The sequence below is a fragment of the Chitinimonas violaceus genome, assembly GCF_052601015.1.
Genome location: NZ_JBQXDJ010000029.1, coordinates 1 through 49,432, shown reverse-complemented (window position 1 = coordinate 49,432; position 49,432 = coordinate 1). Strand labels below are relative to the sequence as shown.

The 49,432-nt window shown below is 54.0% G+C and carries 40 protein-coding genes; 8 read left to right on the top strand and 32 right to left on the bottom strand.

All coding sequences use genetic code 11. The features are described 5' to 3' along the window. Positions 1-95: 95 nt before the first annotated feature. On the top strand, positions 96-848 hold the full coding sequence (locus tag ACUHMQ_RS11595; RefSeq protein WP_445295624.1) for a DUF3387 domain-containing protein: 753 nt from the start codon (positions 96-98) through the stop codon (positions 846-848). 22 nt (positions 849-870) lie between these two features. Here ACUHMQ_RS11595 and ACUHMQ_RS11590 read toward each other — a convergent pair whose 3' ends face one another. The 17 genes from ACUHMQ_RS11590 to pcnB form a co-directional block, all read right to left on the bottom strand. Continuing rightward, positions 871-1,176, bottom strand: a complete 306-nt coding sequence (locus tag ACUHMQ_RS11590; protein WP_445295622.1) for a hypothetical protein — start codon at positions 1,174-1,176, stop codon at positions 871-873. 108 nt (positions 1,177-1,284) lie between these two features. Next, positions 1,285-1,527, bottom strand: coding sequence for a hypothetical protein (locus ACUHMQ_RS11585; RefSeq protein ID WP_445295621.1), 243 nt, complete (start codon positions 1,525-1,527; stop codon positions 1,285-1,287). 55 nt (positions 1,528-1,582) lie between these two features. Then, entirely contained in the window at positions 1,583-1,780 is a 198-nt protein-coding gene (locus ACUHMQ_RS11580; RefSeq protein WP_445295620.1) for a hypothetical protein, read from the bottom strand. A 208-nt stretch (positions 1,781-1,988) separates the two neighbouring features. After that, on the bottom strand, positions 1,989-2,498 hold the full coding sequence (locus ACUHMQ_RS11575) for a hemerythrin domain-containing protein (protein ID WP_445295619.1): 510 nt from the start codon (positions 2,496-2,498) through the stop codon (positions 1,989-1,991). A gap of 386 nt (positions 2,499-2,884) precedes the next feature. Next, a complete protein-coding gene (locus ACUHMQ_RS11570) occupies positions 2,885-4,297 on the bottom strand; it encodes a glutamate synthase small subunit GltD family protein (protein WP_445295623.1) in 1,413 nt (470 codons plus the stop codon). 49 nt (positions 4,298-4,346) lie between these two features. Next, positions 4,347-8,801 (bottom strand): glutamate synthase large subunit, encoded by a 4,455-nt coding sequence (gene gltB / locus ACUHMQ_RS11565; RefSeq protein WP_445295618.1) that lies wholly within the window; start codon positions 8,799-8,801, stop codon positions 4,347-4,349. A gap of 583 nt (positions 8,802-9,384) precedes the next feature. Further along, complete coding sequence (locus ACUHMQ_RS11560; RefSeq protein WP_445295617.1) at positions 9,385-10,083, bottom strand: transporter substrate-binding domain-containing protein; 699 nt, start codon at positions 10,081-10,083, stop codon at positions 9,385-9,387. A 555-nt stretch (positions 10,084-10,638) separates the two neighbouring features. After that, positions 10,639-11,535, bottom strand: a complete 897-nt coding sequence (hemF, locus tag ACUHMQ_RS11555) for an oxygen-dependent coproporphyrinogen oxidase (protein WP_445295616.1) — start codon at positions 11,533-11,535, stop codon at positions 10,639-10,641. Positions 11,536-11,569: 34 nt separating this feature from the next. After that, positions 11,570-12,364, bottom strand: coding sequence for a glycosyltransferase (locus ACUHMQ_RS11550; RefSeq protein WP_445295615.1), 795 nt, complete (start codon positions 12,362-12,364; stop codon positions 11,570-11,572). Positions 12,365-12,397: 33 nt separating this feature from the next. Beyond that, positions 12,398-12,778: an aspartate 1-decarboxylase gene (gene panD / locus ACUHMQ_RS11545; RefSeq protein WP_445295614.1), complete on the bottom strand. Its 381-nt coding sequence runs from the start codon at positions 12,776-12,778 to the stop codon at positions 12,398-12,400. A gap of 410 nt (positions 12,779-13,188) precedes the next feature. Next, complete coding sequence (panC, locus tag ACUHMQ_RS11540) at positions 13,189-14,031, bottom strand: pantoate--beta-alanine ligase (protein ID WP_445295613.1); 843 nt, start codon at positions 14,029-14,031, stop codon at positions 13,189-13,191. 19 nt (positions 14,032-14,050) lie between these two features. Continuing rightward, on the bottom strand, positions 14,051-14,566 hold the full coding sequence (locus ACUHMQ_RS11535; RefSeq protein ID WP_445295612.1) for a GNAT family N-acetyltransferase: 516 nt from the start codon (positions 14,564-14,566) through the stop codon (positions 14,051-14,053). 15 nt (positions 14,567-14,581) lie between these two features. Next, positions 14,582-15,373 carry a 3-methyl-2-oxobutanoate hydroxymethyltransferase gene (gene panB, locus ACUHMQ_RS11530; protein ID WP_445295611.1) on the bottom strand — a complete coding sequence of 264 codons (792 nt, stop codon included), beginning with the start codon at positions 15,371-15,373 and terminating at the stop codon, positions 14,582-14,584. A 494-nt stretch (positions 15,374-15,867) separates the two neighbouring features. Continuing rightward, entirely contained in the window at positions 15,868-16,278 is a 411-nt protein-coding gene (locus ACUHMQ_RS11525; protein ID WP_445295610.1) for a hypothetical protein, read from the bottom strand. A 567-nt stretch (positions 16,279-16,845) separates the two neighbouring features. Further along, positions 16,846-17,484 (bottom strand): deoxynucleoside kinase, encoded by a 639-nt coding sequence (locus ACUHMQ_RS11520; protein ID WP_445295609.1) that lies wholly within the window; start codon positions 17,482-17,484, stop codon positions 16,846-16,848. A 57-nt stretch (positions 17,485-17,541) separates the two neighbouring features. Further along, positions 17,542-18,021: a 2-amino-4-hydroxy-6-hydroxymethyldihydropteridine diphosphokinase gene (gene folK / locus ACUHMQ_RS11515; RefSeq protein ID WP_445295608.1), complete on the bottom strand. Its 480-nt coding sequence runs from the start codon at positions 18,019-18,021 to the stop codon at positions 17,542-17,544. Then, a complete protein-coding gene (gene pcnB / locus ACUHMQ_RS11510; RefSeq protein ID WP_445295607.1) occupies positions 18,018-19,358 on the bottom strand; it encodes a polynucleotide adenylyltransferase PcnB in 1,341 nt (446 codons plus the stop codon). Before pcnB ends, folK begins: the two co-directional genes overlap by 4 nt. A gap of 121 nt (positions 19,359-19,479) precedes the next feature. On the opposite strand from pcnB, the gene ACUHMQ_RS11505 reads away from it, so the two are divergent. Then, positions 19,480-20,319 carry a PhzF family protein gene (locus ACUHMQ_RS11505; protein ID WP_445295606.1) on the top strand — a complete coding sequence of 280 codons (840 nt, stop codon included), beginning with the start codon at positions 19,480-19,482 and terminating at the stop codon, positions 20,317-20,319. A 442-nt stretch (positions 20,320-20,761) separates the two neighbouring features. Here ACUHMQ_RS11505 and ACUHMQ_RS11500 read toward each other — a convergent pair whose 3' ends face one another. The 9 genes from ACUHMQ_RS11500 to ACUHMQ_RS11460 all read right to left on the bottom strand — a co-directional run bounded on the left by ACUHMQ_RS11500 (position 20,762) and on the right by ACUHMQ_RS11460 (position 31,003). Next, positions 20,762-22,297 (bottom strand): hypothetical protein, encoded by a 1,536-nt coding sequence (locus ACUHMQ_RS11500; RefSeq protein ID WP_445295605.1) that lies wholly within the window; start codon positions 22,295-22,297, stop codon positions 20,762-20,764. Positions 22,298-23,212: 915 nt separating this feature from the next. After that, positions 23,213-23,989 carry a peroxide stress protein YaaA gene (gene yaaA / locus ACUHMQ_RS11495; protein WP_445295604.1) on the bottom strand — a complete coding sequence of 259 codons (777 nt, stop codon included), beginning with the start codon at positions 23,987-23,989 and terminating at the stop codon, positions 23,213-23,215. Between the two features lie 183 nt (positions 23,990-24,172). Continuing rightward, positions 24,173-25,285, bottom strand: a complete 1,113-nt coding sequence (locus ACUHMQ_RS11490) for an ABC transporter ATP-binding protein (RefSeq protein WP_445295603.1) — start codon at positions 25,283-25,285, stop codon at positions 24,173-24,175. Between the two features lie 74 nt (positions 25,286-25,359). Further along, positions 25,360-25,998, bottom strand: a complete 639-nt coding sequence (locus tag ACUHMQ_RS11485) for a carbohydrate ABC transporter permease (RefSeq protein WP_445295602.1) — start codon at positions 25,996-25,998, stop codon at positions 25,360-25,362. 52 nt (positions 25,999-26,050) lie between these two features. Continuing rightward, a complete protein-coding gene (locus tag ACUHMQ_RS11480) occupies positions 26,051-26,239 on the bottom strand; it encodes a hypothetical protein (RefSeq protein ID WP_445295601.1) in 189 nt (62 codons plus the stop codon). After that, positions 26,232-27,143 (bottom strand): carbohydrate ABC transporter permease, encoded by a 912-nt coding sequence (locus tag ACUHMQ_RS11475; protein WP_445295600.1) that lies wholly within the window; start codon positions 27,141-27,143, stop codon positions 26,232-26,234. Before ACUHMQ_RS11475 ends, ACUHMQ_RS11480 begins: the two co-directional genes overlap by 8 nt. A 114-nt stretch (positions 27,144-27,257) precedes the next feature. Beyond that, on the bottom strand, positions 27,258-28,499 hold the full coding sequence (locus tag ACUHMQ_RS11470) for an ABC transporter substrate-binding protein (protein ID WP_445295599.1): 1,242 nt from the start codon (positions 28,497-28,499) through the stop codon (positions 27,258-27,260). A 428-nt stretch (positions 28,500-28,927) separates the two neighbouring features. Further along, positions 28,928-30,331, bottom strand: coding sequence for a sensor histidine kinase (locus ACUHMQ_RS11465; RefSeq protein ID WP_445295598.1), 1,404 nt, complete (start codon positions 30,329-30,331; stop codon positions 28,928-28,930). Next, a complete protein-coding gene (locus ACUHMQ_RS11460; RefSeq protein WP_445295597.1) occupies positions 30,332-31,003 on the bottom strand; it encodes a response regulator transcription factor in 672 nt (223 codons plus the stop codon). It abuts the gene before it with no gap. A 244-nt stretch (positions 31,004-31,247) separates the two neighbouring features. Here ACUHMQ_RS11460 and ACUHMQ_RS11455 point away from each other — a divergent pair, with 244 nt between their 5' ends. Then, positions 31,248-33,950, top strand: a complete 2,703-nt coding sequence (locus tag ACUHMQ_RS11455) for a DUF2339 domain-containing protein (protein WP_445295596.1) — start codon at positions 31,248-31,250, stop codon at positions 33,948-33,950. Between the two features lie 236 nt (positions 33,951-34,186). Continuing rightward, the gene (locus tag ACUHMQ_RS11450; RefSeq protein WP_445295595.1) at positions 34,187-35,911 is read left to right on the top strand and encodes a vWA domain-containing protein; all 1,725 of its coding nucleotides are present in this window, start codon (positions 34,187-34,189) and stop codon (positions 35,909-35,911) included. 88 nt (positions 35,912-35,999) lie between these two features. Here the strand turns inward: ACUHMQ_RS11450 and ACUHMQ_RS11445 are convergent, their stop codons facing one another. Next, on the bottom strand, positions 36,000-37,085 hold the full coding sequence (locus ACUHMQ_RS11445; protein ID WP_445295594.1) for a TFIIB-type zinc ribbon-containing protein: 1,086 nt from the start codon (positions 37,083-37,085) through the stop codon (positions 36,000-36,002). A 467-nt stretch (positions 37,086-37,552) separates the two neighbouring features. Between ACUHMQ_RS11445 and ACUHMQ_RS11440 the strand changes: the two genes are divergently transcribed. After that, the gene (locus ACUHMQ_RS11440; protein WP_445295593.1) at positions 37,553-37,711 is read left to right on the top strand and encodes a hypothetical protein; all 159 of its coding nucleotides are present in this window, start codon (positions 37,553-37,555) and stop codon (positions 37,709-37,711) included. Positions 37,712-37,856: 145 nt separating this feature from the next. Here the strand turns inward: ACUHMQ_RS11440 and ACUHMQ_RS11435 are convergent, their stop codons facing one another. From ACUHMQ_RS11435 to ACUHMQ_RS11415, 5 genes are all read right to left on the bottom strand, one after another. After that, positions 37,857-38,969 (bottom strand): SPFH domain-containing protein, encoded by a 1,113-nt coding sequence (locus ACUHMQ_RS11435; RefSeq protein ID WP_445295592.1) that lies wholly within the window; start codon positions 38,967-38,969, stop codon positions 37,857-37,859. Between the two features lie 412 nt (positions 38,970-39,381). Next, positions 39,382-40,452 carry a tRNA 2-thiouridine(34) synthase MnmA gene (gene mnmA / locus ACUHMQ_RS11430; RefSeq protein WP_445295591.1) on the bottom strand — a complete coding sequence of 357 codons (1,071 nt, stop codon included), beginning with the start codon at positions 40,450-40,452 and terminating at the stop codon, positions 39,382-39,384. Continuing rightward, complete coding sequence (locus ACUHMQ_RS11425; RefSeq protein ID WP_445295590.1) at positions 40,445-40,963, bottom strand: NUDIX hydrolase; 519 nt, start codon at positions 40,961-40,963, stop codon at positions 40,445-40,447. The genes mnmA and ACUHMQ_RS11425 overlap by 8 nt, the downstream gene beginning before the upstream one ends. Before the next feature lie 123 nt (positions 40,964-41,086). After that, a complete protein-coding gene (gene cphA, locus ACUHMQ_RS11420) occupies positions 41,087-43,657 on the bottom strand; it encodes a cyanophycin synthetase (protein ID WP_445295589.1) in 2,571 nt (856 codons plus the stop codon). A gap of 68 nt (positions 43,658-43,725) precedes the next feature. Beyond that, positions 43,726-45,888: a cyanophycin synthetase gene (locus ACUHMQ_RS11415; RefSeq protein WP_445295588.1), complete on the bottom strand. Its 2,163-nt coding sequence runs from the start codon at positions 45,886-45,888 to the stop codon at positions 43,726-43,728. A 279-nt stretch (positions 45,889-46,167) separates the two neighbouring features. Between ACUHMQ_RS11415 and ACUHMQ_RS11410 the strand changes: the two genes are divergently transcribed. The 3 genes from ACUHMQ_RS11410 to ACUHMQ_RS11400 all read left to right on the top strand — a co-directional run bounded on the left by ACUHMQ_RS11410 (position 46,168) and on the right by ACUHMQ_RS11400 (position 49,313). Then, complete coding sequence (locus ACUHMQ_RS11410) at positions 46,168-48,432, top strand: cyanophycin metabolism-associated ABC transporter (protein ID WP_445295587.1); 2,265 nt, start codon at positions 46,168-46,170, stop codon at positions 48,430-48,432. 12 nt (positions 48,433-48,444) lie between these two features. Then, positions 48,445-48,915, top strand: coding sequence for a cyanophycin metabolism-associated DUF1854 family protein (locus ACUHMQ_RS11405; RefSeq protein WP_445295586.1), 471 nt, complete (start codon positions 48,445-48,447; stop codon positions 48,913-48,915). Between the two features lie 152 nt (positions 48,916-49,067). After that, the gene (locus ACUHMQ_RS11400; RefSeq protein WP_445295585.1) at positions 49,068-49,313 is read left to right on the top strand and encodes a hypothetical protein; all 246 of its coding nucleotides are present in this window, start codon (positions 49,068-49,070) and stop codon (positions 49,311-49,313) included. Positions 49,314-49,432: the final 119 nt, after the last annotated feature.

Genomic DNA, 49,432 nt, shown 5'->3' with positions numbered 1-49,432 from the left:
TACTAAGCTCAATCGGCTACGTGCCACCAGCAGAAGCGGAGACAGCTTATTACCGACAGCTAAACGAGCAGGCACAGTTCGCCTGTCTCTAACAACTGAGCCTCCACGAAAACCGGGGGGATTCAGTAGCCTTCTTCCAGGCCATCAAAATCATCCTGACTAAACGCGAACTCAGCGCCAAGAAAAAAACGGACGAAGAACGCGAACTAGCCATTCGGCAGATCATCAGCACTGCGGTGGTGTCAGAACAAGTAGTAGACATCTTCGATGCCGTCGGCCTGGAAAAGCCCAATATTGGCCTGCTCAGTGACGAATTCCTTGCCGAAGTACGCAACCTGCCAGAGCGCAATCTGGCGGTAGAGCTACTGGAACGGTTACTCGAAGGCGAGATCAAATCCAAGTTTGCAAACAATGTCGTACAGAACAGAAAATTTTCCGAGCTTCTATCTCAAGTCATTCAGCGCTACCAGAACCGCTCGATTGAAACGGCGCAGGTCATTGAAGAACTGATCGAGATGGCTAAGAAATTCCATCAGGCAGCCAGCCGAGGTTACACCATGGGGCTGACAGAGGATGAGCTACGTTTTTACGATGCGCTGGCCAACAACGAATCTGCGCTTCGCGAATTGAATGATGAGACACTCAAGAAGATCGCCCATGAGCTAACTGAAAACCTGCGCAAGAACGTGACAGTAGACTGGTCACAGCGGGAAAGCGTACGGGCCAAGCTGCGTCTGATGGTGAAGCGAATACTACGGAAATATAAATACCCACCAGATCAGCAGGAAGAAGCTGTACAGACGGTACTGGAGCAAGCAGAAGCAATCGGCGAAGGATGGATTATTTGAATGGGTAGTATCAGTCAAATGGCTAGGCTGTAAACTCCGCATCAGAGTCACAACCCCTCCCCGCTGCTATCTGCCTGCGCCACCACCAACGCCGCCAGGAAACCGGCAGCAGCCGGCCATATTGTTCCGGCCGTAACAGCAAGTCGCAGGCGTAACGTGACACATCAGACTGCCAGACCAGTGCCGGGCATCCCCCGCTGTGGATACGAAAAAGACGTCGGGCCACCGGGCAGGGCTCGGCCGCGCAACACACACCACAGCCATTGCAGGGCTGTCCCCAGGCAGGCTTGGGTGGGGCAAGAGAATGAAGATAGATGGTTTGCAGCATCAAGCACGCTTGTGGGCTGAACTTCCGACTCCAATGTAGCCGATGGCCAGTGGACTCGCCGACTTTCGCCCTTTAACTGCTGATTACCAATCCAATCTCCAGAGAAACCTATACGGCGTTTTTTCTTGCCGCAGCCTGCCGACGATAAACTGTTTCTGGCTTCCTCTGCCGGGCCGGCTGCTCGTCAGCAGCATTTGTCGCTTCTTCAAGTTGGCGCTGCAAGGGGTCGAAATCGTCCCACCCCTGGTTGACCCACCCTTCTTCCTGCACGGTCGTAAGGCGACGGGCAGCCTGCGCATGGGATACAACAGGACGCATCAGCAAAACGGGTATTTCATGATGGTTCGTCATTTTTTCCTCGCTTTGTAGGGTTTGGTAATGGCTACCCACTTCCGTGTCTTCTTCCCTATCGGGTGAAGAACTCGGCATTTGCCGCATACACATCGTGGACAGCTGGAGCAAGCATCGCGCCGAACTCATCCACTTCACACTCTCTGATACGTTCGGTCTGGCTCTTTTTCTTGTCGCCAAACACAAGGAAGAAGGGTTTTCTCCGTCTGGGCAACTTCATCTGCGTGGTAATCGGGTGTATTTCTGGAGTCATGATGTTCTCCTCTAAGAACCTGCCCACAGTCTTACTGCGCAACCGTGATCAGGGCTCATGTGCTGCTCGAAAGCCTCATGTACCAAAGTACACTCCGGCCTCTTTGCTGTGCTTCACCCTGCTAGCAGCTGCTCGTGACAGACGCGAACAAGTTCCGGCAGTAAGTCGCATGGATGCTTGGTATGCATGCAAACAAGGCTTGTAATACTTACGAAGGCTTCCTTTCGCTGTGAGCAATCAGCTCTTCCTTCTTCCTGCTCATTTCCTCACCCAGTTCAGCCAAATCCAGCCTCTTCTTGGCTAATGGGAAAATTTCTTCTTCCTCTTCCCTGACATGATGATTGATGTACTCACCAAGTACCGTGACAGTGGCGTCGTAAAGCGGGTCGGTTGGCTTCATACTGGATATCTGCGCGATCAACGTCTTTGCACTCGCGTGTTCTACGGTCGCTTCGTCGATCAATCGTTCTGTGCTCTCATCCAACAACATGGCTGGGTAGAAAACGGCTTCCTCTGCCGCGGTATGAACCATTAGTTCGAAGCAAATCTGCTGCGCAAGTTCACTTTTTCCCTTGGCCTTACCTTTGCCGATCAGCTTCTTGTAGTCGCTGAACAGCTTCTTAACCTTTTTGTGATCTTCGAGCAGCATATGAACGGCATCGGGCTCAGTACGTTTTCGCGGCGCCGTATCTTTTCTGTTTTGGATGGTAGGCATCATTTCTCTCCAGTAGGGCCGCGTTCGGGTAACGCTGCTATTGGTAGAGCGGGCAAGTGCCGTTCCCAAAGATGGGATAGACCGTAAACAGGCAGGAAATACATAGGGCGACCTGACGCTACTCAGTGAAACTCAAACTCCCCTGCGTACTTATCCAGACCATTGCAGAGCGGATTGGTTGCGTAAGAACGGGTTCCCACAAGCTTGCTGCGCAGCTGTGATCAGGGCTTATGCGCTGCTCTGCGCTCTGCTGAAAACTGCTCTCAACCTATCTTGAACAGGTTCCAAAAGGCCGTAGCAAAACCTACAACCTTTGCAAAAATTGCCTGATGGGGTGATGCGCTGCCCCACCAATCGGTGAAGGCAGCGTCGACCATCAACTACCTGGCTTACCAAACGCCGAGATAAGCCAATATTCCTTCTGCGGCCTGGCGCCCTTCAAACACGGCGCGCACAACAAGGTCGGCTCCCCGAACCTGGTCACCACCGGCAAAGACTTTGGGGTTACTGGTCTGATATTTGAAGGCTTGCCGCTCCTTCGCCAAGGTGCGACCGCGCTCATCCGTCTTGATACTGTTGGCAGCAAACCAATCTTCCGGCTTAACCTGGAAGCCAAAGGCGATGATGACGTGATCGCAAGCGATGATCTCTTCCGACCCAGGCACGACGACAGGAGCACGACGCCCCTTTGCGTCAGGTTCACCCAATTGCGTGGTGACCAGCTTCACACCCAGCTGCCCATTTTGCTGAAGAATCTCGACCGGTTGGCGGTTCCACAGAAACTCGACGCCCTCTTCCTTGGCATTGGCTACTTCACGCTTGGAACCCGGCATATTGGCTTCGTCGCGGCGATAGGCACAGGTCACCCGGGCCGCACCCTGACGAATGCTGGTACGGTTACAATCCATGGCGGTATCGCCACCGCCCAGCACCACGACACGCTTACCCTCCATGCTCACATGGGTCTCCCCCTCTGGCAGGGTGCCCATACGGTGCCGGATGTTATTGACCAGAAAAGGCAGGGCTTCAAGCACACCCGGCAGGTCTTCGCCAGGAAAACCACCCTTCAGGTACTGATAAGCCCCCATCCCCATGAAGACCGCGTCGTAATCCTGCAGTAGCGCCTCAAACGCGATATCGCTTCCAATCTCGGTATTGAGACGGAATTCAACGCCCATCTCTTCCAGGATCGAACGGCGGCGAAGGACGATTTCCTTCTCCAGCTTGAACTCCGGTATGCCAAAGGTCAGCAGGCCGCCAATCTCTTCGTACCGGTCGAATACCACCGGCTTTACGCCATTGCGCACCAGCATGTCAGCTGCAGCAAGACCCGCCGGCCCCGCCCCGATAACGGCCACCTGCTTGTCCGTCTTCACCACCTGACTCATATCCGGCCGCCAGCCCTGCTTGTAGGCTTCGTCCGTGATGTACTTCTCCACCGAGCCGATCGCCACCGCGCCAAAACCACCCTGATTGAGCGTACATGCACCTTCACATAGGCGGTCCTGCGGGCAGACCCGGCCGCAGATTTCCGGCAGAGAGTTGGTCTTGTGGCTCAACTCGGCGGCTTCGAACAACTTACCTTCCTGTACCAGCTTGAGCCAGTTCGGAATGTAGTTGTGCACCGGGCATTCCCACTCGCAGTAAGGGTTGCCACAGCTTAGGCACCGGCTGGACTGGTCTGCCGCCTCACTCTTCTGGAGCGGCGCATAGATTTCAATGAACTTGCTGCGGCGAAAGCTGGCGTCAAACTTTGCACCTGGGTCGCGCGGCAGGTTCAGGAACTGGAATACATCACCCATCATCGTGTCCTCGACGTCCTTCCCTCGTTGAACGAGGGAGGCGTTCTGATTAATCTTTTAGCAGGCTGTCAAGCTTGGTGGCCTTGGGTTTCACCAACCAGAAGTAATCGACATAGTCGTCGAAGTCCTCCAGGATCTGCGCACCGATCACCGATCGGGTCAACGCCACATGCTGCTCGATCTTTTCCTTCAGGAAAGCACGGTGCTGGCCCATGGCTTCACCATTGATCAGGTGAATGTCGATCAGCTCATTGTTGTAGCGGTAGGCGAATTTCTCATCGCGGTCGTAAACAAAGGCAAAACCGCCAGTCATCCCCGCACCAAAGTTCAGGCCGGTCTGACCCAACGCAATCACGCAGCCGCCCGTCATGTATTCGCAACCATGGTCACCCAAGCCTTCCACCACGGCCAATGCGCCTGAATTGCGCACTGCGAACCGCTCGCCAGCAAGACCCGATGCAAACAACTCGCCACCCGTAGCGCCGTAAAGGCAGGTATTGCCGATGATCGTGCCTTCATGCGGTTGGTACATCACCTCCCGAGGGGGATAGATCACCAGACGCCCGCCATTCATCCCTTTGCCCACGTAATCGTTGGCGTCGCCCTCCAGCGTCAGGTTCAGACCCTTGGCATTCCAAACGCCAAACGACTGCCCGGCCGACCCCTTCAAACGCACCGTTAAGCTATTGGCAGGCAACCCCTCTGCCCCATGCTGCCGCGCAATCTCGCCCGACAGCCGCGCACCGATGGAGCGGTTGATATTGCGAACGTTGTATTCCATCTCCAGCGGCGTCCTGGCTGCGATGGCTGGCAAAGCATCCTTGATCATTTTTTCTGCCAGCTCGCCCTTGTCGAAGCTCGGGTTGCTGTCAGCCGTGCAAAAGCGTGGCTCGTCTTCAGGAATACCACCCTGGTTCAACAATACGGCCAGATTCAACTTACCCTGGCGCTCGCTCTCACCCTCCAGCACTTCCAACAAGTCGGCCCGTCCGATCAATTCCTCCATCGAACGTACACCCAGCTTGGCCATCCACTCCCGGGTCTCACGGGCAACAAAGGTAAAGTAGTTGACTACCATTTCCGGCAAACCGATGAAGTACTTGGAACGCAGTTTGATCTCCTGCGTAGCGACACCGGTTGCGCAATTGTTCAGGTGGCAGATGCGCAGGAACTTGCAACCCAGCGCCACCATCGGACCAGTACCGAACCCGAAGCTTTCCGCCCCCATGATGGCAGCCTTGACGACATCAAGACCGGTTTTCAGACCACCGTCAGTTTGCACCCGCACACGGCCACGCAGGCCGTTGGCGCGCAGCACCTGCTGAGCTTCGGTCAGACCGAGCTCCCATGGCGAACCCGCGTATTTCACAGAAGACAGCGGTGAAGCACCCGTACCACCGTCGTAACCCGAAATCGTAATCAGATCGGCATAGGCTTTGGCCACACCGGCAGCTACCGTACCCACACCCGGCTCCGCCACCAGTTTGACCGACACCAGCGCTGAAGGATTAACCTGCTTAAGGTCGAAAATCAGCTGGGCCAAGTCTTCAATCGAATAGATATCGTGATGCGGCGGTGGGGAAATCAGGCTGATGCCTTCCTTAGCATGCCGCAGGCGGGCAATCAGGCCGCTCACCTTGTCACCAGGGAGTTGCCCGCCTTCGCCGGGCTTTGCGCCCTGTGCAACCTTGATCTGCAACACCTCAGCGTTCACCAGATAATGTGGCGTGACCCCGAAACGGCCCGATGCGACCTGCTTGATCTTGGACATCTTGATCGTGCCATAGCGCGCCGGGTCTTCACCACCCTCGCCACTATTGGAACGGCCGCCGAGACGGTTCATACCCTCGGCCAACGCTTCATGCGCCTCGGGCGACAATGCACCCAACGACATACCTGCCGAATCAAAACGCTTGAGGATGGCTTCCAGCGGTTCCACCTCGTCAATTGCAATCGACTTCGCCTGGTCCACCTTTACCCGCATCAGATCACGCAACATGGCGACAGGCCGGGTATTGACCAGCTCGGCATAGCGCAGGTACTCGGTGTAATCACCGTTCTGCACAGCTTTTTGCAGCTGCATCACCACTTCGGGGTTGTACGCATGGTATTCCTCACCATGCACATACTTGAGTAAGCCACCCTGTGTGACTGGCCGCATGGGGTTGAACGCAAGCTTGGCCAGACTCTTCATATCGACTTCGAAGTCGGCGAAGCTCGCGCCGCCAATTCGGCTTACCGTGAATGGCATGCAGGTTTCGACAATCTCATCTGCAATGCCCACGGCTTCAAACAGCTGCGCACCCCGGTAGGAGGCCACGGTGGAGATGCCCATTTTTGAGAGCACCTTCAACAGCCCCTTATTAATGCCCTTACGGAACTTGCTCATGGCTTCGGACTGCTTTTCATTCACCGAGCCAGTCTGGATCAGGTCCGCAATCACCTCATAAACAAGATAAGGGTGAACAGCCGTCGCCCCGTAACCGATCAGGCAGGCGAAATGGTGTGGGTCACGCGCCGTGGCCGTGTCGACGAGCAAATTGGTTTTGCAACGCAGGCCAGCATTCACCAGGGCGGTGTGCACCGCTCCCGTCGCAAACAAAGCATGAATAGGCAAGCGGCCGGGCGCGATATGCCGATCTGTCAGCACCGCAATTGCCAAACCCGCGCGAGACGCTCGCACCACCTGCTCAGTCAACGCAGTAATGGCTCCCTTTAGGTCGGTTGCAGCCGGGTCATAGCAAAGGTCGAAGGTCTGGGAACGGAATTGATCATCCGCCTGGTTGGTCAGCAGCTTGAACTTCTCATAGCTGAGTATGGGGCTGCTCACCTCGATACGTTTCGCGTGATCAGCAGTTTCCTCAAAGATATTCTTCTCGGCCCCGAATACGGTATTGAGCGACATCACTACCGCTTCACGAATCGGGTCGATCGGCGGGTTGGTCACCTGGGCAAACTGCTGGCGCAGATAGTCGTATGGCGAACGCACACGCTGCGACAGCACCGCCATGGGAGTATCGTCACCCATCGACCCGACCGCCTCCTGAGCCTCTTCGGCCAGCACACGGATCACAGCGTCGCGTTCTTCAAAGCTGATCTGAAAGTGCTTTTGGAAGATATTGAGCTGGTCTTTACTCAATTCCGGCCGGCCACGGTCCTCATCCATCGAGAGTTCCAGCCGGTTGGCGTACTGCTTGATCCAGCGCCGGTAAGGGTGAGCTGCCTTGAGCTTGGCATCAATCTCATGCGGCAGCAGCAACTGGCCGGACTGCATATCAACCGCGATAATCTGCCCGGGCCGTACACGCCCCTTCTTCACAACATCTTCAGCCTTGTAAGGCCAAACGCCGATTTCCGACGAGATGGTGAGGTGACGGTCGCGGGTCAGCACATAACGCGCAGGACGCAGGCCATTTCGGTCCAACATACAGCCAGCGTAACGGCCATTGGTGAGCACAATGCCGGCCGGGCCATCCCACGGTTCCATATGCATGGAGTTGTATTCGTAGAAGGCGCGCAGTTCTTTATCTGTGCTGTCCACGTTCTGCCAGGCAGGCGGCACCAGGAGGCGCAACGCGCGGAAGAAATCGATGCCGCCCATCAGCAGGCCTTCGAGCATGTTGTCCAGGCTCATCGAGTCTGAACCATCAGTCTGCACAATGGGGCGAATGTCATCCATGTTCGAAATCAGCGGTGACGCCATGATGGCTTCACGCGCCCGCGCCCACGACCGGTTGCCCGAAATCGTATTGATTTCACCGTTGTGCGCCACATAACGGAAAGGCTGCGCCAGTTTCCATTCCGGCCAGGTGTTCGTGCTGAAGCGCTGGTGAAACACAGCCAGCGATGAGGTGAAACGCTCATCCTGCAAATCGGGAAAGAACACCGGCAGGTTTTCCGGCGTCACCAAGCCCTTGTACGACATGGTGTGGGCCGACAAAGTCGGCATATAAAAACTGGTATCCGCAAGATTGGCCTTTTCGGCCAGACGACGGCCGATATATAGACGGCGCTCAAAGCTGGCGGCATCCATATTGGCAGGGCAATTGACAAAAATCTGGGCAATGGCCGGCAGCGTCTTCAGTGCATACTCGCCGCAAGCGCGGGTATCGGTCGGCACAGTACGGAATCCGGCAACCTCCAGGCCCTGCTCTTCCAACTGGGCCTTCAAGGTCGCCAGCGAAGCCTTGCCGACTTCCAGATCGACACTGTGAAACACAAGCCCAGCGGCGTAGTGATGTCCCAGCTCCAAACCTTTTTCATGCGCCACGCTGCGCAGGAAGCTATCGGGCTTACGGAACAAAAGCCCGCAACCATCACCCGACTTGCCATCAGCCGCCACCGCACCGCGGTGAGTCAGATTGGCGAGCGATGAGATAGCAGTGGAAACAAGCCAGTGAGAGGGCTTGTCGTCCATATTCGCGATCAGGCCGAAGCCACAGGAGTCCTGCTCGAAACTGCGGCGGTAGAGCGTACCGTCGAGACGGCGCTGTCTGTCATCCATATGCGTGATACCCGTGTACGTGCGGAGCGGCATTCAGTGGCAGGTAGGCTTTTGGCGTATACCACCACGCTGCGGCCCCTTTATGGGGAAAGCGACGCTCGGTTCCGGCCGGTGTGGAAACACACATGGCGTTGCGTTGAGCCAACCTGTCGAGGTTCTCTCTTAGAACCTATTCACGATCTTGCTGCGCAGCTGTGATCAGGGCTTATGTCCTGCTCTGTACCCTGCTGCCAGCTGCCCACGACAAATCGTAAACAGGCTCTTACGGCGGCTGCACTGCGCGGGTCTCGCAATGCGGTCGTTCAACGCTAAAGGGGTCGGTAACAGCCGTCCGAGCGCAACGAAAACAAAGCCTGCCGACCCACACCAGGGCTTCGACAGGCTTGAATGATTCTAGCGGACCGAGGACGGCAGTTGCAATAATTTTGTGCAGCGCATGAATCTATTAGAATCAAACACTTACATAAAAAATAGTATCTATTATTTGCATAATCGTGACAAAAACTTATGAATATGCGACTTAAATGAAACACAAACCACAAATTAATCGGCCGAGTCGGTAAAGCATGCTGGAAACAGAAAGTTAGGGCTTGGCTGTTGCCGACCATTCATTACGCACACGCTGGTAATAGTCGTCCAGCCCATATTTGATCCAGATATCCTGCGTGGACTCCACGAACAATCCATCGCGCGCAACCTGCCGCAATGCATTCAGCGTTCCCTGCTCAGTACTAGGGTTACAGGCAAGCCAGCGTTCTATCCGGGTCATCAGAAAGTGGCGCTCGATTGGGTATTTAGCCTTACTTGCAGTAAGCGCGGGTCCTATATCGCTGATCAACACATCAAAGCGTCTGGCCATCAACATCGGTAAGCCACGGCTGTTGATTTGCAGAGCCTCATAGGCCACACCTTCCGATTCCAGCAACTGACGTATCTCTGCGATATCGATACTGCCAACTCTGAAGCCCTTCAGATCAGACAAGCGATTGATCTCGCCAGTCAGACCTTGGCGGCTATATACCCAGATTTCCATAGGCGCGATCCGCCCCAGGAATGACAGGCCTTCTACAGTAGTCGGCGTGTAATTCAAGGCCAATACACAGTAACCTGGATTCTGTACCGCCGTAGAAATCGCCCTACGGATGGGCATAGTCACCACCTGTGCTTTAATCCCCTGCGCAGCAGCAAGCTGTACGAACGCTTCCACATAAGGGCCGCTTGGTGTACCCGCATTTTCGATAACAAACGGCGGATAGGTTTCGACAAGTACAGTCACAGGCATATGCACGGCTGGCACAGCCGAGCTTATCCCTACTGCAGCACACCACAGCAGCCAGCTGGTCCATAACGCTTTGTACGTTGCCTTGGCCACAACTTACCTACCAGATACCTCTGTACACACGATTAAGAGACTGACAATTTGGTCTGCCAGCACCCATTCAATTGAGTGCCTAACCGTATACAGTCGCCATACCCGGCTATTAGCAGTGCTATCCCACTGGGCATACCCCGGATCTTGGGAAAACCTCAACGCAGTAATCCAATAGCCGACACCTACTGAAAACAGTCACTGTCTGCAGTTTAGATAAGCGCTCAGGAATACCAAGCTTGGGAACCTGTTCAAGATCTGTTGCGAGTAGCTGTCAGCAGGACACATAGCAGCACATAACTCCTGATCACAGCTGCGTAGTAAGATCGTGAACAGGTTCCAAGAACCCGTTCACGACCAATCACGAACAGCTGAGGTACAAAAATAACTTAGCCCCCATAACGGGGGCTTCAATACAACATATGATGGCAAATCACTGCTGCACAACGGTGTCACAGCAAGCTATGGCTATAACCAGTTACGGCTCGTCAGAAACTCACTGACCAAGGTCGCTTCCGGCGTTCCAGCCTGAGGCTTGTAGTCGTAGCGCCAGTTGGCCACGGGTGGCATCGACATCAGAATTGACTCAGTACGGCCGCCAGACTGCAAACCGAACAGTGTTCCCCGATCCCAGACCAGGTTGAACTCAACATAACGGCCGCGGCGGTAAGCTTGCCAATCACGCTGACGTTGGCCGTAAGTCATGTCGCGACGCCGTGTCACGATCGGCAGATAAGCCGGCAGGAAAGCATCACCCACTGCGCGCACCATGGCAAAGCTGTCGATCAGGCCAAGCTCGTTGAAGTCGTCGAAAAATATGCCGCCAATACCCCGTGGTTCCTGGCGATGCTTCAGAAAGAAGTACTCGTCACACCAGCGTTTGAATCGTGGGTATTTGTCATCGCCATATGGCGCAAGAGCATCGGCACAGGTCTGGTGAAAATGAACCGCGTCTTCCTCAAAACCATAGTAAGGCGTCAAGTCCATGCCACCGCCAAACCAGAAGACATCGTCTTGTCCGTCGGCAAAAGCGCGGAACATTCGTACATTCAAGTGAACAGTCGGCACATACGGATTACGTGGATGGAAAACCAGGGACACCCCCATGGCTTCCCAGGCACGACCTGCCAGCTCGGGGCGGTGGGCACTGGCTGAAGGGGGCAGCTTATCTCCTGTGACATGGCTGAAACCCACACCCGCTCGCTCCAACAACTGGCTCTCTTCCAAAAGGCAGCTGAGACCACCTCCGCCAGCCGGCCGTTTCCATTCATCACGCAAGAACTTGCCACCGTCAGCGGCTTCCAGACTAACAACGATGCGCTGCTGCAAATCAAGGAAATACTGTTTTATCTGCTGGGTATCCATGGTCATGACTCTGTTTAGAAAGGTGTTATCCAAATCAATCAGGCTGGGCAGTTGCAACCAACTTGAGCGCCAAGGCAGGGCCGGGATCAAAACCAATGAGATTAATGTGGCGTGCACGCTGGGTTTCGCTTTGCTTCTGCCACCAATGTGCCGCTTCGATCAAACCGGGACCTATATCCTTGGCGTCAGGCGGGGCGGCTTCACCCAACATTTGATAATGGTGTTTCCAGTGACTGGTATAAGCCACACTGATCTGGGGAAGATGCGCACAGCGAATACCGCGAGCCTGAAGCGCTTGCCAGAAGATACGATCTCCGATCAGATGAAAAGGTTCGGGCATCAATGCCCAAATGGGCGTCAAATCCAGTGCCTTTCCGGTAAGGAACAGGCAATTGGTATCTGCAAATGCCACAGGAGCCAGATCATCCTGCACCGGCATAAGCCGGCCATCAGGATAGGTAAAGAAACGTCGGGTACTCAATACCTCAAAACGTCGCTCGCTTGCCTCCCATGCCGATACCAGACCGGCGACATGCATAGGCAGAAAGTAATTATCTGCGTCCAGATAGCAGATCGCCTCAAACCCCTCACGCAATGCTAGCAATGAACCCACTGCACGCGGCGTATCACCGTAATCAACATGCTCTGCGCCTAACTGCACATGACGAACAGCCTCTGCCCCCACCCACGGTTGCGGATGACCATCCGACACCAGGAAATGCGTACACGGATAGCGCTGACTACGCACGCTTTCAATACAACGAGCCAGCTGGGTAGATGTTTCGCGGTGATACGCCGTAATCACAGCCACACGCGGTGAGCTAGCCATCAGTAATACACATGAGCCTCAAATCACCCCAGCTTACACCGGCTGCACCGGGGTCAGGCTCGACAGCTCTGCAATACCGTTCTTTGCATCGACAAACACGAGTCTGGGTTCATGCGATGCAATCTCGGCATCTTCGTATACGCCAAAACTGGCGATGATCAAGATATCGCCTACCTGCACCCGGCGCGCCGCCGAGCCATTTACAGAAATCACGCCCGAACCACGTTCCGCACGGATAGCGTAGGTTTGAAAACGCTCACCGTTGGTCACGTTCCAGATATCTATCTGTTCATACTCACGGATATCTGCCGCTTCGAGCAGGTTCTCATCGATAGCGCATGAACCAATGTAGTTGAGCTCAGCATGGGTGGTGGTGACGCGATGCAGTTTGGACTTGAGCAGATGGCGTTGCATGGTATTTCCAATACAGAGACCGAGCTTTTAAACACGGCCGTGATGTTGAAGCGAATGTCGGGACGATACGCCTACTTGTTCAAATTCTCTTTGAGTTAGGACAAAGCAAGGAGAAAAGGATCCGAAAAACGATACTCACAATGGGTAAATCCATATCACTCGAGTGTTTTCGCCTGGTTTTGCCCTAGCTCGCGAGAACTTGAATAGATTCTTAGAACCTGTTTACGATCTGTCGCGAGCAGCTGTCAGCGGGATGCAGAGCAGCGCAAAAACCGGAGTGTACTTGGGTACATGAGGCTGCGAACTTCTTGGTGCGAAGCACCGTAGCAGTTCGGCGTCCCCCTTACGGGGGCTTTTGAGCAGCACATAAGCCCTGATCACAGCTGCACAGTAAGATCGTAAATAGGTTCTTAAGCAGCTGGTAAATTCACTTCGAGATTGTCGATCAGACGTGGTTTACCCAGACGGGCGGCCGCCAGGATCACCATTTCGCGGTCACCCGGCCGGGCATGTTCCAGCCGTTGCTGGTCGCGTATCTCAACGTAATCAACTCGCCAACCATGGTTTTCCAAGTCAGCACGGGCGGTTTCTGTCAGCTTGACGAAGTCGGTCTCACCCGCTTCCAGTGCAGTCTTGATGGTGGAGAGGTTACGGTACAAACGGGGCGCCTCCTGCCGCTCGGTCTCTGTCAAATAACTATTTCGCGAAGACAGCGCCAAGCCATCGGCAGCACGGCCCGTATCAACCGGCACGATCTCCACCGGCATGTCCAGATCAGCCACCATGCCTTCGATCACTTTGAGCTGCTGGAAGTCTTTCTTGCCGAACATTGCAGCATCGGGCTGGACAATATTGAACAACTTGGTCACCACGGTGGCGACACCACGAAAATGGCCGGGGCGAAACTGACCATCCAGCTCATGTTGAATGGCAGGCGGTTCAACCTTGTATTGCTGTTCGATGCGTGGATAAAGCTGCTCTACCCCCGGATGGAAAACGGCATCAACCCCGACTGCCTTGAGTTTGGCGCAGTCTTCCTCGAAGGTGCGCGGGTAGGTATTGAAGTCCTCACCCTGACCAAACTGCAATGGATTGACGAAGATAGACACAACCACCTTACCGCCACGAGCCTTCGCTGCTGTGCAGAGCGAAATATGGCCTTCATGCAGATTGCCCATGGTGGGAACGAACGCAACAAAGCCTGCGTTTTTGCGCCAGGCGCGAAAATCGGCGATGGTGGTGAAGATTTGCATAGGAGGGAAACTTTCCTTATCAGGCCAACGTCTTGGATAGACGCACAGCCGGCCAAGACTGGCCATTGAATTCACGCACGGGCCCAGTATCGGCCTCGACGCTAAAGCCCAGACGTTGGGCCAATGCCAACGCAGACTGGTTCGCCGCCAATGTATCAGCAACCAACCGTTGACAACCTAACTGTTCAGCAGCGAAATGTAGCAGGCGGTCTACCGCTTCCACCGCAAGCCCCTGCCCCCAGTAACGTTCACCCAGCTCGCAACCAAGTGACATTTCACCCGGTTCAAGCGTACGGACACCGCACGATCCAATCAGTGCGCCACTTGCCCGCAGAGTAATCGCCAACTGCCAGCGAGTACGTACCGGTTCGTGCTGCCAATCGATGAACATAGCCAACAGGCGTCGGCTGGCTTCAGGGCTGACTTCATCCGCAGCATATAGCCGGCCAAATTGCACGCCAGTACGCAGTGCGATGTAGTCCGGTTCATCGGCTGGTTGGAAGTCGCGCAATATCAAGCGGTTGGAAGAGAGCATCAGCACCGATGCTGCTCAAAAACTGTGTTCAGCCGCCGGAAAAGTCTTGGCCTTCACTTCACGCACATACGCTTCGAGCGCACCGCCAATACTGGTCGCCCCCTGCATGAAGTTCTTCACGAAACGCGCCTTCTTGCCGGGGTAGACACCCAGCATGTCGTACACCACCAGGACCTGGCCATCGACATCGACCCCCGCGCCGATACCAATGGTAGGCACCTGCAAACTGGTTGTGATTTCCTTGGCCAATGTGGCCGGCACCATTTCCATCAGCACTACCGCAGCACCTGCAGCCTCCAAAGCCTTGGCATCCCGCTTGAGCTGATCGGCATCGTTTTCAGTACGGCCTTGCACCTTATAACCGCCAAAAGCATGCACTGATTGCGGTGTCAAACCAATGTGGGCGCAGACCGGGATACCGCGTTGCACCAGGAAACGCACCGTCTCCGCCATGTATTCACCCCCCTCCAGCTTTACCATCTCCGCGCCGGCCGCCATCAGGCGCGTGGCTGCGTCGAATGCTTGCTGTGGGCTTTGCTGGTAGGCACCAAATGGCAAGTCCGCCACTACCATGGCTTGCTTGGCATGCTTTACCACGCAACGTGTGTGGTAGACCATCTGATCAAGCGTAACGGGCAGGGTCGATGTCTCGCCTTGAATCACCATGCCTAGCGAATCACCCACCAATAGCATCTCGACACCGGCATCAGCCATCAGGCTGGCGAAGCTGGCGTCGTAACAGGTCAACATGACGATTTTCTGGGCTTCCTGCTTGAACTTTTGCAGGGTGGAAACGGTGATCTTCATGGGGAAATCCAGTCAGTTTATCAAGCGCTTGCTCTATATTTCAGCAAGGCTATGCATAAGCCAAACCAACATGGTGTCGGTGCATAAAGCCTGTTTATGATATTGCAGAGCGGTTATACGGGCAGCGCATCTATGCGTCGGAGACTTCCGCAGGAAAGTCTGAAACTGACGAGGCGCTACACACCAAACCAGACTGCAATCCCATGTATTGCCACACAAACGGGTTGTAGCGCTGCACCACTTTATATGGCTGCGCGCGACTGAGCATAAACAGGCTCTCAGCATTTGGCTGCATCTTTTGAATGCGGTGCAACAATAGCCGAAAGTCACCAGTAGGCTCAACCCATTTCCGACGTTCACCCGGTAACCCACATCTAGGCTTACAGGCTAGACAGGAATATGGCTCATGTACCTTGGAAGCTATTTACGATCTGTCGCGAGCGACCATCAGCAGAATGAATCGCAGCATAGAAACCGGAAAGGGCCAAATAAGCTTATATCTGCGCCATCAATTTATTTGCAGCAGCCTGGTACGTTTTCATTAATCCCCATGCCATCAAAGCACTTGCGGGCCCAACGACTAAGAGATTGATAGGTGGCGCCACCAAATAAATAATTGCGGTGGTAGATGCCTTAGAAGCAGAAAATACCGTGTAATAAATGCTCAGATCGAAGATCAACCCACCAACAGCTGCACCAAAACCCAGGATAGGCATAGTGGACTTATGAGCCACTGCTGCTGCGATTACATAGGGTGCACAAGAACAAATAAAGAAACCGATAAGGCAGGGATTAAAATCAAGCGCGACTTCATTTAACGCAATATATGCATGTAAGACCAACCCAAAAAACGCAGCCAAGAGCGCAGTATTACGGACAGGTCGGATAAATAAATGTTGAATCATAAAAAATATATGTCCTAAATATCTATGCGCAGCCTCACTACGTACGCTCACACATTCAAGGCTGGTGCAAAGTCATACAACTACAGAACCACTTCACAATCTTGCTTAGCCCTAGGACAGTGGCCTACGTGCTGCCCACTGTCCCTCAAGACCATCCGGCGACAAGCTTTGAATCATCCTGATAGATCGCGCCCAGACTGACATACACCGTGGGTTGCGTTACGGGTGCCATTCTGCCGTTCAGCATAGCCGCGATAAATATCTGGAATTCCAACTAATAGTTCTATTTATTAGAACAATGAAATGGGGAGCATGGGCTACCACCCATACAGGCTTGGCAGCAAGGAAGACTAAGGCTTGGCCAGTGCAGGCAACCCACATAGCCCCTATCTCTACAGGGAATTAACAGGCGACTAATGTCCTGCTCAGAACTACAGCGCATCACGAGCAGAAGGAGGAGTACAGCAGAGCCAACGAAAGACAGCGTGGATGAAGTTAATTACAAAGCATCGTCGAAAACGTCATGAACAGCACCAACTGCGGTGCTCATGGAACTACAGCAAGGACTCAGGCCTTATTGAAGTATTCACGCGCACTACGCATACCGTCTATGCAGCGCAGCAGCAAATGAAAGTCATCGACATCATCCGCCAGATTCAAGTGCTCGGTATTCACAATTAATAGCGGCGCATCTGTGTAGTCGTAAAAGAATCGGCTATAGCGCTCTGCCAATTGGCGCAGATAGCTATCTTCCATCTGCGCTTCATAGTCATATGACCGGCTTCGTACCCGGTCCAGCAAGGTTTCTATATCCGCCTGCAGATAGATGACAAGGTCAGGCGTGGGGGCGCGAACGCGCAAATGGCGATAAATGGTGGAATAAAGGCTGAACTCCTCGTCACTGAGGATCAACTGGGCAAATAACGGATCCTTATCAAAGATGAAGTCGGCAATCGTCTGGCCGCCAAACAAATCCATCTGGGTAAGGCTCTCTACCTGCTCGACCCGTTGAAACAGAAAAGACAGCTGGGTAGGCAGCGCATAACGCTGCATATCCTCGTAGAACCTGGGCAGGAAAGGGATCGCATCCGGTTTTTCCAGCAGCAGATTGGCACCCAGGTGCTCGGCCAAGCGTTTAGCCAAGGTTGTCTTACCCGCTCCGATAGGACCTTCAACAACGATATAGCGATAGCGCATCAGGCTCATTGTCGACTCCCTGTAACGGTTTGGCGGGCATAGTTCTTACCTTTGTATTTTCTCCGCCTACAACCTGTGTAGACCTGTTCGGTCGCAGCTTGCAACCAACTCCGCCAACACGCTGCCGTCCGGCAAATGCAAATCTGCCGCAATTTCGTGCAAAGGTACCAGCACAAAGCTGCGGTCCCGCATACGTGGATGTGGGACCGTCAGACGCTTGTCATGCATCACTGCATCGCCGTACAGCAGCAGGTCCATATCCAATGTACGTGGCGCATTACGAAAACTGCGCTGCCGGCCGAACAGTTCTTCCAATGCCAGCAATCCATCCAACAAAGTGTACGGCGTCAGATCAGTATTGATAACGGCAACAGCATTGATGAAATCGGGTTGCTCCAGATAACCCACCGGCGCACTGCGATATAGGGACGATGTCGCAATCAACCGGGTTGTTGGCAATGTAGCCAACCCTTGCATGGCCGCCTGCACCGTGCCGGCTGCGTCCCCAAGGTTGGCACCAAGGCCGATATAAGCCCGTATGCTCATTGTGCGTTATCCACAGCTGCACCGGCTCCGCTACGCGGGCTGCGACGACGGCGCCGCTTTTTAGCAGCCGGGTCGCCCGACTGAGGGCGTATCAACATGGCCTCGCGCTTCTGGCTATCAGCGGCCTGGAATTCCGTCCACCAATCGGCGAGCTCCTGCGGTACCTCTCCCGACCCGGCTCTCAAACAGAGGAAGTCATACCCGGCCCGAAAACGAGGATGCTCAAGCAAGCGGAAAGGTTTGATGCCGGAACGATGCTCGAAACGCGGCTGCAAAGCCCAGATTTCCTTCGTCGTGCTGCCATAACGACGCGGAATCGCCAGTTTCTCTTCCTGTACAGCCTCGACCTCATCGATAGCAGCGAAGAGAGCCAACATCGGTTTTTCACCTGCCGATTTGCGCTTTTCCCAGTTATCCAGCACTTCAAGCCAAAGCAACGAAGCAAAGACATACCCGGCCGACACAGGCTTATCTTCACGAATGCGGCGATCGGTATTTTCCAACGCAGCACGCAGGAAGGCCTCGCCATTCGGCATCGCCATCATCTTGTCCAGCAACGGGAAAAAACCGTGGTGCAAACCTTCATCACGCAACTGCATCAGGCATGCCCAGCTTTGACCGCTGAACAACAATTTCAGCATCTCATCGAACAGGCGCGAGGATGGGACATTCTCAAGCAGGCCGGCCAATTCACGTATCGGTTTGCGCGTGAGCGGGTCGATGCTCAACCCCAACTTGGCTGCCAGACGCACCGCCCGCAGCATACGCACAGGGTCTTCGCGATAGCGCACAGCAGGCGTACCTATCATGGCGATACGCTTCTTTTCGATATCCACCACCCCACCGTGGAAATCGATGATCTCTTCCCGGTTTGGGTCGTAGAACAAGGCATTGACCGTAAAGTCCCGCCGCTTGGCGTCGTCCTCCTGGCTGCCCCAGGTGTTGTCCCGGATGATACGACCCGCATCATCGGTCATGGCATCGCCACTACCGCGGAAAGTGGACACTTCCACCACTTCATCGCCATACAGTACATGTACCAGTTTGAAGCGCCGGCCAATGATACGGGAACGGCGAAAAACCTTGTGCACCTCTTCGGGCGTGGCATTGGTCGCCACATCAAAATCTTTTGGATCTTTTCCAAGCAATAGATCACGTACCGCACCACCCACGATGTAGGCCTCATAACCTGCGGCTTGTAATTGGTCCGTGGTTTTCAATGCAAAGGATGGCAATTGGTCACGGTTGATTCCGTGACGTTTGAGCGGAATGACCACCCGGCCGCCGCCATGGCGCTTGGTTAGCCTGAAGACGCGGCCGATCAATTTTCGAATCATTTGTTTTTTGAATGTAAATGTCCCAGAGGAAGTCTTGATTATAACGGCATGCACTGCCGCAAGCGGGATAGCGTTTCTATAACCTTATTTCCGTTATTTCCATTCATAGGAGTGACTTGTCTTGCCAGCTATCCGATATCAGATCCTGAACGTGTTTGCCGAGACCACTTTCGGCGGCAACCCGTTGGCTGTCATTGAAGACGCATCAGCGCTTAGCGACCAGGAGATGCAGATGGTCGCCCGGCAGTTCAACCTGTCTGAAACCACCTTTCTGCTCCCTTCCGACTGTGCCACTGCAAAAGTGCGGATCTTTACCCCTGGCTATGAGATGCCTTTCGCCGGACATCCCACATTGGGTACTGCACATGTGGTGCGCCAGTTGAGAGAGTGTGGGGACGAAATCACACTGGAAATGCAAGCCGGGATCATTCCAGTACATGCCAATGGTGATCGTTGGACGCTGACCGCCAACAGCCCAGAACACCGCCCTATGTCTGCCAGTACAATAGAACTGGCTGCCATGCTGGGCTTACCGGAAAAAGCAATTGGCGGTCCAGCACTATGGGTGAGCTGCGGTAACGAACAGGCGATGATTCCGCTGGCATCACCGGAATACGTGCACGCCTGCAAACCCGATGATGAGCTGATGCGTCGTTACAGCGTCAACAATACGGGCAAGCCCAAAGCGTATGTATTTGCACGTACCGACAAAGGTTTCGAATCGCGCTTTTTCTGGACGCCGGACACCGGCATTGCAGAAGACCCAGGCACGGGGTCTGCAGCTGCCAATCTGGGGGGCTATTGGCTGGCAACCGAGGGGCAGACACCGCTCGACGCCACCATCCTGCAAGGTACTACCATGGGCCGGCCCAATGTGTTAACCCTGAAAGTCGAGGCAGGAAGAATCCATGTCGGCGGCCGGGTTCAGGTGTTGGGGGGTGGGGAACTGCATTGGGACTGAGAATCTGCTCATTATCTTACTACGCAGCTGTGATCAGGGCTTATGTGCTGCTCGAAAGCCACCGCAAGGGAAAGTCGAACTGCTAGGGTGCTATCGCACCAAGAAATTTGCAGCCTCATATAACAACAGTACATTCCGGTTTCTGCACTGCTCTGCACCCTGCTGACAGCTACTCGCAACAGATCTTGAACCGGGTCGGAGATATCAGTAGTGCAGTTTGAGGGATTAGAGACAAGCCGGACGCTGGAAACAAAAGCGCCTCCACTCACCGGCGGCGAGTAGAGGCGTAATAGGCTAAGGGGTAACCCGCTTTGGATTGCCCATCAAACTGATTGGATGGCCATGCGCGGCTGGCAAGGCGAGAGGCGAACCTTGCAATGCCTGGGCTGCTGGACAGATTCTTATCGCACAGCTTCCAAATCAGCCTTACTCAGCACAAAACTTACTGACCTGCAGACAACTTGAACAACTGTTCCACCACCGAAGTCAGAGGCTGGCTGTAGCGTGATGCATTGACTGCAGGGCCCGTCCAGTGTGCTGGCAGCGGGTTACGTGTATCCCACAGCTCGTTCGGGTTGTAGTACGACACAGCACGTTGGTTTGCAGCTGGCGTCCACAGGAAGTCCGGATGACGGTTGGTGTACCACTCACCGCCAATGATGTTGCCCTTGGCATCCAGTTCCAGGTCGTACATGTAAGAGACGTTGTTGATGGCGTCATTACGTGGGCCATCGGTCTCGGAATGTGTAGGTGAAGTTTCCACGATGTAGCTCAGGTTCATCTTCACACCGACAATGTTCACTGCCGTGTTGCTGCGGTAGGTCGCAAACTTGTCGCTCGTGTAGTTAGCACGGGCGATCATGGCTTCCTTGGCGGTGTTGTAAGCGCGACCGGTCTGTGGGTTGAAGTAGGTGTAGCTATATGCAAGAACCGGCTGGTTCCACACTTCGTAATCGTAAGTTGCATCGATCACGAAGCTGCGCTTGGCAACACCAATCTGGTTAACCACAGTCTGGTGCCAGCTGCCTGGGTTGGTGTCGAAACAAGCCTGATCGGTTACGCGACCGTTCTGATCCTTCGCAGGATCTTTGGTGTTACAACGACCACCGATAAAGCGGGTGGACGGTGCAGCTTCTGCCCACAGCAAGGTACCCAATGCCTTCACGTCGGATGGATAGAACTTGATAGCCTTACCAGCTGGCGAAGTCACCGTGATTGCCCGCTTAGGACGTGGCAGCATGTATGCAGCCGGTGCCCAACCGTGGCACAGACCCATCCAGGCTTCAACGCTACCGTTACTGTTGAAATAGCCTTCGCCCATCTTCCAACCAGCACTGGTCAGGCTGAAGCTGCCGTCATTAACCAGCAGGTCATATTTTTCGGCTGGGGACAACAAATCTGTCTTCAACGAAGTGAGGTAGCCGGCAACAGGACGCAGGTTATTGGAATAGGTCCAGTAGTCTTTCCAGTTGCTTGGATTGTTGCTGTACACATCTGGGTCGCCATAACGGTAGCTAACCGAACCGTTGTAGAGCGGCCAGTAGGTATCAGACCATGGCTGTTCGTTCAGCCTGGCGCTGCTCAGACCGCGGTTGTCCATATCCAGGACATTGCTCAACAAGCTAGCGCCGTTATCCACCAGGTTTGCGGGATTATCATTACCACGAATGGCGGCCATTGCACGAACACGGCCCTTTTGCGCACCATTCAACAAACGGGTACGTGCTGCATCTTTATCTTCAACAAACTGGCCGGATTGAATGGCTTGTTGAGAAAACTTAGGCACTGATTTAAGTGCATAAGGAACCGCCGCAGTTTTAGCAGGCAATTCATCCATTGTTTTCTGCGGATCACGCTGAAAACGCTGTAAATAATCGTTAATGGCTTGTTGCTCTGTTTGGCTAACTTGAGCAAAAGTGGGGACAGAAAGTGCAAACGCAATTGCGGTAAGGCAAAACTTGGCCTTATTTTGGAACATGATTACGCCTTTTGTTAAATACAATTAAGTTACAGGCGCTTTTCCACAGCATTACTTTTATATATTGCCTATATAAAAAGCAATGCAAATATATAAACAGCCAATACCGTGGAGAGCACCTGCCTGCCTTATCAGAGCTTTTGGCTCTTATTTAGCAAGCACCCTGTCCGCCGGCCTTCCAGCTTACAGGTGGATGATCAGATTGTAATTTCGGAGAGAGAAATACCGATCTCATCAATTGCGCAGTCTACCAGCAGATTTTAAAAATGAACATTTAGTCATTTATTATTAAAAATAAAACATTTAATACAATTCTAATTTATATGTTAAATCATATACAATATATAGAGCAATTGCTTGTTAATTAGTTATTCATTGAATTAGAATTCTTTTTAAATCTTTATTTTATTGTCATTAATAGATTAAGCAGCGCAACTTTTAATAAAGAACAAAAGAGCAGATTCTTGAGAATAACAATAGCCCGGTATTAGTTACTATTATTAATATCAACGCCCAATTCCCTAATCCAATCAATGCAAAAAACAGAGCAGCGGGCTTTATTCGATTAGTTGACAGTAAAGAAAATAATCCCCTACTGCTCTCCTGGCTTCTAAACGAATCGGAGTTCACCAGTGACGCGTAGGGGGGAGATTGTCTTTAGAGTCCATCCACAGCCAGCAGCAATCAGTCAGCCGGGCATGGTTCGAGACGTGGGAAGTACAACCAGGTGAAGCGTTGTAAAACGCACACACAACGCTCAGCTTCAGCGCTATGCCATACAGCGCGCCTCGAGAAACCTGCTCACGAACTTACTTGTAAATGCAGCCATGACTCAGGGGAGCTGATGCGCTGCTCGAACAACCCCCTACAAGAGGGGAGCCCCGGTGCTTCGCACCTAAGCATCTGCAGCGCTGCCTAGGCCGCAAGATCGCGGCGGAACACCAACTTATCCTGTGCGCTCTGGGTAGGTTCAAAGCGATAACCTTCCAAATCAAACGCTTTCAAATCCTCTACCGTCTCGGCGTGATTCAGCATGGCGTATCGCACCATCAAACCGCGTGCACGCTTGGCATGAAAGCTGATGACTTTGTATTGGCCATTCTTGCCATCTTCGAACACACAATCGACCAATCGGCCTTGCAGCTGTTTACGCTTCACCGACTTGAAGTATTCCTCACTGGCCAGATTCACCAGCACGGGCTCGGCCAATCGCGCCAGCTCGGCATTCAAGGCATCGGTAATCGTATTACCCCAGAACTCATAAAGGTTCTTGCCACGCAGGTTTGCCAACCGTGTACCCATCTCCAGCCGATAAGGCTGCATCAAATCCAATGGGCGCAGAACACCATACAAACCGGAAAGAATCCTTAACCGCTTCTGGACAACGGTGAGTTGGGCATTGTCGAAACTGGCAGCATTCAAACCCTCGTACACATCCCCCATAAAAGCCAATACGGCTGGCTTACTGTTCTGAGGGGTAAACCTTGGTGACCAGCTCTGGTAACGGGCTGCATTCAACGTCGCCAGGTTGTCCGAAATCGTCATCAACTTTGCGAGGTCCGCTGGGCTTTGCTGGCGCAGGGTTTCAATCAGCTGCGTCGACTGCTGGATAAAGGCTGGCAGCGTGCTGTGCTCGTACGGAGCAGGGGTATCAAAGTCGAGGGTTTTGGCAGGTGAAATAACGAAGAGCATGATGGGTTGGGGAAACACGAAGAACAAAGCAGTGTACCGACAGGCCAGTCAAACACCTACACGGACTTCCCCATGGATCCCATGCATCTGTCTCTGGTCACGCGTAGCTTCCCAAAACAAAAGGGCGCGAAGATATTCGCGCCCCAGCTATTTCAGCAACGGATAAACCTAACGGGTCGGTGATCACGCCAACCGCTTCTCCGTCGCGGGGTCGAACAACAAAGCTTTGGTGGGGTCCAACACCAACTCGACGGAATCACCCGGGTTACCGGCAGCACGGGGATGGCAACGCGCCACGGTTTTGACCCCGTTTAGGTTCACCGTCACGAGCGTATCCGGCCCCGTGGGTTCGGTTATCGCCACCGTGGCTTGCAATGTCTGCAATTCGGAACGATCCCGATGGGCGCTATCCGGATCAGTCAGCTGCTCAGGACGAATGCCTAGAATCACCTGCTGGCCAATAAAAGCACGCTGTGCATCGGTGATCGGCCCCAATCTGATGCGTGATGCGATATAACCGTTATCGAGTGTCACCATCGCCTGGCCATATTCCTCTGCCAGTTGCACCGGAATGAAGTTCATTGAAGGTGATCCGATAAAACCCGCCACATACAGGTCGGCAGGTTCATCGTAGATTTGCTGAGGCGATCCGAATTGGCGCACTTCGCCATCCTTCATTACGGCAATCCTGTCCCCCAGCGTCATGGCCTCGATCTGGTCATGCGTCACATACACAATCGTGGTGCCCAAACGCTGATGCAGCAGTTTGATTTCGGTACGCATCTCCACACGCAGCTTGGCATCGAGATTGGACAGCGGCTCATCAAACAGGAACAAGGTCGGGTTCCGCGCCAAGGCGCGCCCCATAGCCACACGCTGACGCTGCCCACCTGACAACTGGCTGGGTTTACGGTCGAGCAGATGTTCAATCTGCAGGGTCTTGGCAACCCGGGCGATAATCTGGTCCTGCTCGTCGCGCGAAACCTTGCGGATCTCAAGACCAAACGCAATGTTCTTGCGCACGCTCATATTGGGGTAGAGCGCATAGCTCTGAAACACCATGGCAATGTCTCGATCCTTGGGCGACAACTTGTTCACCACACGGTCGGCAATCGCGATTTCACCAGAGGTAATATCGTCCAGTCCGGCAATCATGTTCAGCAGCGTCGATTTACCGCAGCCCGATGGTCCAACAAGAATCAGGAACTGTCCCTTCTCGATTTCGAGATCGATACCCTTGAGGATATGCGTGTCGCCGTAACTCTTCTTGACGTTGCGAATACTGAGTGCGCCCATTTCAATTCTCCGAGTGAAGCCTGATTTAAGGTGTTGGGTGAAGCCAGCCCACCCGACTCCTCAATCCCGCCCATTTAGCCTTTGACTGCGCCGGCGGTCAGGCCACGCACAAAATATTTTCCGCCGATGGCATAGACAATCAGCGTCGGCAACGCCGCGATGATGGCTGCGGCCATATCCACGTTGTACTGCTTCACCCCAGTAGAGGTATTGACCAGATTGTTCAGCGCAACAGTGATCGGCTGGCCATCTCCCGAACTGAAGATCACACCGAACAGGAAGTCATTCCATATCTGCGTGGTCTGCCAGATCAAACAAACCATGATGGTAGGCACCGAAATCGGTAGCAATATCTTGAAGAAGATGCGGAAGAAACCCGCGCCATCGATCCGCGCCGCCTTTACCAACTCCGACGGTACGGTGACGTAGTAATTCCGGAAGAACAATGTGGTGAACTGCAGACCATAGATAACGTGCACCAGCACCAGCCGTGCGGTACTGTTCTCAATCTCAAGCATGCTCAGTACTTGGGCCATCGGTAGAATAATTACCTGGAACGGCAGGAAAGTACCGATGAGCAGCAGCAGGAAAAAGGTATCCGATCCTTTGAAGCGCCACATCGACAGGATGTAACCATTAAAGGCGCCAACCAGCGTCGAGATCAGTACAGCAGGCACCATCATCTTCAAGCTGTTGATGAAATAGGGCGACATACCTGCGCATTCCATGCCTGTACAGGCACTGCTCCAGGCAGCCTTCCAGGCGTCAAAGCTGATCGCCCCCCGGCATAGACAACAAATTGCCGGTACGAACTTCATCAAGCGACTTGAGACTCGTGCTGAGCATGACAAACAACGGCGCCAGGTAAAAGAGAGCCATCAACCCCAATGCGGCATAGATGGCGCAACGCGCGACTTTCGCGCCCGGCGTTTGGTGATAGGCGAGATTAGCCACGACGCTCTCTCCGCAATTCGGAATACAGGAATGGCATCACCACGGCGGCAACGGTAAACAACATCATCATGGCGCTGGCGGCACCCAAGCCAAGCTGGCCACGGCTAAATCCGTGCTGATACATAAAGATGGAAGGCAGGTCGGTGGCGAAACCCGGGCCACCCGCCGTCAAGGCCATCACAAGGTCGAAGCTCTTCACGGCAATATGCGCCAGAATCATGAAGGCGCTGAGGAATACAGGGCGCAGGCTTGGAATAATGATGCGGCGATAGATAGTGGGCAATGAAGCACCATCCATCTGCGCTGCTTTGATAATGCTATCGTCCACACTGCGCAAACCGGCCAGGAACAACGCCATCACAAATCCCGACGATTGCCAGATACCGGCAATGACTACTGTATATATGGCGAAATCCGGGTTGATGATCCAATCGAATACGACATTGTTGAATCCCCAGTCGTGCAAAAGCTTTTCAATACCCAGCCCCGGATTGAGTATCCATTTCCAGGCAGTACCGGTAACGATAAAACTTAGTGCCATTGGGTATAGGTAGATCGTCCGAATCGCTCCTTCTCCGCGGATCTTCTGATCCAGCAACACAGCCATGATCAAGCCGATCGCCAATCCAAAGAAAACGAACAAACCACCGAAAACGGCCAGGTTCTGCATGGCAGTCCACCAGCGGTCGTTACCGAACAGTTCGACATATTGGACCATCCCTGCCCATTCATATTTGGGCAAGAGACGTGATTCGGTAAACGAGAGCCAGGCAGTCCATCCAATAAAGCCGTAGAACCCGACCAGACAGGCGACTACCGTTGGGGCAATAACCAATTTGGGCAGGATCGTATCGGCAAAACGGCTGAACGAAAAACCTGGCGCGCCTTGACCGGAAGCTGTCATGGCGTTTCCTTTGACTTGGGTTGGGAGAAAATAAAAAACATTGCCGATGAACCGAGGGTCCATCGGCACTGTTGTGGTCTCATGCTAGCGAGTAAGAAATTAACCGGAGGGGGCTTACTTCTTCTTTGCGGCTTCCAGTAGTTTGGCTACCGCTTCTTTGCTGGTCATATTTGAATTCATGAAGCTCGATACCACATCCTGAATCGCACCTTGGGCAGCTGAAGGCTGCGCCATCTGGTGAGCGAAGGATGGCACCAGCCCTGCAGACTTGTTGGTAGCGACAAAGTCGGCAGCGGACTTCTTGGCGCACTCATCAAACTTGCTCATGTCGTGGCCAAGACGGACAGGGATTGAACCCTTGTTCTGGTTGAACACTTCCTGGAACGGTGTCGATAGAATCGTCGAAGCAAAATCGTTTGCCGGCTTCATGTCCTTGTTCTTTTGCGCAAAGACAATGAAAGAATCGACATTGAATGTAAATGCATTCGCGGTGCCCGGTGCGGGCAGGCAGAGGTAATCCTTACCGGCCTCCTTGCCTGCTGCGGCGAATTCACCCTTCGCCCAGTCACCCATAAACTGCATGGCTGCCTTGCCGTTAATGACCATCGCAGTTGCAAGGTTCCAGTCACGGCCTGGCATATCCTTGTCCATGTGCTTACGCACCATACGCAGGGTGTCGAAGGCTTTGATGGTGGTCGGGCTATTGATTGTCGCCGGGTCCAGCTTCACGAAAGCCTTGTTGTAGTAAGCAGGGCCACCTACACCAAGTGCCACAGATTCAAACACGGTATTGTCCTGCCAAGGCTGGCCACCATGCGCCACGGCGACAAAACCCGCCTTTTCAATCTTGGTCGCGATAGCGTCGAACTCATCCCAGTTCTTAGGCGGTTGAACCCCAACCTTCTTGAATACTTCCGGGTTTGTCCACATCCAGTTGACGCGGTGCACATTCACCGGCACAGCAACATAGTGGCCCTTGTACTTCATCACATTGGCGACTACCGGCGGCAGAAGGGTGTCCCACTTCTCTGCAGCCGATACGGTATCCAGATTAGCCAACACGCCCTCGGCAGCCCACTCCTGAATCGCAGGGCCTTTGACTTGAGCAGCAACCGGTGGATTACCCGATACCACGCGGGTCTTCAGCACCGTCATCGCGTTGTCGCCACCGCCACCAGCCACAGCGAAGTCCTTCCAGGTGTGACCGCGCGCTTCAATCATCTTCTTTAATTCGGCAGCGGATTTAGCTTCACCACCGGAAGTCCACCAGTGTAGAACCTCAACAGTGCCAGCGGCTGCGGGAAGAGAAAACGCACAGGCGGCGACAAGCGCCAAGGTCAGGCGACGGGGTTGCATCGATCTCGCTCCTAGTTGGAATAATTGGCCGCTCAATGTGGTGGAGCGGCGACTCGAAATATAAGCGATCCATGTCAGTTTTGTGAAGCAATTTAGTAAGTATTACGTAAGCTTTCTGTTATCAAAAATTAAATATTTCATAGAAATACAATGTAAAACAGACACCTACAAAACAAGCAATCGCTTGATTAATAATAAGAAAATATAGAGCATTAGCTCTTATTTGGTATCAAAAACGACCAGAAAATGTATGGAAGAACGCACGATCGAACATGGGTAAATGCGCACAAAAGCTCTTCAACCGATTACCAAACCGATAGAACCCAATCATGTATAGCGGTAGTTGATAAGAGCTACAAAGACAATGCGCTCTGGCAGCCGCTCTCATCAAAAAAGATGAGGCAACTTTGATAGAGGGATGAGCCTGATCAAGCCAACCGGAAATGAACCGATACCTTGACCCCTTGAGGGGTGTTATCAGCCAACTTCACTTCGGCATGATGGCGACGTGCGATTTCCTGGACGATGGCCAACCCCAGGCCGCAACCTTTGCCCTGCCCTTCCATACGCCCACGGTAAAAACGCTCGAATACCAGATCTCGTTCTTGCAGGGGAATGCCGGGGCCATTGTCTGCAATCTGTACTGTGGCCACAGCACCTTCGTCGAAGACATTGATGTCCACCCTGCTCCCAGCAGGACAATACTGAATCGCGTTGTCGATCAGATTACTCAGCAATTCGCGTAACAAGGCTTCGTGCCCGCTCACCGTCAACTGACTCGGAACACTGTCCAGGCCCAGGTCAATGTGCTTTGCCAAAGCATGCGGCACGGCTTCCATCGCCACATCACGGGCAAGACGGGCAAGATCAACTGACACATAGGGCAGTTGCGCTTCCGGCTCCGCGCGGGCCAGTGCCAGCAATTGATTCACCAATCTGATGGCACGCGCCACACTGGTTTCGACCAGACCCAGACGCTGGTTCAGTTCAGTATGATCCGGCACAACTTGGCTCAACTCCCCCCGCGCCAGCTCTGTCTGCGATTTCAAACCGGCCAGAGGAGTCCTGAGCTGATGCGCAGCATCCGCAATAAAACGCCGCTGATTGGCTACCTGAGCATTTACTTCACCCAACAGGCCGTTGATTGCCCTAGCCAATGCCCGGACTTCCTCAGGTGCGTCCTCGACTTCCAGCAATGCGAGATCACGTGAGGAGCGATTCTCAACCAGGTTGCGCAGATGCCGTAGCGGCATGAGACCGCGGCTGATACCCATCCATACCAGCAGACTGGTCAAAATAAGAAGTATCGACAAGGGCAACACAGTATCGACGAAGATCTCGCGCGCCAGTTGCGTACGCAGGGCCGTACTTTTGGCAACCTGCACCAACATTGCCTGTGGATGTTTGGCGCTGCCAACAGGCAGATAGAGCGCCGCCACACGCACCGCCTTGCCATTCATTACGCCATCGTAGAAATAAGGCTGGTTATAGGCCCTGCCTAATGATGCAGGCGCTGCTGGTACCGCTTTCTCACCCAGAATAAAAGCGCCGGGCGGCGTACTGACGGTGTAATAGAGCCGGTCGCTCGGGTCTTCCTCAAGAATCTCCCTGGCTGCGCGAGGAAAGTCGATGTACAGCCCCTCACCCAGCGGCTTGACCAAACGGGCCAGCGCCCGGCTAGACCCCGCCAGACTGCGGTCGATCACCTCATTGGCGTAACGTAAAGCTACGGAATATGTAATAAAGGCCGCGGTCAACCACAGCACCAGCTGGGGCAACAACAACCAGATCAGCAACTGCCGGCGTAGCGACAGCGTAGCAGCACGGGACACTCAGCCCCCTCTTGCATCCAGCAGATAACCCAAGCCACGTACCGCCCGCACGCCAACCCCGGCTGGCTCGATCTTCTTACGCAATCTGTGCACATACACCTCAATCGCGTTCACACCCAGGTCCTCGCCACCCAGTTCAGCCGCTATCTGTTCCTTGGTAACCACCTTCTCAGAATTGGTCAGCAATACATCCAGCACCGCCAACTCGCGAGCAGAGAGGTCCAGAGGACTATCTCCCACCCAGGCGCGTTGGCCGCTGCGGTCCAATCGCAAATCGCCAAAACAAGCCTCATCACGCCGCCCCTCACGCGCTCTGCTCCGCCGTAACAATGCACGTAGGCGGGCTTCGAGTTCGACAAACTCAAATGGCTTGGCCAGATAATCATCTGCCCCCGCGTCCAGGCCAGCTACTCTGTCTTCCACACCATCCAATGCGGTCAACAGCAAAATGGGTAAAGTGGATTTCTGGGCACGTACTTCGCGCAAGACATTCAACCCATCCTGACTGGGCAAGCCGATATCCAACACCACCACATCAAAGTCCGTACTCAACAGCCGTTGTGCAGCCAGCTTTCCATCAGTTTCATGTTCGACTTCGAATCCAAGCCGCACCAAGCTGGTCAATAACGCATCAGCCAGGACAGCATCGTCTTCTGCAAGAAATAGTTTCATGGCAATTCAAACCATTGTGAATGTCGTAATGGAAAGGACCGACAAAGAAAAAGGTATAGCGTTCACCACGCAGCATACCTGTCGTGTCACTGCACTGCCCACAGAGACATAGCAGCATGCCGATTCTATGCCCCTTTCACATCGGTTTGCAGCCAGAAGCCTATGTCTCGCCTAGGGCCCCGCTGTATTGCCTTGTTGGCAACAGTCGACCACCATGTAGTACATCCAATCAAGGAGCAGGTAGATGGCGCTGTTGGGTTTATGTATCGGGTTATTGCTGGGAGGGTTGTTTTGGCATGGCTCGGGAAGCGTCATCGGCGCGATACTTGGGTGGTTGATTGGCCGAGAACGTGAGCAACAGAATACGCTGCGCAAATTGGCCGAACGACTTGCTAAATTAGAAACCAACCAAGTCAAACAAGCAGCGGCCCAAACCAACCAACTCATCGCATCTGAATCTGTACAGCAACCTGATCTCCCCATCACCCCAGTAGCGCCAGCATCCCCTGTTACTGAGGCAGTTGAAACTCCTGAGCCGGCAACTACTATCCCACCCGTTCCACCTCTGCCGATACCTGCGTCCCAACCTAGTCCTGAACGCCATACATCCACAGTCGTCCCCATCTCGGCAGACAACCCAGTATTACGCTGGCTGTTACATGGGAATCCTGCGGTCAAAGTCGGCGTATTGCTGCTATTGATGGGTGCAGCATTCTTACTCAAGTATGCCGCTCAGCACGTCAGTATTCCTTTAGAGATCCGCTACCTCAGTGTGTTGGCTGGTGCAGGGCTTGCTGCAGCGTTCGCTTGGCGACAGCGCAATACCAAACCTGACTTTGCCCATGCATTGTTGGGAGGAGCATTGGGGGTAGGTTTTCTAACTATTTTCAGTGCCTTTCGCTTACATCATCTAATCCCCGATGGGGCGGCCTTTGCCTTGCTGGCCGGGCTCGCCGCCCTGGCTGGCGCACTGGCTGTCAAACAATCCGCCCAATCTCTTGCGCTTATCGGGCTGGCCGGGGGCTTCCTTGCACCTATTTTGACGAGTACCAACCAAGGCAGCCATGTTGCCCTGTTTACCTACTACGCCATACTCAACCTCGGCATTGCTTGGGTTGCCCAGGCGCGTGCGTGGCGTGGACTGAATGTATTGGGCTTTCTGTTCACCTTCGTCATTGGAACGGCATGGGGTGTATTGCGATACCAGCCGGTGAATTTTTCGAGTACTGAGCCGTTCCTCATTGGCTTCTGGCTGTTTTACCTAGGTCTGGCTATTGCATTCACCTACCGACGCCAAACCGAACACCTAGCCAATCTTGGCGCCTTGGTACGTGATCCCGTCGACGCCACCCTGGTGTTCGGTGTCCCTCTGGTAGGTTTCGGGCTGCAAACTGCATTGGTTGAAGGCAATGCACCCATGTTGGCCTGGTCTGCCGCCAGCATGGCCGTGGTCTATGCGTGTGGTTGGCAGGTATTACGCCAGCGGCCTGCTATGGCGCTACTTGCACAAGCTTTTTGCGTGTTGGCCGTCGGTTTTGCAACGGTCACCATCCCCTTGGCGATGGGGGTTTACTGGACCTGTGCCAGCTGGGCACTGGAAGGAGCGGGACTCATATGGCTCGGCTGCCGCCAGGACCGCAGGTTGAGCCGCATCACCGGCTACTTGCTTATCGCCGCATCCGGCCTGATTGCCTTGGTGCAGCTGCGCGACCTTTCCTTTGGTGAATCGTGGCTGACCAACGCATTGGTTGCCTGCACAATGGTTCTGGTTGCAAGCTGGCTCGCAGGCGCCGCCATATGGCGTAACCGGCCACAGTCCCCCCATCTAGCCCTGCTTGGCTGGGGGCTATTGATATGGCTGGCCGGCAGCATGATCACCGTATTGCAGTTTGCACCCCGGCCATTTGACATCGCCATTACTGTCGGATTGTTCGCAGGTACCGTTGCCGTCAGCACCTGTCTGGCTCAACCTTTGAAATGGCCGGCTTTACGACTCCCCCTTGTAGGGCTTGCACCAGCGTTAGGTCTGGTTTTACTGCACGCTGCACAGCAACAAGCCACACCACTGCAGGATGCGGGTTGGCTAGCATGGCCCTTGGCCATATGCGTACAGGTAGGAGCACTGCGTTACGACGAAACAGTATTGCCAGAAACGGGGCGGCGCTTTGCTCATGTCACCGGCACTTGGCTGTTCAGCCTGTTACTGATCTGGACGTTGGCTGATGCCACAAGCCGTTTGGGTAGCGGATCGGCGTGGCCATGGCTAGGGGCGCTGGCTGGTACAGGAATGCTGTTAGTTGGCTTAACCAGTACCTGGCTGTACGCATATTGGCCTGCCAGGAATTACCAGCATGAATATCAATGGCAGATCCCATTACCAATGGTATGGCTTGGCTTCGGCATTTTGCTGATTGCACCCTGGGCCAGTACAGGTGATGCCACACCTGTCACCTATATCCCATTACTCAACCCACTTGACCTGGGTTGGTTAGTGGTTGCCTATGGCTTAGTCCGCTGGCTACGGCACCCCTTCATCAACAACCAGCTTGCTTCCCATCACGCTGCAATACAAGCCGCGTTGGGCATGGCGTTATTCAACTGGTTGAACAGTCAGCTGGCACGAGCGTTCCATCATTTGGCGGATGAGCCCTTCCAAGCATCGGCGCTTTGGCAAGACAGCAGTTATCAGGCTGCATTGTCATTGCTTTGGACGCTTTGCGCCTTTACTGCCATGTTGCTCGCTAAATGGCGTCGTCGGCGGTCCTTGTGGCTAGTTGGAGCCGGGCTGATCGGCGCGACGGTTGTCAAACTCTTCCTCGTCGACTTGGCTGATGCAGGGGGTATGGCGCGTATCGTTTCCTTCCTGGGTGTCGGCTTGTTGCTAGTGATAATTGGCTATCTGGCGCCGGCCCCCAGCGCAGAACAAGACGAAACCACACCCCCCTGAATTTGTCCTGCCCTAAGAACTGGTTCAAAGTCTCGCGAGCTAAGGCAAGACAAGGCAAAAACACCCGAAGAAGCGGAGTTTACGAGTGGTAAATGAGCATTCCGAGGTTGTTTTCAACGCCGTATTGCTGACGCGTAGCAAACTGTGAACCGGTTCTAAACCAACCAGACAGAAACTTCACCCCAATTCCGCCCCTGCTTCGTTCAATTGCGTGTTCGCCAACTGGAGATACCCCTATGTATCGCGCTACCCGCCATTGTTCCGTGCTTTGTGCAGCTTTGGTGCTGATGGCTTGCTCACAGACCATGCCCCCATCGGGAGGAACCCTCACCCCCGCGTCCGAAAAAGCAGAGGCGGCACCTGCCTCGACAAATGCCCAAATGGTGCATCGACCTCAAGCTGCGCCAGCTGCACCGCCCCTACCATCGATCGCCAAGATGAGTGCACCTGTAGCCGCAGGCTTGCAGAAGCCCTACCTGCGATCCGCACCACCGAATGCCGACCTGATCACCACGATTCGGGAAGAGGACAGAGAGCGCTATCAGAAGGTAGAGCGGCACGGCATTGTGAGTGTGGCTGAACAGCCTGTTTCCACCTTCAGCATTGATGTGGACACTGGCAGTTACAGTAATTTGCGCCGCTTTCTCAATGAAGGGCGTTTGCCACCACGCGATGCGGTACGGGTGGAAGAGTTGGTCAATTACTTTCCCTATGACTATCCACGCCCTAAGGGAGACCGCCCATTTGAGGTAACCACAGAATTGGCTGCCACGCCGTGGAACCCCAATACGTTGTTACTGCGTATAGGCATCCAGACAGCAGACCCGGCCAAAGACAGCCTGCCCCCGGCCAACCTGGTGCTGCTCATTGATATATCGGGTTCGATGAATTCCCCCGAAAAGCTACCGCTGCTGAAAAACGCATTGAAATTGTTCGTGCAACAGCTGCGCCCACAGGACAAGCTATCTATTGTCACCTATGCCAGCGGTGAAGCTATTGCATTGCCACCTACTTCGGGCAATGACAAAGCCACCATCCTTGCAGCCATTAGTAATTTGAATGCCAGTGGATCAACCGCCGGCGCTGCCGGTATCCAGATGGCTTACCAGATGGCGGAACAGGGCTTTATGCCCAAAGGTATCAACCGCATCCTGCTGGCTACCGATGGTGACTTCAACGTCGGTATCACCAACTTCGATGCGCTGAAGAACCTGGTGGAAGAAAAACGAAAGTCAGGCGTATCACTCTCTTCACTCGGCTTTGGTACAGGCAATTACAACGAGCAGCTGATGGAACAAATTGCCGATGCTGGCAACGGTGCATATAGCTATATCGATACCCTGCAGGAGGCGCAGAAAGTATTAGTCGATGAGTTCACCTCCACTCTGGCTACCGTGGCAAGCGACGTAAAAATCCAGCTTGAATTCAACCCAACAACCGTAAAGGAGTATCGCCAGATCGGTTTTGAAAACCGTGCTCTTAAGCGGGAAGATTTCAGCAACGACAAAGTGGACGCAGGCGAAATTGGTGCCGGCCACCGAGTGACTGCTTTGTATGAAATCAGCCTTAGCAATCAGAAAGGCAGCCTCGACCCACTGCGTTACCGCATCAATAAACCGCAGCTGACCGGTAAAGATCTCGAGCTTGGTTTCCTTCGGTTGCGTTACAAGTCAGCACAAGGCCAGCCTAGTCAGTTATTGGAATTCCCGATCAGCCGCAGTGCAATTAAACCGGAAATGTCGGGCGACTTTCGTTTCGCTGCCGCTGTCGCCGCATTTGGCCAAAGGCTGAGCGATGGTGGCAAGTATCTGGGCAATTACGATTTCGCCCAGATCCGTACGCTGGCAACCGCTGCACGTGGTGATGACCGCTTCGGATATCGCGGCGAATTCGTACGTATGCTCGGCTTAACGGAAAGCTTGGCGAGTAAGCCCGTAAAAGTAGGAACTACGCAAGAATAAATTCACCCCCGCCAAATAAAACGCCGGGCACAAACCCGGCGTTTTATTTTTTGACACGCAGTAATCCAAGCGACCCGAATACTTCCTATTAATGCCCCCGTAAATACATCAACAAACCCAACACCAACAATACACCTAGTACTGCAAAGGCGATTTTCCATGCCGACCATGGGCGTTCACCCTGTACTTCCCCGGTCTGCCCATTCACTAAAAAGCGCCAGGTCTTGCCCCCATACTGGTAACTCGACAGCCATATGGGCAGCAAAATGTGCTTGAAACGGATTTCCCGATACGAAGGCGACATGGTTTGAATGCGTTGTTGATCGCCACCGATATCGCGGTGAATGGCGCTACGTATTTCAGACTCCATTCGTCCTCTGGCAGCCTCGAACCCTGCTTCCAGCCCTACTTGATAAGCCTCTACCGTAAAGCCCGACAAGTAGTCCTCACGATAGGGTTGCAAGTCGTTCAAACGCCAAGGCTCCAGCTTGTCCAGATAGTCCCGTGGCAACGACTTGCTCGCCGGAACCGTCACGTCATCAAAACTGATATCCACCTCGCCAGAAACCCTTGACCAACGCGTCTGCTGCACTTCACGGGTTTTGCGTTCACCATTCTCAACGTACGACTCAGTCTCGTAGTAGTAATCGCCCCGTTCACCTTGATAAGGGGTATACGTTTCGCTGTCATACGTCCAGTACGGGAGATATATCCCTTGCAAGCCCCTAGCCGCCCTGTACGCCTGTTTGAGCGCATTGGGTGCGAACCATAGTCCTTGCATCCAATCCCGAAATTTCTGGCGCGCTACTTGCTCGGCAATTGAAAACGGCGCTACTGCCTTTGGCCGCAAAGTACGCCCAGCATAAGCATTGCTGGCAATCAACGGGACCGCGCAGAAAGGACAACGGTCGGCGGCAATATTTGCCGCCAGTTGTGAAGCTGCGCCACAACCAGGGCACTTCACCGTTTGTCGTTCAATAGCGGGTTCACTACCGACGGCTTTAGCCAGGAAAGCAGCGTAGTCCAGCTCTTCCACAGCCTCAGCCACCTGATCGGGCAAGGCTTCTGGAATTGGGTTGTTAACGCCACAGTAAGGACAGCTAAGAGAGTGTTGACCAGGTGTAAAGGTCAGCTTGGCACCGCAAGCGGTGCAAGGGAAATAACGCGAACTCATTTTGTTCCAATTTGGTCGAAACGCCTCAAGAAAAAAGCGACGAACGGATTGAAAAATTTACTTACATATCAATAACTTATTACAACATCGTTACGAAAAAGAACTGTCAATCAAAATATATACTTATCCACAACTGGAAATTTGACAAGCAATTGATTATTAATAACAAAAAGAACAATGTAAAAAATAAATATGACAAAGCGTTAGAAAGTCGCGAACATTACGGCTCACGCTTAGTCTGACTACTGATGGCTCGTCTCTTGTCAACAGTAAAGAGAAGCACTAATCAAGAGACGGATTGCCCACAACCACACCCTTTGTGGGTCGTGGGCATTCAGCGTCATGGCGGGTTCGCTAAACCTGGTATCGATTAAATATCTTCATCCAGGTACTGCGTTGGCAGCATTTCAAGCCAGCCAATCGGTGAATCGGCCGGGCGCAGCATAGATTTAGTCAGGAGGATTGCCATGTTCTACTGGACCGTCGCGTTCTTCACCATTTCCATACTGTCTGGCTTACTCGGGTTTGCCGGAAGCACAGGCCTTGTCGCAGACCTGTTGTTACTTATCGGTATGTCGCTGTGTATCGGCTTCATGTTTGCTGAACACAACCCACCACCTCATTAGATATTCAACAGACGCGACGCCTTTGCGGTAATAGCAAGGTGGGCCTTACTGTCACCGCTGACGTAGAAACGATCGTATTTGTAATTTGAAGCAGACAGCGCGCATGAGATTCTTCACCTCTGTATGCGCGCCGGGATTTTGTCACTTATTGTGGTGGGATTGGAGGTGGTGTCTGTGCAAATAAAGACGCCAATTCCGCTTGCTCTCCTGCTGCAGCCCACGCCGCCATTCCTTGCTTCCAGACCAACGTATCCCGCCCTAGCTGGCCAGACTGTGCCTGAGTCTGCAAAGTAGCCAAATCAAAGGGTCCTGTCTGTTGGCCATTCAACGCCACAAAGAAAACTGCACTGGTCGGTAGCGGCGGTGGGGTCGCTACGCCAGATGCTGCCCCAGGCTGGAACAAACCACCCATTGCCTGATTCAGCCCCATACCAACACCCAACCCTATAACACCGCCTACAGTGCCAGGGTTCTGTGCAGCATCGCGTATCGCCTGAGCAGCTTGATATTGACCAAATTGCTGCATGTTGCCAATGGCACGCATTGCACCTTGCTGATCGATGGCTTTTTCCACTTCCTCCGGCAAGCCGATGTCCTGAACCTGAACTTCGGTCAGCACTAAACCAAACTTTTCAAAATCAGCAGCGATCTTCTCACGGATACGCTCACCCAACACAGTGACCTTGCTTTCCAGATCGATCACGGGAACGCCGGCTTCCGGCATCACCTCCTTAATACGGGTGCCTACCTTACCGCGTAGATTCTCTTCGATATCACCGACGGTAAAGTCCGCTTTGGTACCGACCAAATCCACAAGCATGGTTTTAGGGTCTTTGACGCGAATTGCATAAAGCCCGAAAGAAGTGACTCTCACCACACCAAATTCCGGATCACGCATGGTGGCCGGACCTGGGGTACCCCACTTCAGATCAGTGAAGATGCGGGTATTAAAGAAATAAACTTCAGCCTTGAAGGGAGAGTTGAAACCGTACTTCCAGCCTTTAATCGTCGCCAGGATCGGCATGTTCTCAGTACTGAGCGTATACATGCCAGGCCCGAACACATCGGCCACCTGTCCTTTGCCCAGCTGGCCTTCATTGACCATAACGGCCAACTGACCTTCGCGAACGGTAAGTTTGGCGCCCATCTTGATTTCGTTCTGATACCGCTCAAAACGGTGCACCAATACGTCAGGCCGATCCTCCATCCATTCAACGATATCAATGAATTCGGCGGTCAGTTTGTTCCATAAACTCATACTGCTTCCCCCTATCGAGGATTGAATGATCATGCCAGAACTTGTTTACGATCTTACAGCCATCACAGCACACCAGATAAAACGGGCCACTCCGGATTCAGCACTGTATTTACTAACTTCTCAACAACCACTTACAACGAATCGTAAACAGATGCTTAGACTACAAGCTGAATCAAAGTTTCTGATTCAGCAATGTGTAGTAATACCCTAATACATGCGATTAGCATACAAGAGATAGCGCCAGCAAGGGCGGCAAAACGCCCAATGGTTTTCACCTTTTCCTAGCTTTCCTGGCGAGGCATTGAACAAGTTTCAAGAGCTTGTTCAAGATCTGTCGTGAGCAGCTGTTAGCAGGGCTTTTGAGCACCACATGAACCCTGAGCACCGCTGTGCAGAAGACTTTGAACAGACTCTAAATGATTACGCCCCCACCCAGGCATACGGGCCCATCGTACAAAACCACTGACTGGCCTGGGGTAACCGCCCACTGCGGCTCGGTAAAATGGACACGAGCGATGCCATTCTCGATACCGACCAATTCACAAGCGGCATCTGCCTGGCGATATCGTGTCTTGGCTGTATAACGTCCAGGAACCGGTGCCGTGTCCGCTATCCAACTCAGTTGATCTGCTTCCAAGCTATTCTTCAATAGCAGCGGGTGGTCATGTCCTTGCACTACGATCAACTCGTTCTTTTCAATCTCTTTACCAGCCACATACCATGGCTCGCCAGGGCCACCAATGTTCAACCCCTGGCGCTGTCCAAGCGTGTAATACATCAAGCCCATATGCTCACCGACCCGCTTGCCTTCCGGTGTAAGCATCGGGCCTGGCTCTTTCGGCAGATAGCGGTTAAGAAACTCCCGGAAGGGCCGCTCACCAATAAAGCAGATCCCCGTCGAATCTTTCTTGGCATGGTTGGGTAAACCGGCCTCTTCAGCCAACCGGCGTACCTCGGTCTTCTTCAAGCCACCCAAGGGGAACATGGCATGCGACACTTGGTATTGCGAAAGTCGATAGAGAAAATAGCTCTGGTCCTTGCTTTCATCGATTCCACGCAATAGTCGGGTCTTACCATCCGGACCAATATCGGTACGCGCGTAATGTCCCGTGGCAATTTTGCTGGCCCCCATGCTTAGCGCATAATCGAGGAACGCCTTGAACTTGATCTCGGCATTACAGAGCACATCAGGATTCGGGGTTCTGCCAGCCTGATATTCGGCAAGAAAATACGCAAAGACGCGGTCTTTATATTCGCTTGCGAAATTCACCAGCTCTATATCGATGCCGACAATATCAGCTACCGCAATCGCATCGCGTGAGTCTTCCTTGATCGAACAAAACTCATCGTCGTTGTCGTCTTCCCAGTTCTGCATGAATACGCCGAGCAGGTCGTACTCCTGCTGCTTGAGCAAAGAAGCGGTAACGGATGAATCTACGCCGCCGGAAAGACCGACAACGATGCGGGTAGAGGTATTAGTCATAATGGCGTATCAAATCGAGCGGAAAACGCCGCCCTGCGCGGTAATCATCAATGCACTGCAATACCAGGGGGCTACGGTGGTGGTGGCGGCTGGTCTGCACTTCTTCGTAACTCAACCAGACAGCCCGGACAATGCCGTTATCCAGGGTCGCCATAGTGCCATCCTTGGTTTTCCCCGCTGCACCGTTAAGATTTGTCACCGTTATACCTGGAGTAGGTCCCTCGGCATCCAGTGGGGCTGCATAGGCAAAGCGCAAGTATGTCAGCCCCGGCTTTGTCGGTGGCGACCACTGGTAAATACCCACCAGCGCCGTTGGCTTAACAAGGTACGTGGTTTCCTCCTTCGTTTCGCGCACGCAGGCACTCAGTAAGGATTCATCGGGATCGAGGTGGCCAGCTGGCTGGTTAAAACGCAGACCGTCGTCGGTTTCCTCTTCCACCAGTAGAAAACGCCCGTTGTGTTCGATTACAGCAGCAACAGTGGTATTTGGTTTCCAGATGGGGTCAGACACAGCAAAGTCCAAGCATGAAAATGGGAAATCCTTATATGTATCCCCATTGTTGAAAAACACAAAGCCCGCCGATCTTCAGACCAGCAGGCTTGTTAGAACTTGTTCAAAGACGCAGAAAAAGCCTCAGCCCAAAGCAACCTGCTTTGCGATATAGGCTAGCGCTTCCTCAACCTGGTCGACCAGGATCAAGCACAAATCACCTGCTTGCAGCCGTGCCAAGGCAGTGTCGATCGCCACAAACTCGCCCCGAATTTCCGCAACGTATTCAGTACATGGCGCCCCCTTAAGGCCTTCACGCAGCAAGCCAATCACTTCGCCATCAAGGCGGCCTCGTTGGCAGGCATCCTGGTAGAGCAGCACTTCTTCAAAAGCCGCACCCAGAATCTGGGTCTGCTGGCGGATATCATCATCGCGCCGGTCACCAGCACCACTGATCACTACTGAGCGTCGCTTCGCTGGAATAGCCTTTACAGCCTGAACCAGCGCCAGCATGGCATCAGGGTTATGGCCATAGTCCGCAATTACTGTTGCACCACGATAATTGAACAGATTGAATCTGCCCGGCGCGTTATTGGTATCATTAGCGAAATTCGCCAAACCAAATGCAATAACCTTCCAATCCAGATTCAATGCCCATGCTGCAGCGACGGACGCCATGACATTCTCGACCTGGAAGCTGATGCTGCCACCATGCGTGATAGGTATCTCTTTCAACGCAATCGCATAACGGAAGCTCCCCTCCGCTGCGATAATCTGGCTGTCCTCGACATAAACAACCTTCTTGCCCTGAGTACGCTGGGTAACCATCATCGGGTTGTGCCCGTCTGCCGCAAAAAAGATCACTTCGCCCTGGGAGTGTGCTGCCATGTTCGCCACCAATGGATCAGCAGCATTGAGCACCGCCGTACCATTGGGCGAAACATTCTGCACGATCACCCGTTTGAGCACCGCCAAGTCTTCGACCGTCGTGATGTAATTCAGGCCCAGGTGATCACCCATGCCGATATTCGTTACCACCGCCACTTGGCAGCGATCGAACGCCAAACCCTCCCGTAACGCACCACCACGAGCCGTTTCAAAAACAGCGGCATCCACATCAGGGTGCATCAATACATTGCGGGCGCTGCGTGGACCGCTGCAATCACCGCTATCGATCTGCTTTCCGTTGACGTAGACGCCATCGGTATTGGTCATACCAACCCGTAAGCCGCTTTGCGCAATCAAATGAGTAATCAAACGTACCGTGGTGGTCTTGCCATTGGTGCCCGTCACCGCCACGACAGGGATACGACCATCGTCACCATGGCCGAATAACTCCGTAACAATCGCTTCGCCAACAGCGCGGCCCTTGCCATAGGAAGGGCTTAAATGCATACGCAGTCCAGGCGCGGCATTCACTTCGACGATACCACCGCCCTGCTCTTCCAAAGGCTTGAGCACACTATCGCAAACCATGTCCACACCACAGATATCCAGCCCAACCATCTTGGCGGCAGCAACTGCACGTGCGGCCACTTCGGGGTGAACATCGTCCGTTACATCAGTAGCGGAACCACCAGTACTGAGATTGGCGTTATTGCGCAACACGACACGCTGGCCCTTGGCGGGAACTGAATCCGCACTCAAACCCTGCACAGCCAGACGCGCCAAAGCAATGTCGTCAAACCGGATCTTGGTCAGCGAAGTGGAGTGGCCTTCGCCACGTCGTGGATCGGTATTTACCTGATCGACCAACTGGCGCACCGTATGCACGCCATCGCCGATCACTTGCGGAGGGTCACGTCGAGCAGCGGCAACCAGCTTGTCGCCCACCACCAACAACCGGAAGTCATGCCCCGGTAGATAACGCTCGACCATGATGTCATCACGGAATTCACGCGCTGACTTATAAGCAATTTCCAAATGATTCCGAGTGACGATATTCACCGTCACTCCCTTGCCCTGATTGCCATCCTGGGGCTTGACCACAACAGGCAAACCGATCTCCGTAGCAGCAACCCATGCATCTTCGGCATCACGCACCGGCCGACCAAGCGGCACCGGCACACCAGCCGCGTGTAACAAGGTCTTGGTAAGCTCTTTGTCCTGCGCAATCGCCTCTGCAATCGCACCGGTACGATCAATTTCCGCGGCCTGAATCCGGCGTTGTTTGCTCCCCCAACCAAACTGCACCATGCTGCCTTGCGTCAAACGGCGAATCGGAATACCCCGCGCCACGGCCGCATCAACAATCGCACCGGTACTGGGACCAAGACGTTCATCTTCATCCAGCTCACGCAGCCTCGCCAATGCATCCGCCAAGTCAAACGACGTGTCGTCAAGCGCTGAAACGCAAAGCGACAGCGCCAACTCGAAAGCCAACTTACCCACGGCCTCCTCGCTGTACTCAACCACAACCTGGAACACACCGGGCTCTACCGTCTGGACGGTACGACTGAAAGTCACAGGACAACCTGCCTCTTCCTGCAAACCCAGCGCTGCTAATTCCAACGCATGTGCAATCGATACTGGGTCTTCGTGCCCCATGGGCTGCATTATCGCAAGGTCAGGGAAACTGGCACGCAGGCGAGCTTCAAAGCCAGGGATGTTGGCAATGGCACATTCGGTTTCGCTGCAGGCAACCACCGCCTCGATAACCGTATGCCGACTCCACAGATTGGGGCCGCGCAAAGCGCGGATACGTGAAACTTCCATTCGTGCTTATCCTAAAACGTAAAACGGCGGCACTATCAGCACTGCCAAATTGGCTTATCCAGCCGGGCTCAGCCCTGGCCCGACTCGCTGACAAAGGTTTCAATACCGACGCCTATCAACTCAAGCGGCAAATTCATGGCCCATGCCGCGGCCACTGCGGCCAGCAAGGTGCCACGGGTCAAGTTCCCACTCTTAGGCGAGATGCCAAGTCGGGTTTCTTCTGAGCCGTGCACCAGCAACCACTCACCAGCGCGAATAAATACCGCACGCCTTCCTTGAGCAAGGTGTTCCACCACAGCTGGCAATGCAGCATCCTGGCTATAGAGGATCACCTCGCCATCACACAAATCCGCCAACTCAAGCACACGTTCATCGTCGGCATTCAAAACCGCCGCGCCGCTAGGCAACACTACGTCAACCTGAGTACGCAACACGTTGTAATGCTGGTCGTCATCACTGATATAAAACTTGGCCAACGCTTCGACACCATTGGAATCGGTCACCACACCCACATCACAGCGGTCGTAACTCAGACCTTCCTGCAAAATGGTCTCAGCGCTGTTTTCAAATACAGCGGCTTGTACCGTCCGGTTGATAAGGAGACGTTGGCCCGCTTGTAACGTTGTGCCATCGCCCGAATCGAAACGACGACGGTCGAGGAAAAGCCCTTCCTTGCAAGCCAGGCCGGTATGCAGACCGAACAGTTGAATCAGCCGGGCGATCAGCTTGGCAACCTGCTGGGTCTGTTCAGTACCACAAACGCCAACGACAGGAATACGACCTGCGCTCGTGCTGCTATCGGGGAACAGATGGTCCACAATCGCACGGCCGACAGGCTGGGCTTCGCCACCGGCAGGCTTCAGATGCATCAATAGTCCAGGACCGGCATTGACCTCGACCACCGCACCACCCTGCTCATCAAGCGGACGGCCAATATCCTCGGCAACCACATCAACCCCGGCGATATCGAGGCCAACAATGCGGGTGGCTAACGCCACAGTCGCCGCAACGTCCGGGTGTACCAGATTGCTGACTTCATAAGCGACATTGCCGTTACGTTGGATCAATACGGCCTGGTCAACTGCCGGTATCGACTTCGCAGTCAGGTCCTGGCGCGCCAAATCATTCTGGATGGCCACATCGTCGTCGATATCGATACGGCTTAATGGAAACGCTTCAGCATCACCACGGCGTGGGTCGCTGTTCAGTTGGCGCTCCACCAGCTCGGCCACGGTCGCAACCCCATCACCCTTCACCCACGCTGTTTCACCGCGCGCGGCAGCAACAACTTTGCCCCCCACTACCAAGAGGCGGTGTTCGTTACCGGGGATGAAACGCTCAACCAGCACTTCGCTGCCGTGCCGCTCGGCAAAGTGATAGGCCGCCTCAATATCGGCCCGTTCTCTTACATCCAGCGTCACGCCACGGCCATGGTTACCGTCCGTCGGCTTAACTACGACTGGCAGGCCAATATCCTGCGCTACTTCCCAGGCGGCCTCCGGGCTATCGACTACTTCGCCTTCCGGCACGGGCACGCCACACGCCTTCAATAGCCGGTTGGTCATGTCTTTGTCGCTGGAGATACCTTCTGCAATCGCGCTGGTCTGGTCAGTTTCTGCCGTCCAGATGCGCCGTTGGTTGACGCCATATCCAAGCTGAACCAGATTGCCGCTGTTAAGGCGGATATAAGGAATACGCCGCTCGGCTGCTGCATCGACAATGGCTGCCGTGCTGGGGCCAAGGTGGTGCGTATCGATCAGATCACGCAGTTGGGCGACGGTAGCCGTCACATCATAGGGTTGGTCCTCGACTGCCGCCATGACCAGATCGCGCGCAGCATGGATAGCTGCAATACCCACCTTCTCGTTACGAGCACGCACCGCAACCTTGTAGATACCGGGTTTGTCCGGACCTACCCCACGCGCCTTGCCAAATCCCACTTTCAGGCCCGCGAGATTCTGTAGCTCAATTGCAACATGTTCCATGATATGGCCGGCCCATGTGCCCTCACGCAAGCGCTGCAAAAACCCGCCACGCTCCCCAACCCCGCAGCGGTGCTCTATCAGACCGGGCAGCCAATCAGTCAAGCGTTCATAAAAACCAGGGATGGTATTGGAGGGCGCATCTTCTAGCGCGCCAATATCGACCCAAGCCTCGACAACTGGCCGATAGGTCCAGATATTTGGGCCGCCCAGATAAGCGACGCGGAGAAACTCGATATTTTTCTTCATGATCCAATAATCAAGGGAAAGGCAGACACGCGTCCATCCATTCGCGAGCGAGCCGGTAACAGGACAAATTCGGTGAGCGCAGGGGCGCGGGTATAATCGCGAATACTGAGCTACGCAAGCTTAAGCTTGGCTTAATTAGATCAGACTACGCTGATTTACCTCGCCAATCGTCGCCTGCATCACCTTGCGCAACCATGACGTTTACATTGCCAGAGAGCATTGCGCAATCCTTGTCACCAACCCGAGTCATGCTGCCTTGACTCCAGTAAGTAACCCCTAATGATATTCGAACACGCTGCCAATGCTGTAATCCCGCATCCGCTCCCCGATACATGGCGAGCCGATGCCGCAGCTCAACTGGGGGCCAATGAACAGCTGGTCGGCTGGGTCGAGCATGATCTCGACAACCGCTTGCACTTCGACAATGGCCTCCTTGTGCTGACCAATCGCCGGTTGCTGAGCAAACCCGCCGGGCAAACCGACTGGATTAGTTTCCCGCTTCGCCAAGGGTTGACGCTAAGCCAACATGACCATGCCGGTGTCGCCAGTCTTGAACTTCAAGATAGCACTGGAAGACTCGCCTTGTGGCGCTACACCCTGGGTAACAGCCCTGCGGCACTACGCCTGATCGATCAATTCCAGCAGCAACTGCAAAGCGTACTGACCGGCATCCCGGTAGAGCCTGCAACAAAGAATCTATGCCCCAAGTGCAAGGGCGAATTGGACCCCGATACCGAGGAATGTCCCGTCTGCACCCGGGAGATTCACCAACCGCCATCGACCTGGACCCTATTACGGCTCTGGCGCTTCGCCAAACCCTACCAAGGCCAGTTGTTGGCGGGGTTTTTGTTGATGCTCGGATCAACCGCCGCCACCCTGGTCTCCCCTTACCTGACCATGCCGCTTATGGACAAGGTGTTGATCCCTTTCCAGAACGGCGAACACATCAACCCTGAGACCGTAGCGTTCTACCTTTCCGGCATGTTGGGCGCAGCGCTGGTGTCGTGGGGCTTGGGCTGGGGGAAGACTTATATTCTTGCCTTGGTCAGTGAACGCATCAGCGCCGACCTTCGCACCACCACCTACGAGCATCTGCTGCAACTCTCACTGGAGTACTTCGGTGGCAAACGTACTGGCGATTTGATGTCGCGCATCGGTTCGGAATCGGACCGTATCAGTGTGTTCCTGTCCCTGCATGCGCTGGACTTCATCACCGACGTGTTGATGTTGCTGATGACCACGCTCATCCTTTTCAGCATCAACCCCTGGCTTGCCCTCGCCACGCTGATCCCTCTACCGATCATCGCCTGGATGATCCACATGGTGCGCGACCGTCTGCGTACCGGCTTCGAGAAAATCGACCGCACCTGGGGCGAGGTAACCAGCGTACTGGCCGACACCATTCCCGGGATCCGCGTCGTGAAGGCATTTGCGCAGGAGGAACGCGAAGCGCTGCGTTTTCGCGAAGCCAACAAACATAACCTTGCTATCAACGACAAGTTGAACAAAGTCTGGTCGATGTTCTCGCCCACGGTGTCGCTGCTTACCGATACCGGCCTACTCGTGGTCTGGGCCTTCGGCATTTGGCTGATTGCCCACCAAGATGTCACCGTCGGTACGCTTACCGCCTTTTTAGCTTATATCGGCCGCTTCTACGGCCGGCTCGACTCGATGAGCCGCATCGTGTCGGTTACCCAGAAAGCCGCTGCTGCTGCAAAACGCATCTTCGACATCCTCGACCATGTCTCAAACGTACCGGAACCCACCAAGCCCGTGGCACTGGGTACCGTAAAAGGCCAGATCGCACTGCGTGACATCCGATTCCGCTACGGCAACCGTGCTGTCATCAAGAATCTCTCCCTTACCCTCCAGCCAGGGGAGATGGTTGGCTTGGTCGGCCACAGTGGCTCTGGCAAGAGCACCCTGGTGAACCTGATCTGCCGGTTCTACGATGTCAGCGAGGGCGCCATCCTGCTCGATGGCACCGATATCCGCTCGCTGACAGTCAGCAGCTTCCGCCGCAATATCGGTCTGGTACTGCAGGAGCCCTTCCTGTTCTTTGGCACCATTGCCGAGAACATCGCCTACGGCAGGCCCGATGCCAGCCGGGAAGAGATCATCGCCGCGGCAAGAGCCGCCCATGCGCATGAATTCATCCTACGCTTGCCCCTAGGCTACGACTCCTTGGTCGGTGAACGCGGCCAAGGTTTGTCGGGCGGCGAACGCCAGCGCATCTCGATTGCCCGCGCGCTCCTGATTGACCCTCCGATTCTTATCCTGGATGAGGCTACTTCGTCCGTCGATACCGAAACGGAAAAGGAAATCCAGAAAGCGCTCGATAACCTGGTGCGTGGCCGCACCACCATTGCCATCGCCCACCGCCTGTCTACGTTGCGGCAAGCCGATCGGCTAGTGGTTATGGACCGCGGCGAAATCGTCGAGGTCGGCCCGCACAGTGAGCTGATGGCGCGAGAAGGTGCCTACTACAGGCTGTACGAAGCCCAGGCACGCAATGTCGATACCGACCCCGATGACAGCGAATAAGCGGGAATATATATGACCCAATCCACTTTCCAACTGCAACGCAACGTGTTTGGTCGTCTGGTGCTCGAGTCACCCGATATTGGCAGGCACGAGGGCGTCGTCCCTGTTCGGGCATTCCCGGTTGCCGAACCCGATAAGGGCATCTCACTGATCAATACCGATGGGCACGAAGTCGGCTGGATTGATCATCTGAGCGAACTGCGTGAAGACCAGCGCAAACTGGTTCAAGAGGAGTTGGCCAACCGCGAATTCATGCCTGAGCTGCAACAGCTGATCGCCGTCTCAAGTTTCGCCACGCCCAGCACCTGGACAGTCCTTACCGACCGGGGCAACACCCAGTTGATCCTGAAAGGAGAGGAAGATATTCGCCGGCTGGGACGGGATGGGCTCTTGATACTCGACAGCCACGGCATACAGTATCTGATCCGTGACTTGGCTAAGCTGGATAAGAATAGTCGTCGCTTGCTGGACCGTTTTCTCTAGAAACTCCCCATAGTCTCGCAAGCTAGAGCGGAACAAGACGAAAAAGCCGAGGAAGCGACGTTTACAAATGGTAAATGAGTATTCCAGGCATGTTTTCAGCAACGTATCGCTGACTAGCAGCAGACTTGGAATTGATTCCTTGAGGAGCATTCATGCGGCGCAAGCTGCTGTGTCTCGCACTCATCGTATTCAGCCTACTCGCCTCTTTGAGTAAAGCGAGCGCAGGTGCATGTGCTCCGGATCTGCGAATAGTTGCAGACGAGTTTGGTCGTTACTTCTTCCTGAATGCTAATAAGCAGCCCGCCGGAATCGACTATGAAGTACTGACCGAAATTTCCCACCGTATGCGGTGCCAAGTAAAGCTTGAGGTCGAGTCGAATGTGCGCATCATGAGGTAGCCTGAATTCCGTAGACACACCTGATTGGTAAACTTGAGCCAACAGGAGGCTGCGGTGAGTAAGAGAGAAACACAAAGCTATACGTCGGAATACCGAGCGGAAGCCATCAAGTTAGTGCT

Coding starts and splice junctions, on each gene's coding strand:
- ACUHMQ_RS11590 (WP_445295622.1), bottom strand. CDS start 1,176: ATGCTGCAAACCATCTATCTTCATTCTCTTGCCCCACCCAAGCCTGCC.
- ACUHMQ_RS11585 (WP_445295621.1), bottom strand. CDS start 1,527: ATGACGAACCATCATGAAATACCCGTTTTGCTGATGCGTCCTGTTGTA.
- ACUHMQ_RS11580 (WP_445295620.1), bottom strand. CDS start 1,780: ATGACTCCAGAAATACACCCGATTACCACGCAGATGAAGTTGCCCAGA.
- ACUHMQ_RS11575 (WP_445295619.1), bottom strand. CDS start 2,498: ATGATGCCTACCATCCAAAACAGAAAAGATACGGCGCCGCGAAAACGT.
- ACUHMQ_RS11570 (WP_445295623.1), bottom strand. CDS start 4,297: ATGGGTGATGTATTCCAGTTCCTGAACCTGCCGCGCGACCCAGGTGCA.
- gltB (WP_445295618.1), bottom strand. CDS start 8,801: ATGGATGACAGACAGCGCCGTCTCGACGGTACGCTCTACCGCCGCAGT.
- ACUHMQ_RS11560 (WP_445295617.1), bottom strand. CDS start 10,083: ATGCCTGTGACTGTACTTGTCGAAACCTATCCGCCGTTTGTTATCGAA.
- hemF (WP_445295616.1), bottom strand. CDS start 11,535: ATGGATACCCAGCAGATAAAACAGTATTTCCTTGATTTGCAGCAGCGC.
- ACUHMQ_RS11550 (WP_445295615.1), bottom strand. CDS start 12,364: ATGGCTAGCTCACCGCGTGTGGCTGTGATTACGGCGTATCACCGCGAA.
- panD (WP_445295614.1), bottom strand. CDS start 12,778: ATGCAACGCCATCTGCTCAAGTCCAAACTGCATCGCGTCACCACCACC.
- panC (WP_445295613.1), bottom strand. CDS start 14,031: ATGCAAATCTTCACCACCATCGCCGATTTTCGCGCCTGGCGCAAAAAC.
- ACUHMQ_RS11535 (WP_445295612.1), bottom strand. CDS start 14,566: ATGCTCTCTTCCAACCGCTTGATATTGCGCGACTTCCAACCAGCCGAT.
- panB (WP_445295611.1), bottom strand. CDS start 15,373: ATGAAGATCACCGTTTCCACCCTGCAAAAGTTCAAGCAGGAAGCCCAG.
- ACUHMQ_RS11525 (WP_445295610.1), bottom strand. CDS start 16,278: ATGATTCAACATTTATTTATCCGACCTGTCCGTAATACTGCGCTCTTG.
- ACUHMQ_RS11520 (WP_445295609.1), bottom strand. CDS start 17,484: ATGAGCCTGATGCGCTATCGCTATATCGTTGTTGAAGGTCCTATCGGA.
- folK (WP_445295608.1), bottom strand. CDS start 18,021: ATGAGCATACGGGCTTATATCGGCCTTGGTGCCAACCTTGGGGACGCA.
- pcnB (WP_445295607.1), bottom strand. CDS start 19,358: ATGATTCGAAAATTGATCGGCCGCGTCTTCAGGCTAACCAAGCGCCAT.
- ACUHMQ_RS11500 (WP_445295605.1), bottom strand. CDS start 22,297: ATGTTCCAAAATAAGGCCAAGTTTTGCCTTACCGCAATTGCGTTTGCA.
- yaaA (WP_445295604.1), bottom strand. CDS start 23,989: ATGCTCTTCGTTATTTCACCTGCCAAAACCCTCGACTTTGATACCCCT.
- ACUHMQ_RS11490 (WP_445295603.1), bottom strand. CDS start 25,285: ATGGGCGCACTCAGTATTCGCAACGTCAAGAAGAGTTACGGCGACACG.
- ACUHMQ_RS11485 (WP_445295602.1), bottom strand. CDS start 25,998: ATGTCGCCCTATTTCATCAACAGCTTGAAGATGATGGTGCCTGCTGTA.
- ACUHMQ_RS11475 (WP_445295600.1), bottom strand. CDS start 27,143: ATGACAGCTTCCGGTCAAGGCGCGCCAGGTTTTTCGTTCAGCCGTTTT.
- ACUHMQ_RS11470 (WP_445295599.1), bottom strand. CDS start 28,499: ATGCAACCCCGTCGCCTGACCTTGGCGCTTGTCGCCGCCTGTGCGTTT.
- ACUHMQ_RS11460 (WP_445295597.1), bottom strand. CDS start 31,003: ATGAAACTATTTCTTGCAGAAGACGATGCTGTCCTGGCTGATGCGTTA.
- ACUHMQ_RS11455 (WP_445295596.1), top strand. CDS start 31,248: ATGGCGCTGTTGGGTTTATGTATCGGGTTATTGCTGGGAGGGTTGTTT.
- ACUHMQ_RS11450 (WP_445295595.1), top strand. CDS start 34,187: ATGTATCGCGCTACCCGCCATTGTTCCGTGCTTTGTGCAGCTTTGGTG.
- ACUHMQ_RS11445 (WP_445295594.1), bottom strand. CDS start 37,085: ATGAGTTCGCGTTATTTCCCTTGCACCGCTTGCGGTGCCAAGCTGACC.
- ACUHMQ_RS11440 (WP_445295593.1), top strand. CDS start 37,553: ATGTTCTACTGGACCGTCGCGTTCTTCACCATTTCCATACTGTCTGGC.
- ACUHMQ_RS11435 (WP_445295592.1), bottom strand. CDS start 38,969: ATGAGTTTATGGAACAAACTGACCGCCGAATTCATTGATATCGTTGAA.
- mnmA (WP_445295591.1), bottom strand. CDS start 40,452: ATGACTAATACCTCTACCCGCATCGTTGTCGGTCTTTCCGGCGGCGTA.
- cphA (WP_445295589.1), bottom strand. CDS start 43,657: ATGGAAGTTTCACGTATCCGCGCTTTGCGCGGCCCCAATCTGTGGAGT.
- ACUHMQ_RS11415 (WP_445295588.1), bottom strand. CDS start 45,888: ATGAAGAAAAATATCGAGTTTCTCCGCGTCGCTTATCTGGGCGGCCCA.
- ACUHMQ_RS11410 (WP_445295587.1), top strand. CDS start 46,168: ATGATATTCGAACACGCTGCCAATGCTGTAATCCCGCATCCGCTCCCC.
- ACUHMQ_RS11405 (WP_445295586.1), top strand. CDS start 48,445: ATGACCCAATCCACTTTCCAACTGCAACGCAACGTGTTTGGTCGTCTG.
- ACUHMQ_RS11400 (WP_445295585.1), top strand. CDS start 49,068: ATGCGGCGCAAGCTGCTGTGTCTCGCACTCATCGTATTCAGCCTACTC.